We start from the raw sequence: 57,671 nt of genomic DNA, 5'->3' as shown, positions 1-57,671 counted from the left end.
TCGACCTCCCAGATGGCGGCGCGGCCCTCTTCGGCGGCGAGGCCGTTCTCGCCGAAGTTGCTGTTGGAGCCGACCGTGACGTAGAGCTTGCTGCCGTCGGCATTGGCGATCACGTTCTTGGTCCAGTGGTGGTTGATGCCGGCGGGCAACTGCGTCACCAGCGTGGGGTTGGCGCTGACGGAGGTCTGGCCTTCGGTGTAGGGCACCTTCACCAGCGCGTCGGCGTTGGCGATGAAGAGCTCGTTGCCCACCAGCACCATGCCGTACGGCGACATCAGGTTGGTCATGAAGACCTGCTTCACCTCGGCCACGCCGTCGCCGTCGGCGTCGCGCAGCAGGGTGATGCGGTTGGCGCTGGGCACGCCGGCACCGGCGCGGCCCATGACCTTGCCCATCACCCAGTTGCGGATCTTGGCGACGAGGCCGTCGCCGCCGTCAGTGGCGCCGCCGCCGGGCTTGGGCGGCTTGTTGCTCTCGGCCACCAGGATGTCGCCGTTGGGCAGGGTGTAGACCCAGCGCGGATGGTCGAGCCCGCGCGCCAGCGCCGTGACCTTCAGGCCCTCGGCCGGCGTCGGCATGGCGACGTCCGTCCAGCCGACCGCGGGGGCGACGTTCACCGTGGGAATCAGCGTCTTGTTCGGCTCGGCCAGCTGCGGGCGCGGCCCGACCGTGACTTCCGGCGGGAGCTTGGCGGATTCGCCGCAGCCGGCGAGGAACAGCGCGGCGCCCACGGCCAAGACTGCCACGGCGGGAGAGGCGGAAGAAAAGGGCGATGCGGTGCGGGTGGGTACTTGCTGCGGTGCCTTCATGCGTGTTCCTTGAGCGGCCGATGCCGCATGGCGGTCGGATCATCGCCGGCCGGCCGGCGCGGCCGGTGTCGGTCGTGGGCGCTTTATGGCGTGGGCGCACCTCATTGGCGCATCGCCGCTACCATCGCCGGATGACCGAAGACCTGTTCCGCGCCGACGCCTACCTGCGCACATGTGAAGCCCGCATCCTGCGCCTGGAAGACACCGGCATCGTGCTGGACCGCACCGTGTTCTATCCGCTGGGCGGCGGCCAGGCCGGCGACACCGGCGTGCTGGTGCTGGCAGACGGGCATGAACTGGCCATTGCGGACACCCGCAAGGCGAAGAACGAAGAAGGCCAGCCGACGAACGAATTCATCCATGTGCCGGCCGAGGGCCAGGCCGGCCTGCTGGCCGCGCTGAAGCCCGGCGACGCCGTCACCGCCCGGCTCGACTGGGAGCGCCGCCACCGGCTGATGCGCTTCCACACCGCTTCCCACCTGATGTGCCACCTCGTGCCGGTGCCGGTGAACGGCTGCTCCATCACGCCCGAGTACGCGCGCATCGACTTCCACATGACCGACCCGCTCGACAAGGAAGCGCTGACCGCCGGCCTCGCCAGGCTGGTCGAGGCGGCCCACCCGCTGACCGTGGGCGCCATCACCGACGAGGAGCTCGACGCCAACCCGGCGCTGGTCAAGAGCATGAGCGTGCAGCCGCCGCGCGGCACGGGCACGGTGCGCACCATCCGCATCGGCGGCGGCAACGAGGGCGCCGACCAGATCGACTTCCAGCCCTGCGGCGGCACGCATGTTGCAAACACCGCGGAGATCGGCGCCGTGATCGTCACCAAGATAGAGAAGAAGAGCGCCAACACCCGCCGGGTGGTGCTGGGCTGGGCGCCTTCGGCGGCAGCGGCCGCCTGAACCGCCCGGAACTTCACCCCCGCAGATCGCTCCGACCCTCGGCATGATTTTTTCGCGCATCCATTTCGCTACGCTTCTGATAGCAGCCGCCGCAGCCAGCATGCCGGCCGCGGCGCAGCTGGCTTCCAAGCCGGGCGCGGTGGTGACAACCCCGCACGTGCGGGCCGAACTGATTGCCCATGCCCCCGACGGCGTGGCGCCCGGCAGCCCGGTGTGGGTGGGGCTGCAGATCACGCACCAGCCCGAGTGGCACACCTACTGGAAGAACGCCGGCGATTCGGGCCTGCCCACCGAAATGACGTGGACGCTGCCGGCCGGCGTGTCGACCGGCGAGATCGCGTGGCCGGTGCCCGAGAAGATCCCGGTCGGCAACCTCGCCAACTACGGCTACGAAAACACCGTGCTGCTGCCGGTGCCGCTGGAGGTGTCCACGCTCTACAAGCCGCCGATGGCGCTGGGCGGCAGCACGCCGGCCATGGACATCCAGCTCAAGGCTTCGTGGCTGGTCTGCCGCAAGGAGTGCATTCCGGAGGAAGGCACGTTCTCGCTGTCCCTGCCGCTGCAGGGCTCGACCGCGCTGCACAAGGCCGAGTTCGACACCGCGCAGGCCGCGCTGCCGCAGCCGCTGGCCCAGGCCGGCGCCGTGGAAATCGACGGCCACAACCTGAAGGTGCGCCTCGACGGACTGCCCGCCGCCGCGCAGGGCAAGACGCTGGGCTTCTTCCCCGAGACACCTGAAGTGATCCGCACCGCGGCCGTCTCCGGCAAGGACTGGACCCAGTCCTGGCAAGGCGGCACATGGACCGCGACCATTCCGCTGGCCGACCAGCGCAGCGCCAGCCCCACGGTGATGCCGGTGGTGGTGGCGCTGGCCGAGGCCGACCGGCAGGCCGGCCAGCCCGTCGCATGGCGCGCCGAGGCGCCGGTCAGCGGCAACTGGCCCGCCGCCACGGCACCGCGCGCCGAGGTGTCGCCGGCGCTGCAGGCCGCGCTGGCCGCCAACGCAGCCAACGCAACCAATGCGGCCAGGCCCGCCGAAGCGCCCGCCCCTTCTTCCACCACCTTCATGGCCGCCCTGCTGGGCGCCCTGCTCGGCGGCCTGCTGCTCAACCTGATGCCCTGCGTGTTCCCGATCCTCGCGATCAAGGTGCTGGGCTTCGCGCGGCAGGCCGGCAACGACAGCGCGCACCGCCGGGCCGGGCTGGCTTACACGGGCGGCGTGATGCTGTCTTTCCTTGCGCTGGGCGGCGCGATGCTGGCGCTGCGCGCTGCCGGCGCCGGGCTGGGCTGGGGCTTCCAGCTGCAATCGCCGGGCGTGGTGGCGGCGCTGGCCGCGCTGTTCACGCTGATCGGCCTGAACCTGGCGGGCGTTTTCGAGTTCGGCCGCGCCGCGCCGTCGTCCATCTGCAGCGCCCAGGCCAAGCATCCGCTGGCCAACGACTTCCTCTCCGGCGTGCTCGCCGTGGTGATCGCCTCGCCGTGCACCGCGCCCTTCATGGGCGCATCGCTGGGCTTCGCGATCGGCCTGCCGGCCGCCCAGGCGCTGCTGCTGTTCGCGGCGCTGGGCTTCGGGCTGGCGCTGCCTTATCTGGCCGCCAGCTTCGTTCCCGCCGTGGCGCGCCTGCTGCCCAAGCCGGGGCCATGGATGCACACGCTGCGCCGCCTGCTCGCGTTTCCCATGTTCGCCACCGTGGCGTGGCTGGTCTGGGTGCTGGGCCAGCAAAGCGGCATCGACGGCGCCGGCACGCTGCTGGCGCTGCTGGTGTGCATGGCCGCCATCGTCTGGGCATTCACGCTGCGGGGCCGCACGCGGATCGTGATCTCGGCCGTCATGATCGCCTTCACCGCGGTGCTGACCGCCGCCATCGGCCGCAATGTGTTGCAAGTCGTTGAGCCCGCCCGGCTGGCCGCGGCGGACGGCACCGGCCAGCCGCAACGCTGGCAGCCGTGGTCGGCCGAGCGCGTGGCCGAGCTGTCGGGCGCGGGCCGGCCGGTGTTCATCGACTTCACCGCCGCCTGGTGCGTGACCTGCCAGTACAACAAGAAGAGCACCCTGGCCGACGCCCAGGTGCTGGCCGACTTCGACGCCAAGAAGGTCGCCATGCTGCGCGCCGACTGGACCCGGCGCGACCCCGCCATCACGGCGGCGCTCACCGCGCTCGGCCGCAGCGGCGTGCCGGTGTACGTGCTGCAGGCGCCGGGCAAGCCCCCGGTCGTGCTGACCGAGATCCTGGGCAAGGACGAAGTGCGCGCCGCCATTGCCGCGCTTTGACCACCGGCATGACATGGGTTGTCACATCCACTTGAAGAAACCGTTCTAAGCTGCAGTTGTTGTTTGGAATTTTGTTTTGGAGTTCAAGCTGGCCATGTCTCTTTCGCCAACCACAGACTCGCGTTCCCTTCGTGCCGCGCGCCACGCCCGCGCCGCCCTGAGCCGGGCATCCCGCCGCGCGGTCGTCGCCGCGGCCGTGGCGCTGGGCGCCACCTTCCTCATGGGTTCCAATGCCGTCGCCGCCCCCGCCGTGGGCCAGCAGGCGCCCGATTTCGTTGCCGTCGACACCACCGGCGCCAAGCACAAGCTGTCCGACTTCGCGGGCAAGTTCGTCGTGCTCGAGTGGACCAACCCCGGCTGTCCCTTCGTGCGCAAGCACTACGGCAGCGGCAACATGCCCGCCACGCAGAAGGCCGCGACCGACAAGGGGGTGGTCTGGCTCGCCATCAATTCCACCGAGCGCGCCGCCAGCGACTACCTGAAGCCCGATGCGCTGGACGCATGGATGAAGTCGCAGAAGGCCGCGCCCACCGCCGTGCTGATGGACGAAGACGGCCTCATCGGCCAGGTCTACGGCGCGCGCACCACGCCGCACATCTTCATCATCGACCCCAAGGGCACGCTGGTGTATGCGGGCGGCATCGACAGCATCGCCTCGGCCCGGCCCGACGACATCAAGACCGCGACCAACTACGTGAACCAGGCGCTCGGCGAGGCCTTCGGCGGCAAGCCCATATCGGCGGCCAGCACGCGGCCCTACGGCTGTTCGATCAAGTACAAGACCTGATGACGAGCGAAGTCGGGGGAACGGCCGGCTACGGCGCCAATGCCGCGGTGCTGGCCCAGCAGTATGAAAGCCTGCGCTTCGAAGACGTGCACCGAGAGGTGCTGCACCTGTTTCCCCGCGCGCCGGGCCGGGTGCTCGACATTGGCGCCGGTTCCGGGCGCGACGCCGCCGCGCTCGCCGCGCTGGGGCACCGGGTGGTGGCGGTCGAGCCCACGCCCGAACTGCGCGCCGAGGGCATGCGCCGCCACGCCGCGCTGCCCATCGAGTGGATCGACGATCACCTGCCCGGCCTGCAACGCACGCGGACGCTGGGCGTGCGCCACGACCTGATCCTGCTGACCGCCGTGTGGATGCACCTGGACGCCCCCGAACGCGCCACGGCCATGGAAGCCCTGGCAGCGCTGGTGGCCGAAGGCGGCCAGGTCGCGATGTCGCTGCGCCACGGCCCCGTGCCCGAAGGCCGGCGGATGTTCGACGTCTCCCCCCGGGAAACCGCCGAACTCGCGGGCCGGCACGGACTGCGGCAGCGCTTCCTGGGCGAGCGCGAGGACATGCTCGGCCGCGCGGACGTGCGCTGGAGTTTCCTGGTCCTCCAGCGCCCCGCGTGACAGCTACCTGACCCGCGCAGTCAGGCAGCGGTCGGGAAGCCCGGCCTACCCTCGGCAGATACACATGCCACAGGGGACAACGAGATGAATCCCGCGCCTTCCACCGCGCAAAAGGGCACTGCCGCCGCGCACGCTTCGCCCGCAAGCTCCTCCAAATTCGCCACCGTACTGCGCGTGACCGGCGGCAATTTCATGGAGATGTTCGACTTCTTCCTGTTCGGCTTCTACGCCACGCAGATATCGAAGGCGTTCTTCCCGGCCGGCAACGAGTTCGCTTCGCTGATGCTGACCTTCATGACCTTCGGCGCCGGCTTCCTGATGCGGCCCCTGGGCGCGATCTTCCTGGGCGCGTACGTCGACCGCGTCGGCCGGCGCCAGGGCCTGATCGTCACGCTGGCGCTGATGGCGCTGGGCACGCTGCTGATCGCCTGCGTGCCTTCATACGCCACCATCGGCCTCGCGGCCCCGGTGCTGGTGCTGATCGGCCGGCTGCTGCAGGGCTTCTCGGCCGGCGTGGAGCTGGGCGGGGTGTCGGTGTACCTGTCGGAAATGGCCACGCCGGGCCACAAGGGCTTCTACGTGAGCTGGCAGTCGGCCAGCCAGCAGGTGGCCATCGTCGTCGCGGCAGCGCTCGGCTACTGGCTCAACGTGACCTTCACCTCGCAGGAAATCGGCGACTTCTACTGGCGCGTGCCCTTCTTCGTGGGCTGCCTGATCGTGCCGGTGCTGTTCATCATCCGCCGCTCGCTGCAGGAGACCGAGGAGTTCATGGCGCGCAAGCACCGCCCCGACGCGCGCGAGATCTTCCAGTCGATGCTTGCCAACTGGGGCTTGGTGCTCGCCGGGATGATGCTGGTGTCGATGACCACCGTGTCGTTCTACCTGATCACCGTCTACACGCCCACCTTCGGCAAGGCCGTGCTGCACCTGAGCACCACCGACGCGCTGATCGTCACGCTGTGCGTGGCCATCTCCAACTTCATCTGGCTGCCGATCATGGGCGCGCTGTCGGACCGCGTGGGCCGCAAGCCGCTGCTGATCCTGTTCACGGTGCTGACCATCCTCACGGCATACCCGTCGCTCAAGTGGCTGGTCGGCGAGCCGAGCTTCGCGCGCATGCTCGCCGTCGAACTGTGGCTGTCGTTCCTCTACGCCAGCTACAACGGCGCGATGGTGGTGGCACTGACCGAGGTGATGCCGGTGAACGTGCGCACGGCCGGCTTCTCGCTGGCGTACAGCCTGGCCACCGCGGTGTTCGGCGGCTTCACGCCGGCCATCGCCACCGGGCTCATCGAGATGACCGGCGACAAGGGCGCACCGGGCCTGTGGATGACGGCTGCCGCGGTGTGCGGCCTGATCGCGACGCTGGTGCTGTACCGCCGCAACCTGAACCCGGCGGACGCGCGGCGCGTGCCGGTGGTCTGAGCAGCACCGGGCCGGCCAGGGACGGGGTGCCCTGCGACAATGTCGCAATGCCCTTCGCCCCACTGCAAAACGACACTTTCCTGCGAGCCTGCTGGCGCCAGGCCACCGATCACACGCCCGTCTGGCTGATGCGCCAGGCCGGCCGCTACCTGCCGGAATACGTGGCCACCCGCGCAAAGGCGGGCAGCTTCATGGGACTGGCCACCAACACCGACTACGCCACCGAGGTCACGCTGCAGCCGCTGGCGCGCTATGAACTCGACGCGGCCATTCTTTTCTCCGACATCCTGACGGTGCCCGACGCCATGGGCCTGGGCCTCTCGTTCGAGGCCGGCGAAGGCCCGCGCTTCGCGCGCCCGGTGCGCGACGAAGCGGCGGTGGCCGCGCTCGAAGTGCCCGACATGGAGAAGCTGCGCTACGTGTTCGACGCCGTGGCCTCGATCCGCAAGGCCCTGAACGGCCGTGTGCCGCTGATCGGCTTCTCGGGCAGCCCGTGGACGCTGGCCTGCTACATGGTGGAAGGCGCGGGCTCCAGCGACTACCGCCTCGTGAAGAGCATGCTGTACGGCCGCCCCGACCTGATGCACCGCATCCTCGCGGTCAACGCCGATTCGGTGGCCGCCTACCTCAACGCCCAGATCGACGCCGGCGCGCAGGCCGTGATGGTGTTCGACAGCTGGGGCGGCGTGCTGGCCGACGGCGCGTTCCAGGAATTCAGCCTGGCCTACACCGCGCGCGTGCTGGCCGGCCTGAAGCGCAACGGCGCCGACGGACAGCCGGTGCCGCGCATCGTGTTCACCAAGGGCGGCGGGCTGTGGCTGGACGCCATGCGCGAGCTCGACTGCCAGGTGCTGGGCGTGGACTGGACCGTGAACCTGGCCTCGGCCCGCAAGCAGGTCGCCGAGGGCTCGGACGGCAAGGCCAAGGCGCTGCAGGGCAACATCGACCCGAACGTGCTGTTCGCGCCGCCCGCGCGAATCGAAGCCGAGGTGGCGAAGGTGCTGGACGCCTTCGGCAAGCCCCACACCGACCGCGGCACCCAGGGTCCGACGCACATCTTCAACCTGGGCCACGGCATCAGCCAGTTCACGCCGCCGGAACATGTGGCGGCGCTGGTGAAGGCAGTGCATGCCCACTCGCGCGCCATGCGCGGTTAACACGGCTGTCATCGAGCGGGAGCTTGCCGGTGCGGACGCCCGGCATCCGAAAAGTCGGTTCGCGGCCGTTTGTCAAGCGCAAAAACGGCATATGGGTCTGACTTATGCACAAAACCCGTGCTGCACTGCGCAAGATTGTCCGGGGGTGCACCTTGTTTGCTCCCAAAGCGATAGCGACGCTAAGTCATTGATTTATATAGGATTTGGTTTTTGCTTTTTTTCCGGGCAATCCAGCGAGAGCCTTGATTTTCAAGGCTCGCCGACGTAACGAGCCTGCTTGTCAACAAAGTTATCCACAGAAACTCTGGATGGCGCCCAAAGCCCAGAAGAATCAACGACTTAAGCGGATTTGCTCAAAGCCGCATTAACAAACCTTGCCAAGAAGGACCTCGAATCGCCACCGCCGCCCTCCCCCTCGACGGGACAAGCCAACCGACGAACGGTAGCCCGCCGGCCCTTCCATGGCGGCTCGACATCGCGGTGCAGACGCCCGCGCATGCCGCGCTGGGCGACCTGCTGAGCTACGCCGGCGCCGAGCCGATGCCGCCCGGCACGCTGGTGCGGGTGCCGCTGGGCAAGCGCGAAGTGCTGGGCGTGGTCTGGAACGAGCCGGTCTCGCTGGAAGGCGCCGAGCCCGACATGGCGCTGAAGCCCGTGGGCGCGGCGCTCGACGCGCTGGCGCCGCTGGGCGAGGCCTGGCGCGACCTCGTGGCCTTTGCAGCGCGCTACTACCAGCGCTCCATCGGCGAGATCGCGCTGGCCGCCCTGCCGCCGCAGCTGCGCGACCTGACGACGACGCAGCTGGCGCGCCGGCTCAAGCGCAAGACCACGGCCGGACCGGTGGCCGAGACGGCCGAATCGGCGAACCTGATCGCGCTGAGCGCCGAGCAGACCGCCGCGCTGGAGCGCATCGAGGCCGCCGGCGGCACCTTCCTGCTGGTCGGCAGCACCGGCAGCGGCAAGACCGAGGTCTACCTGCGCTGCGTGGCCGACCTGCTGGCGCGCGAGCCCGAAGCGCAGGCGCTGGTGATGGTGCCCGAGATCAACCTCACGCCGCAGCTCGAAGCCCGCTTCAAGGCCCGCTTCGGCGAAGAGGCGGTGGTGTCGCTGCACAGCGGCATGACCAACCCGCAGCGGCTGGCGAGCTGGCTGGCGGCGCACAGCGGCGCGGCGCGCATCGTGCTGGGCACGCGCATGGCGGTGTTCGCGTCGATTCCGGGGCTCAAGCTGATCGTGGTCGACGAGGAACACGACCCCAGCTACAAGCAGCAGGAAGGCGCGCGCTACTCGGCGCGCGACCTCGCGGTGTGGCGCGGCCAGCGCGAAGGCGCGAAGGTGATCCTGGGCTCTGCCACGCCATCCTTCGAGAGCTGGCACCAGAGCCGCCCCGCCGAGGGCGACGACCCGGGCGGGCGCTATGTGCGGCTGGCCATGCCCTCGCGCATCGGCGCCGGCGAGCTGCCCGCGGTGCGGCTGGTCGACATGAACCTGCAGCCGCCCAAGACGGTGATTTCGGGCGCGCTGCTCGATGCCATCGGCCAGCGCATCGCGCGCGGCGAGCAGAGCATGATCTTCCTGAACCGGCGCGGCTATGCGCCGGTGCTGGCCTGCGGCGACTGCGGCTGGAAGAGCGAATGCCCGCACTGCAGCGCCTACCGCGTGTTCCACAAGATCGACCGCACGCTGCGCTGCCACCACTGCGGCTTCACCGAACGCGTGCCGCGCGCCTGCCCGGCCTGCGGCAACCCCGACATCGCGCCCGTGGGCCGCGGCACCGAGCGGCTCGAGGAGCACCTGGCCGAGCTGTTCGCCGCCGTGAAGCGGCCCGACGGCGGTGCGGTGCGCATTGCGCGCATCGACGCCGACAGCACCAAGAAGCAGGGCGCGCTCGAATCGCAGCTGGCGGCGGTGCATTCGGGCGAGGTCGACGTGCTGGTCGGCACGCAGATGATCGCCAAGGGCCACGACTTCCGCCGCATCACGCTGGTGGCCGCGGTGAACCCCGACGGCGCGCTGTTCTCCAGCGACTTCCGCGCGCCCGAGCGGCTGTTCAACCTGCTGATGCAGTCGGCCGGCCGCGCGGGCCGCGACGCCGCCTACCTCGCCGCGCAGGGGGCGACGGCCGAGATGTGGATCCAGACGCACCATGCGCACCACCCGCTGTTCATGGCGCTGCGCAGGCACGACTACGCGGTGTTCGCCCAGCAGCAGCTCGACGAGCGCCGCGCCGCCGGCATGCCGCCGTTCGCGTTCCAGGCGCTGCTGCGGGCCGATGCACGCGAGCAGTCGGTGGCGCAGGCCTTCCTGAACATCGCCGCCGACCAAGCCGAGGCGCTGCCGGGCGCGGACCTGGTCACGCGCTATCCGGCGGTGCCGCTCACCATCCAGCGCGTGGCCAACGTGGAGCGCGCGCAGATGCTGATAGAGAGCCCTTCGCGCGCGGCGCTGCAGAAGCTGCTGGCGGCCTGGCAGCCGCTGCTGCACGAACTGCGCCGCACGCCGGAGGGAAAAGGCGTGATCCGCTGGCTGGTCGACGTGGATCCGCACAGCATCTGAGCGAGTTGTCCTGCAAGGCCTTCCGCCGCGCGCGCCCAAGGTGCCAGGCATGAACACCCATTCCGCCCACCGGATCATGAACATGACGAACACGGCCCGCCGCCTTCCGCTGCTGGCCATGCTGCTGGCGGCGGCACTGTCGCTGGCTCCCGCAATGGCACCCGCGCAGACGGCCGCGCCGGCCGGGGACGCGAGCGCATTGCGCGACAAGCTCCAGGCGCTGGCGCCGCAGCTGGCGCGCAACGCCTTCAAGCGTCCGCTGGCCATCGAATCGAACGAGGCCTCCGACCGGCTGAGCGGCGACATCTACGCGCTGGTGGACCATCCCTTCAACAGCGTGAACGGCGCGTTGCGCACGCCCGCCGCCTGGTGCCAGGTGCTGATGCTGCACCTGAACACCAAGAGCTGCGCCGTGAGAAACGGGGGCAGCCAGATCGAGCTGGCCGTCGGGCGCAAGTTCGACCAGCCGCTGTCGGACACCCAGAAGATCGCCTTCGACTACAGCCTGGCCAAGACCGACGCCGGCTACCTGAACGTGCGCCTGAGCGCGGCCGACGGCCCGCTTTCCACGCACGACTACAGCATCATGCTGGAGGCCGCGCCGGCCGACAACGGCAAGACCGCCATCCACCTGAGCTATGCCTATGCCTACGGCACCGCCGCGCGCTTCGCGATGAAGGGCTACCTGGCCACGCTGGGCAGCGACAAGGTGGGCTTCACGAAGCAGGGCCAGGGCGGCGCCTACATCGGCGGCGTGAGAGGAGTGGTGGAGCGCAACACCATGCGCTATTACCTGGCGATCGACAGCTACCTGGACGCCCCCGCGCCGGGCCAGCTCGACCAGCGCCTCGGTGCGTGGTTCGATGCGACCGAGCAGTACGCCCAGCAGTTGCACGAAATGGACCGCGACGACTACCTGGCAATGAAGCGCCGCGAGTTCGAACGCCTGCGCACGGCGTCCTGAAAAAACCAACAAACCGCGATTTTCAGTGGTAGCCCGTGGGCTCCTTGCCCATGTCGACGTAGCGCAGCTCGTCATGACGGCGCCGCGCGATGCTCACCGGCCAGGCAAACACCACCAGGCTCAGCGCGGCGAGCGCGATGGCGGTGGCCGTGCCGAACTTGCCGGCATGCCAGAACCAGCCCACGCTGGCGAGCCAGACGAACCACAACAGGATGCGAACCAGTATTGCCATAGCGCGCCCCATTCACATCTTTGACTTGCAACCACTGTAGCAGCGGTTCTGCAAACTCAAGCATTCAACTGAAGCAGTAGACGCCGCTATGCCTTACGGCCAACCCCTGGCTTACCCGCAAATTTGTGAAAAAAAGATTGACGGGAAGCCGTGCCGCTACTCAAGCTGTTACAGCGTAAACGCACGAACTCCGCGCGGAATACGCATTCAAATTTGCTCGCTCATTGCAAGGGGGTCGACGTGAAACCGCCATCTGTCTCTGGTTGGGTTTTGTCCCTGGCGTCCCTCGCCTGCGCCGTCGGCGCATCCACGGCATCCGCGGCCGAGCTGGAATTGCAGGGGAGCCGGCTGGTGGTGTCGGGCACGCTCGACGGCAGCGCGATCCAGGAATTCAACGAACGACTGGGCAGCGGCACGGTCCGCACGGTGGTCTTCGAAGACTCGTTCGGAGGCACCGCCGAGGCGGCCGGCGCCTTTGCCGACGCCATCCGCGCCAGCGGCGTGCAGACCGAGGTGCGGGGCCAGTGCATGGCCGCCTGCGCCTATGCCTTCCTGGCGGGCAAGACGCACCGCTTCGGCTACGGCCTGCAGGTCAACGGCATCATGCTGCCGGTGGCGGCGCGGCCTACGGCGGCAGAACTCGCGGTGCGCTGGCGCGGCGACGAAGCCCACAAGACACTGGCCGATTTCACACCCGCTCCCAATCCCGTCACGGCCGCCGTCGTGACCACGGCGGCGGCGACCACCGCCGAGGCACCGGCCGCGCCGGTGGAAGCCAGCGTACCGCCGCCCAGGGACAACTGGCAGCCCGAGCACGGCGTGCTATTCACGGCCAGCCCGTCGCTCTTCGGCCGCATCTACAACACCTACTACTGCGACGGCACGCAGGGCCGCGACTTCTCCAAATGCGAGCGCCTGCCCGATGCCGACCCGTACAAGCTCGGCGTGCTGACGCCCTAGCGCCCCGCCGGCTCAGTGGAGCAGGCCGACCGCCAGCGGAAAGCTGAAGAACGCCACCACCGTCGTCCACAGGATGATCCGGGCGATGCGGCCGTTGTCGGCGCCGAACCGCTCGGCCAGCATCGACACATTGCTGGCGCTCGGCAGTGACGCCACCAGCACCATCACCACCAGCGCGGCGGGCGCGAGCGGCAGCCCCAGCGCGATGGCGCCCAGGCCCAGCCCCCAGATCAGCAGCGGGTGCACCAGCAGCTTCACCGCCACCACGGGCAGCACGTCGCCCCACGGCGCTCTGGGCGCGGGCTGCACGCCGGTGCCCAGCGCCTCGGCCACCGCCGCGCTGGCGTCGTGCTCGCGCGCCAGCAGCGCCGAGCGGGCCAGCACCGCGCCGATGGTGAACAGCGCCACCGGCGACGCGGCATCGGCCAGCATGGCCACGGTGCGCTCCAGCGGCCCCGGCAGCTGCCAGCGCGCGGCCGACAGCAGCACGCCCAGCAGGATGGACCAGGGCATCGGGTTGACCAGGATGCCGCGCAGCGCCTTGCGCGCCGCCTGCGTGGCTCCGCCGCCTGCCGCGCCCGCCCCCACGCCGTCGAGCCGCGACAGCCCGATGCACAGCGACGAGGTGACGACCATGTCGAACGCGATCGCGATGATCATCGGCCCCGCAGCCTGCGCCCCGAGGATCGCCACCAGCAGCGGCACGCCCATGAAGCCGGTGTTCGGGAATGCCGCCACCAGCGCGCCGAACGCGGCGTCGTTCCAGCCGACACGGGCGTTGCGCGTGAACGCCACCACCCCCGCCACCACGGCCAGCGCCCCCAGGCCCCAGACCAGCGCCACGCTGCCGTCCAGCAATTGCCCGATGGGCGTGCCCGCGCCGAAGCGCAGCAGCATGCAGGGCAGCGCGAAATAGAGCACGAAGGCGTTCAGGCCGGGAATCGCGTCCAGCGGCAGGATGCGGGCGCGTGCGGCGCCGTAACCGGCGGCGATTAACGCGAAGAAAGGGAAAGTAACAAGAAATACAGGCAGCACATGCCGATTGTCGGGGGCACCGGCCTACAACCCCGGGAAAGGCCGTCCCCGTATCATTGCCCGCTTTGCGCATGCCCTTCCCCAGGGCGTTTTCCGGCTCTTTCTCTCCCCAATGTCTCACGGACTCAATCCCGCGCAACTCGAAGCGGTCAACTACATGTACGGTCCCTGCCTGGTGCTCGCCGGCGCGGGCTCGGGCAAGACGCGGGTGATCACTCACAAGATCGGACGCCTGATCCAGTCGGGGCTCGAGCCCCAGCGGATCGCGGCCATCACCTTCACCAACAAGGCCGCCGCGGAAATGCGCGAGCGCGCCAAGGACCTGATCGGCAAGGACGCGCGCAAGGTCGTGGTCTGCACCTTCCACGCACTGGGCGTGCGCATGATGCGCGAGGACGGCGCGGTGCTGGGCCTGAAGAAGGCCTTCAGCATCCTGGATTCCGACGACGTCACCAAGATCCTGAAGGACGCCGGCGGCACCACCGACATCGCCACCGCGCGCATCTGGCAGTGGACCATCAGCAAGTGGAAGAACATGGGCCTGAACGCCGCGCAGGCGGAGGCCGCCGCGGTGGACGACAACGAGCGCATCACCGCGCGCATCATGGCCCGCTACGAAGAGCGGCTGCAGGCCTACCAGAGCGTCGACTTCGACGACCTGATCGGCATGCCGCTGAAGCTGCTCTACGAATTCCCCGAAGTGCGCGCCAAGTGGCAGGCGGCGCTCGGCCACATCCTGGTGGACGAATACCAGGACACCAACGCCACCCAGTACGAAGTGCTCAAGGCCCTGGCCGGCGAGCGCGGCCACTTCACCGCGGTGGGCGACGACGACCAGTCGATCTACGGCTGGCGCGGCGCCACGCTGGACAACCTGCGCAAGCTGCCGGTCGACTACCCCACGCTCAAGGTCATCAAGCTGGAGCAGAACTACCGCTCCACCAGCGCCATCCTGCGCGCGGCCAACAACGTGATCGGCCCCAACCCCAAGCTGTTTCCCAAGACGCTGTTCTCCGAACTCGGCGAAGGCGAGCCGGTGCGCATCGTCGACGCCGACAGCGAGCAGCACGAGGCCGAGCGCGCCGTGGCGCGCATCGTCAGCCTGCGCGCGGGCGACGCCACCACGCAGGGCAAGCAGTACAAGGAGTACCGCGACTTCGCCATCCTGTACCGCGCCAACCACCAGGCGCGCGTGTTCGAGCAGGCGCTGCGCAAGGCGCAGATCCCGTACAAGGTGTCGGGCGGCCAGAGCTTCTTCGACCGCGCCGAGATCAAGGACCTGTGCGGCTGGTTCCGCCTGTGGGTCAACAACGACGACGACCCGGCGTTCCTGCGCGCCATCACCACGCCCAAGCGCGGCATCGGCCACACCACGCTCGCGAGCCTGGGTACCTTCGCCAGCCAGTACAAGCTGAGCCTGTTCGAGGCGCTGTTCAGCCCATCGCTGCCCAGCGTGATGCCCAAGCGCACGCTGGAAGGCATCCACGAGTTCGGCCGCTACATCAACGACCTGGAATACCGCGCGCGCCGCACCATGGGCGCGGAAGACTCGCGCACCTTCATGCTCGACTGGCTGAAGGAAATCGACTACGAGAAGCACCTCTACGACGGCGAGGACAGCGAGTCGGCCGCGGCCTCGCGCTGGACCAACGTGCTGGAGTTCGTCGACTGGATGTCGCAGCGCGCCGGCGGCACCATCGACGACACCTCGGGCGCCGACAACACCATCGAGACCGAACGCAAGAGCCTGCTCGAGGTGGCGCAGACCATCTCGCTGCTGTCCACCATCAGCGAGCGCCAGCAGGACCAGGACGTGGTCACGCTCTCGACGCTGCACGCCTCCAAGGGCCTCGAATGGCCGCATGTGATGCTGATCGGCGTGAGCGAGGGCCTCCTGCCCTTCAAGCTCGACGACGACAACGGCCGCCAGCAGAAGGTCAGCGAAGACACGCTGCAGAGGCTGCAGGAAGAGCGCCGCCTGATGTACGTGGGCATCACGCGCGCGCAGCGCAGCCTGGCGGTGAGCTGGACCAAGAAGCGCAAGCAGGGCCGCGAGATGGTGCCCTGCGTGCCCAGCCGCTTCATCGCCGAGATGGGCCTGGACAAGGCCACCACCCGGGAAGACCCGCGCGAGAAACTCAAGGCGCTGCGCGCCGAGTTCGCGCGCAAGGCACAGGACAGCGCGGCCAAGGCGGCCGCCGCCGCATCATCATGAAGACGACGAAACTCAAGACCGCGATGCCGGCCGCGCTGCTGGCCGGTGCCGTGCTCGCGCTGTCGGGCTGCGCCACCGGGCGCGGCAACCCCGACTGCCCCACCGACGCGCGCGACCTGCCGCTGCAGTCGCTCTACGGCCGCTGGGAAGCACGCTTCGACGGCCTGCCCGCGGCGGCCGTGGTGCAGCTGGGCAAGCACCCCGACTACGACGGCGTGCGCGGCACCATCACGCGCAACGGCGCCAGTCCCGGCAAGGCGCGCATCGCGCAGCTGGCCGGCGACGTGGACGACGAGGGCGCGCTTTCCATCGACGAGTCGCAGGACGGCCGCGCCATCAGCGGCGTCTGGTCCGGCAAGCTGCAGAAGGGCTCCTGCGGCCGCGAATTCAGAGGAACGTGGCGCGACGCCACGGATGAAAGCACCCACCCGTTCGTGCTCAGCAAGACCGCCGCCCCAGAGGAAAAAAAGCCATGACGACGAAACGACCCCACATCCGGCTGCGCGAGCTGGCCGCCCTGGCCGCCTGCCTGGGCGGCGCCGCCGGCGCGCAGGCGCAGGCCGTCGACAAGCCCGCGAGCCCGCTGGCCGATTCGCAGCTCACCTGGCAGCAGTGCGCCGCGCTCGGCGCCAACAACGAGGCGCGGCTGGCCTGCTTCGACCGCTGGGCGCAGCAGCAGACGCTGCCCTCGGTGTCGGTGCCCGTGGCGCCGCCGGTGCTCGCGAGCACGCAGCCGCCGGTGGACGGCACGATCCCGGCCACGCGCGTGGTCTCGGTCGCCACCACCGAAGGCTGCCGCGACCGCCAGTACTCGGCGCTGTCGCGCTTCTGGGAGCTGGAGAACGCCACCGACTGCGGCACCTTCGGCTTTCGCGGCTACCGGCCGCTCACCGTGTCGGTCTCGGCCGCCACCAACAAGCCGCAGACGCCCACCTCGCCGTCGCCCGACCACACCGGCCAGCCCGTCGCCTACCAGGCCAACGAGATGCGCATCGGCCTGTCGGTGCGCACCAAGCTCGCCCAGGGCCTGCTCACGCAGGGCGACCCGGTGAGGAAAGACTCGCTGTGGTTCGCCTACACGCAGCAGTCGACCTGGCAGCTGTTCAACGGCGCCATCTCGCGGCCGTTCCGCACCACCGACCACGAACCCGAGCTGATGTATGTCTACCCGACCGACTTCAAGCTGCCCGGCGGCTGGCGCTGGCGCTATTCGGGCCTGGGCATCGTGCACCAGTCGAACGGCCAGAGCCTGCCGCTGTCGCGCAGCTGGAACCGCGTCTACCTGATGGGCGGCGCCGAACTGGACGACCGCTTCACCATCACCGGCCGCATCTGGAAGCGCATTTCCGAGAGCGCCGCCAAGGACGACAACCCCGACATCGCCGACTACATCGGCCGTGCCGAAGTCACAGGCCGCTGGAACCTCGACCGCGACAACCAGCTGGCCGTGACCGTGCGCAACAACCTGCGCGACAGCGGCCGCGGCTCGATCCGCCTCGAGTGGCTCAAGGCCATCGGCGACCCGACCAAAAGCAACCTGCGCTTCCACACGCAGCTGTTCTCGGGCTACGGCGACACGCTGGTGGACTACAACCGCAAGCGCACGGTGCTCAGCATCGGCCTCAGCCTCGTGGATTTCTGACCTCTTTCTTACGCAGACAAAACCAATGAGCGCAGACCTCACCCCCGTCGACGACACGCAGCGCGAGATCATCGCGGCGCTGCATGTCGCGCCCGTCTTCGATGCCGCCCGCGAGCTGGAGCGCCGCGTCGACTTTCTCGCAAGCTACCTGAAGCAGACCGGCCTGAAGACGCTGGTGCTGGGCATCAGCGGCGGCGTCGATTCGCTGACCGCCGGCTGCCTGGCGCAGCGCGCGGTCGAGAAGCTGCGCGCCACCGGCCATGACGCCACCTTCATCGCCATGCGCCTGCCCTACGGCGTGCAGAAGGACGAAGCCGAGGCGCAGGCTTCGCTCGCCGTCATCAGGCCCGACCGCACCATCACCGTCGACATCCGCCCCGCGGCCGACGGCATGCTCGCCGCGCTGAAGGCCGGCGACCTGAGCTTCCGAGACGCGGCGCACGAAGACTTCGTGCTCGGCAACATCAAGGCGCGCGAGCGCATGGTGGCGCAGTTCGCGGTGGCCGGCGCGCACGACGGCATCGTCATCGGCACCGACCACGCGGCCGAGGCGCTGATGGGCTTCTTCACCAAGTTCGGCGACGGCGCGGCCGACATCACGCCGCTCACCGGCCTCAACAAGCGCCGCGTGCGCGCGGTGGCGCAGCTGCTGGGCGCGCCCGATTCGCTGGTCTACAAGGTGCCCACGGCCGACCTCGAGTCGCTGGTGCCGGGCAAGCCCGACGAAGACGCCTTCGGCGTGACCTACGAGCAGATCGACGATTTCCTCGAAGGCAAGCCGGTGTCGGCCGAGGCGCGCGCAATCATCCTGTCGACGCACCGCAAGAGCGCACACAAGCGCGCGCTGCCCGTCGAGCCCCCGGCACCGGCCGCGCTCGGCTGAAGCTGGCGGCCACTCTGTGGCCCGGCCGCTCCTGCCGGGGCCCGGAGGGGCGCGGTGTAGACTGCTAGGTTTTTCGATTTGACGGTAATGGTGCAAGCGTCACGGCGCACAGGTTTCACCGGTTCGCCGCTCGTGCGCTTGCTTTCCAGGCTGACCGACAGCGACGTCGGGCAACCCCGGCAGACGACCGCGGAGCGGCTGAGCCAGTGGTTCGGCTGGACCGACGACATCTCGCTGTCCGCGGCGTTGAACGCCGGCCCGGCGAGTTCTCTCTCCAGTGCAAAAAAAGCCTCCTCGAGCGCCGAGGAAGCCGAGTGCGCCCGCGTGCGCGCCGCGCTGACCAAGGCCATCGCCTCCGACGGCGCGGCCCCCGCGGACGCCACCGACTTCGCTCCGCTGCGCCAGCGCTACCTGGCCCGGCAACAGGCGATGGAAGCCGGCATCGGCCCGCTGCGCAGCCGCCTGCGGACCACGCTGGCGGGCCGTTCGCAGGCCATGGCCAAACTGGCGGCGGTCGACGTCGTGATGGAGCAGGTGCTGGCCGTGCAGGAACGCAGCCTGCTCTCGGGCGTGCCCGCGCTGCTGGAGAAGCGTTTCAGGCGCCTGCGGCAGGCGGCGCTGGAGGCCCAGGCCGAACAGGCCACCGAACCGGCAGCCGATCAGACAACGCCGGACCCGTCTGCCGGTGCCGCGTGGCAGGACGTGTTCCACAAAGACCTCCAGGACGTGCTGCTCGCCGAACTGGACTTTCGATTTCAACCGGTCGAAGGGCTGCTCGAAGCCCTTCGCATGAAGCAACCAGGCTGACATGACCAGATTTCTTCCTCACGCTGTGTTCGCAGCGGGCTTGGCCGTCGTGGGCTGGGTCGCCGTCGGCTACGTCGGCGCGAACCCGCTGGCGCTGGCCGTCACAGCGCTCGTCGCTGCGTTCTATCTGATGGGCGCGCTCGAACTGCGCCGTTTCCAGCAGGCCACCGACACCCTGTCGCGCGCCGTGGCCGAACTGTCCGAAGCGCCCGCCAGCCTCGGCGCCTGGCTCTCCCGCCTGCCCGCCTCGCTGCAGAACGCGGTGCGCCTGCGCATCGAGGGCGAGCGCGTCGGCCTGCCCGGCCCCGCCCTCACGCCCTACCTGGCCGGCTTCCTGGTGCTGCTGGGCATGCTCGGCACCTTCCTGGGCATGGTGGTCACGCTCAACGGCACCGGCCTTGCGCTCGACAGCGCGACCGACCTGCAGGCCGTGCGCTCGTCGCTCTCGGCACCGGTGAAGGGCCTGGGGCTGGCCTTCGGCACTTCGGTGGCGGGCGTGGCCGCCTCGGCGATGCTGGGCCTGATGTCGGCGCTGTGCCGGCGCGAGCGGCTGCAGGCCGGCCAACTGCTCGACAGCAAGATCGCGACCACGCTGCGCGTGTTCTCGCAGGTCCACCAGCGCGAGGAATCGTTCAAGCTGCTGCAGCAGCAGGCGCTGGCCATGCCCGAGCTGGTCGGCCAGCTGCAGGCCATGATGGCCGCGCTGGCGCAGCAGAGCCAGGCGCAGAACGACCGCCTCATCAGCAGCCAGGACAGCTTCCACGGCAAGGCCGAGGCGGTGTACGCCGGTCTTGCCACTTCCGTCGACCAGTCGCTGCGCCAGAGCCTGACCGAGAGCGCGCGCATCGCCGGCGCGGCGATCCAGCCGGTGGTCGAGGCCACCATGGCGGCCATCGCGCGCGAGACCGCCGCGCTGCACGGCACGCTCTCGCAGACCGTGCAGCAGCAGCTCGAAGGCTTGTCGAGCCGCTTCGCGGCCACCACGGCCGGCGTGGCCGACACCTGGCAAGCCGCGCTGGCCGAACACCGGCAGACGAGCGAAGCCCTCTCCGGCGAAGTGCGCGGCTCGCACGACCGCTTTGCCGAAACCTTCGCGCAGCGCTCGGCCGCGCTGGTCGACAACGTTGCCGCGCAGCTCGAACGCACCGTGGGCAGCGTCTCGCACACCTGGAGCGGCGCGCTCGCCGAGCACCAGCGCGTGAGCGAGAAGCTCTCGGCCGATTCGCAGCAGGCGCTGACCGCCGCCGCCGCCACCTTCGAACAGCACTCGGCCTCGCTGCTTCGCACCGTGGGCCAGGCGCATGCCGAACTGCAGACCGACATCGCGGCGCGCGACGAACAACGGCTGGCCGTGTGGACGCAATCGCTGGCGGCGATGGCGGCAGCCCTGAAGGAAGAATGGCAACAGGCCGGCACCCATGCGGCAGGCCGGCAGCAGCACCTGCTCGACACGATCTCGCAGGTGTCGTCGCGCGACGAACAGAAGCTCGCTGCGTGGACGCAGTCGCTGGCTGCGATGGCGGCGGCGCTCAGGGAAGAATGGCAGCAGGCCGGCGTGCATGCGACCGGCCAGCAGCAGCTGCTGCTCGATTCGATCGCGCAGATTTCGTCGCGCGACGAACAGCGCCTCTCTGCCTGGACCCAATCGCTCGCATCGATGGCCGCAGCGCTGAAGGAAGAATGGCAGCAGGCCGGCGCGCAGTCCGCGAGCCGGCAGCACGAGCTGCTCGAACAGGTGGCGCAGACCGCGCGCGAGATGTCGTCGCAGACCGACGCGCACGCCAAGGCCACCGTCGCCGAGATCGCCCAGCTGCTGCAAGCCGCCTCCGAGGCCCCGCGCGCGGCGGCCGAAGTGGTCGCCGAGCTGCGCCAGAAGCTGTCGGACAGCATGGCGCGCGACAACGCGATGCTGGAAGAACGCAGCCGCATCCTCGAGACGCTTTCCACGCTGCTCGACGCGGTCAACCATGCCTCCACCGAGCAGCGCGCGGCGGTCGACTCGCTGGTGGCCGCATCGGCCGAGGTGCTGGAGCGCGTGGGCGGCCGCTTCACCGAACAGGTCGAGGCCGAGACCGGCAAGATGACCGGCATTGCCGCGCAGATCACCGGCGGCGCGGCCGAGGTGGCGAGCATGGGCGAGGCCTTCGGCCTGGCGGTGCAGATGTTCAGCCAGTCGAACGACAAGATGGGCGCGCAGCTGCAGCGCATCGAGGCGGCGCTCGGCAAGTCGATCGCGCGCAGCGACGAACAGCTGGCCTACTACGTGGCGCAGGCGCGCGAGGTCATCGACCTGAGCATCATGTCGCAGAAGCAGATCGTCGAAGACCTGCAGCAGCTCGCCAGCCGGCAGGCCGCGGTGGGCAGCGAGGCGTGATGCGCGAGGACATCGACGAAAGCGGCCTGGAGCCGGGCGTGCCGGTGTGGGCCGTCTTCGGCGACCTGATGTCGGGGCTGCTCGGCGCGTTCGTGCTGATCCTGGTGTGCGCGCTGGGCATGCAGATGGAGCTTGCGTCCAAACTGGAAACCGAGGTGCAGCAGCGGCGCGCCGAGGCGCAGCGCCGCGAGCAGCTCGAACAGGCGCTGGCGGGCCCGCTCGCGGCCGGCCGCGTGACGCTGAACAACGGCCGCATCGGCATCAGCGGCAATGTGCTGTTCGCCTTCAATTCCGCCGACCTGCAGCCCGAGGGGCGGCAGTTGCTCAGGAGCCTGTCGGCGCCGCTGGCCGCCTACCTGGGCAGCCGCGACGAGATCCTGATGGTCAGCGGCTTCACCGACGACCGGCAGATGCGCGGCGACGCGCGACGCTTCGCGGACAACTGGGAGCTGTCGGCCCAGCGCGCGCTCACGGTGACGCGCGCGCTGATCGAGGAAGGCATGCCGTCGTCGTCGGTGTTCGCCGCGGCCTTCGGCTCCGAGCAGGCGGTGGCGTCGAATGCCGATGCCGAGGGACGCTCGAAGAACCGGCGCGTGGAGATGGCGCCGACGCCGCGGCCGTCTTCCGCCGGCACCGCCAACGCGAAGCGCCGTGAATAGCCAGGAGGAAGTCAGCGCCGGCAACGTGGCGGCGGTCCAGGCGTGTATTGCGCGCGGCGACCACCGCTTCGACCCGGTGCGCTTCCGCTTCATCGAGGCACTGGCCCGGCGCGCGGACACGCACGAGGGCGAGGCGCGCCGCCTGCTCGACGAGCGCGTGGCCACGCTGCTCGCTGCGTATGGCAAGGACATGGCGGCCGCCCGTGCGGCAGCCGCAGCGGACGGGCCGCAGGATGCACGGCAGCAGCCGCGCGAACGCAGCGCCCTCGCGGAACTGGTCGACCATGCCGCACAGAATTCGCCCCTCCCCGCCGGCATGCAGGCGGTGCCCGCCGACGCCGCGCCCGGCCAGTCGCCCGCGCTGGAACTGAAGACGCTGCGCTACTTCCGCAGCACCTGGTCGAAGCTCAGCGCCGACCTGCGGCTCACGCAGTCGCTGGCCAAGGTGCCGGAGAACGCGGGGCCGCTCAACTCGCACCACCTGGTGCACCGCGCGCTCACGCTGATGCGCGACCTGTCGCCGGAGTACCTGAACCACTTCATGTCGTACGTCGACACCTTGTCGTGGGTCGAGCAGGCGAACAGCGCCAGCGCCTCGGCCGCCGCGAGCACCACGCGCGCCGAGGCCGGCGGCAGGAAGACGGCGCGCGCCGGCAAGGCCGGCTGACGCGGCAGGTGCTTTCGCCGGCGATCTCGGGCACAGTGCCGACCGGGAGAAGGTGACCGGCGCGGCGGCAAGGTGCAAGATCGCGGGCCGGTGCATCGACGACACACGGGCAGAACCCACGCGAGGATCCATGAGACTAGACATGCGACAGACCTTCGACGCCATGCGCGCCGCCAGCCTGCGCGCCCAGACGCCGCCGTGGCCCGAACGCGCCGACCGCCTGCAGCGGCTGCGCGCGCTGGTCAAGGACAACCGCGAACAGATCGCCGCCGCCATCAGCGCCGACTTCCACCACCGTGCGTTTCAAGAGACCGAGCTGGCCGAGGTGTTCCCGTCGCTCGAGGGCATCGCGCACGCCCTGCGCCACGGCAGGCACTGGATGCGGGTGCGCCGCCGCTCGACCGGCCTGTGGTTCAAGCCCGCGTCGTCGAAGATCATGCCGCAGCCACTGGGCGTGGTCGGTATCGTGGTGCCGTGGAACTACCCGCTGTACCTGGCCGCGGGGCCGATGACGGCCGCGCTGGCGGCGGGCAACCGCGTGATGGTCAAGCAGTCGGAGTTCACGCCGCGCTTCGCCGAGCTGTTCGCGGCGCTGGTGGCCGAGGCCTTCGCGCCCGACGAGATCGCCGTGGTCAACGGCGACGCCGAGGCCGCGCGTGAGTTCTCGGCCCTGCCCTTCGACCACCTGCTCTTCACCGGTTCGACCGCCGTGGGCCACCACGTGATGCGCGCGGCCAGCGACAACCTCACGCCGGTGACGCTGGAGCTGGGCGGCAAGTCGCCGGCGATCATCGGGCCCGGGGCCGACTTCGACAAGGCGGTGGAACGCATCCTCGTGGGCAAGACGCTGAACGCGGGCCAGACCTGCATCGCGCCCGACTACGTGCTGGTGCCCGAGGGCCAGCAGCAGCGCTTTGCCGACAGCGCGCGGCGCGTGTTCGCGTCGATGTACCCGGACCTCGGCAACGGCAACACCGACTACACCAGCATCGTGAGCCCGCGCCACTTCGCGCGGCTGCAGGAGCTGGCGGCCACCGCCCAGCAGGAAGGCGCCGTTGCCGTGCCGCTGTGCGACACCGCGCCCGATGCCGCCACGCGCCGCTTTCCGCCGGTGCTGCTGACCGGCGTGAACGACGGCATGCGCGTGATGCGCGAAGAAATCTTCGGCCCGCTGCTGCCGGTGCTGCCCTACGCCGGCATCGACGAAGCCATCGCCTACGTCAACGCGCATCCGCGCCCGCTCGCGCTCTACCTGTTCGAGAAGAACGGCGCGACCATCGACCAGGTGATGCGCCAGACCGTGTCGGGCGGCGTGTCCATCAACGACACGCTGCTGCACATCGCGCAGGACGACCTGCCCTTCGGCGGCGTCGGCGCGAGCGGCATGGGCGCCTACCACGGGGAGTACGGCTTCGAGACCTTCTCCAAGCTGAAGCCGATCTTCCGGCAGTCGGCGTTCAACGGCGCGGGGCTGCTCAAGCCGCCCTATGGCAAGACCTTCGCGCGGATGATGAAGCTGTTGGTGCGCTGAACCGCCAGCGCCCGCCGGCCGTATGTGACGGCCATGTGTCGCAATATCGCGACAAAGTTCCATGCGTATTGCATACCAAAGGTAAAGTTCCGGCCCAAATGGTATTGCGAGTCATTACCATTCGCACAGTCGTGACGCAGGTTCCACCGTGGTGAGAACGAAGCGTGCAGCCAGCCAGGCGTTCGTCCGGGCAGCCAAGCAAGAGACACGGCCACAACAACACTCCCGGAGGAATATGACCTACGTCAAGAGCCGCAAGCATTCGCCTGCGCGTTACCTTTCTGGCCGCATGGCCACCACCGCCACACTGGTCGCCATCGGCTCGGTGTCCGCGCATGCCCAGGGCACGCTGAACGAAGTCCGCGTCGAAGCCTCGACCGACTACAAGGTCGAGAAATCGGCCTCGCCCAAGTTCACGGCGCCGCTGCTGGACACGCCCAAGTCGGTCACCGTCATCCCGCAGGAAGTGATCCGCCAGACCGGCGCGACCACGCTGGTCGACGCGCTGCGCACCACGCCCGGCATCACCTTCGGCGCCGGCGAAGGCGGCAACCCGGTGGGCGACCGCCCGTTCATCCGCGGCTTCGATGCGCAGAGCGACACCTACGTGGACGGCTTGCGCGACGGCGCGGCCCAGACGCGCGAAATCTTCAACGTGGAGTCGGTCGAGGTCGTGAAGGGCCCGAGTTCCGCGTTCGGCGGACGCGGCTCGGCCGGCGGCTCGGTGAACATCATCAGCAAGGCGCCGCAAGCCGAGAACTTCTTCAGCGGCACCATCGGCCTGGGCACCGATTCCTACCAGCGCGAAACGCTGGACATCAACCGCAAGATCTCCGACAGCGTCGCGGCCCGCCTGAACCTGATGAACTTCAAGTCGGACATCGCCGGGCGCGGTCCGGTCAACGTCAAGCGCTGGGGCGTGGCGCCGAGCGTGACCTTCGGCATGAACTCGCCGACGCAGGTCACGCTGAGCTACTACCACTACGAGACCAACGACCTGCCCGACTCGGGCATCCCCTTCAACAACCCGTTCACCTCGGGAGCCAACCTGAACCGCAACGGCGACGGCCAGCCCATCGCGGTGCCGCGCGGCACCTACTACGGCCTGGTGGGCCGCGACTACCAGCGCACCAAGGTCGACGCCGGCACCGTCGACGTGAAGCATGACTTCGGCGGCGGCCTGGTGCTGCGCAACGTCACGCGCTCGAGCACCTCGACCAACGACTACATCTGGTCCCAGCCCGACGACAGCCGCGGCAACTTCCTGGTCAACGGCAACGTCTGGCGCCGGCCCAACAACCGCGCGTCCGACTCCGAGTCGCTGGTCAACCAGACCAGCCTGACCGGCAAGTTCGAGACCGCCGGCATCAAGCACAGCTTCACCACCGGCATCGAACTGGGCAAGGAAGCCACCACCAAGGGCAACTACCTGTTCCTGCAGGACGCGAAGACCGGTTTCGAGACCTACCCGCGCACGGGCGTGAGCGGCCTGAACTGCGCCGTGGGCTCGGGCATCCGCAGCAACTTCAACTGCACCTCGGCGCTCAGCCCGACGCCGTACGACCCGTGGACCGGCGCCATCACCAGGTCGCCGGCGGTGACCGAAGTGAAGACCACCACCAGTTCGGTCTACGCCTTCGACACCATCGAGTTCAACCCGCAGTGGTCGCTGAACCTCGGCCTGCGCTGGGACGACTACAAGACGCGCGCGGTCACGCCGGCCTACATCGCGCCGATCGCGACCACGGCCTCCGTGCCCAGCAATGCCCTGAGCGGCTCGACCAGCGTGTCCGTGCCCGCCGGCCGCATGGTCCCGGGCATCGAGCTGGAGAACAAAGCCTCGTTCCTGAACTACCAGGTCGGCGCGGTCTACAAGCCGGCGCCCAACGGCAGCATCTACGTGTCCTACGGCACCTCGTCGACGCCGCCCGGCACCGACGGCGGCGACGGCGCCGACGGCATCAGCGCGGCCATCCGCAACCTGAAGCCGCAGGAAAGCCGCAGCCTCGAACTCGGCACCAAGTGGGAAGTGCTGGACCGCCGCCTGGTGCTGACCTCGGCGATCTTCCGCACCGACATGAAGAACGCCCGCGTGGTCGCGGCCGACGGCTCGACGCAGAACGTCGGCAAGAAGCGCGTGGAAGGCATCGAGTTCGGCGTGGCCGGCAGCATCACCCGCGACTGGCAGGTGTTCGGCGGCTACACGCACCTGAACGCCAAGCTCACGGACAACGGCTACACGCTGTCGGGGACGACGTACGTCGCATCGCCGTTCAACGGCAACATGTTCCCGAACACGCCGAAGGACAGCGCGACGCTGTGGACCACCTACACGGTGATGCCCGGCCTCACGATCGGCGGCGGCGCCACCTACGTGAGCAAGCAGTACGGCAACGTCAACAACACGAAGTGGATTCCTTCCTACGTGAAGTACGACGCGATGGTGAGCTACGTGGTCAACAAGAACCTCAGCCTGCAGCTGAACGTCCAGAACCTGACCAACAAGTACTACTTCGACAAGGCCTATGCGTCGCACTACGCGACCGTTGGCGCGGGCCGCTCGGCTTCGCTGACCGCATCGTTCTCGTTCTGATGCGGCACAGGGCGCCCGCGGGTGCCCGCCTGTTCCTCGTGCCGGTCCCGGCCGGAGCATTCATACTCGGCGGCAAACGCCGGCCATGGATGGCTCCGGCAACCGCACGATGGAACCCAACCTCCCCTTCCTGCAGATCAGGAACCTGCGCATGCGCGGCGCAGGCGCCATCGACCTGAGCGCCGCGCGCGGCGAGTGCATCTGCATCCTCGGCAAGTCGGGCTCCGGCAAGAGCGTTTTCCTGCGGCTGGTGGCCGACCTCGACCCCGGCGAAGGCACCGTCACCCTCGACGGCGTCGAACGCAAGACACTGAGCGGCCCCCAATGGCGCCGGCGCGTGGTCTACCAGGCTGCGGAGCCCGCATGGTGGGCGCCCACCGTGGCCGCGCATTTCCCCGACGACACCCATGCCCGGCTCGGCGGCTGGATGGAAGAGATCGGCCTTTCCCCCGGCCTGCTCGACACCGAGATCCCCCGCCTCTCGACCGGTGAGCGCCAGCGCCTGGCGCTGCTGCGCTCGCTCGCGCGCGAGCCCGCGGTGCTGCTGCTCGACGAGCCCACCGCGTCGCTGGACACCGAATCGACGCTGGTCGTCGAGGCACTGCTGGCCCGCCGGCTGGCGCAGGGCCTGACGATCCTGATGGTCACGCACTCGCGCGAGCAGGCCGCGCGCATCGGCCAGCGCCGCTTCGAGATGGCGGACGGCCAGTTGAGGCGCATGCCGTGAACGCCACCATCCACCTCGACGCCACCGACCTGATGCTGGCCACGCTGCTGGTGCTGCTGAACGCCGGCGCCTCGCTGGCGCTGCACCTGCGGCTGCACCGCCAGGTGCTGTGGGCGGCGGCGCGCATGGTGGTGCAGCTGCTGCTGGTGGGGCTGGTGCTGCGCTTCGTGTTCAGCGCGGCGTCGCCGGCGGTCACGCTCACCATCGTCGTGCTGATGATCCTGGCGGCCGCCCGCGAAGTGGCGGTGCGCCCGTCGCACCGGCTGGCGCGCGGCGGCAACTTCCGCATCGGCGCGGCGGCCGTGGGCATATCGAGCGTGGCCACCGTGGTGCTGGCGCTCATGACCGCGATCCGCCCGCAGCCCTGGTACGACCCGCGCTATGCGATACCGCTCATGGGCATCGTGCTGGGCAGCGTGCTCAATTCCGCGAGCCTGGGCCTGGACAGCTTCTTCGAGGGCGTGACCACCGGGCGCGCGCGCATCGAGGCGCAACTGGCGCTGGGCGCGACCATCCGCGAGGCGCTGTCGGAGCTCACGCGCTCGTCGATACGGCGCGGGATGATCCCGATCATCAACCAGATGTCGGCCGCCGGCGTCATCACCCTGCCCGGCATCATGACCGGCCAGCTGCTGGCCGGCATGGACCCGGTGGAAGCCGCCAAGTACCAGATCCTGCTGCTGTTCCTGCTGACCGGCGCGGGCGGCCTGGCGGCGGCGGGCTCGGTCTACATGGCGGCGCGCTCGATGACCGACGAGCGCCAGCGGCTGCGCTCCGACCGCCTGGGCTGAGGCCGGCTGCGACACTGCTTCCCCGTATTTCTTCCTGCTTCACTGGAGACAAGATGGCTATCGACACTTTGCACATCGGCGTGGTCGGCTGCTCGGCCGAAGGCGCGGCGCTGTGCTATCGCACGCTGTGCGTGGAAGGCGCGCGCTACCTCGGGCGGCCGCATGCGCACCCGGAGGTCTCGGTGCACACGCACTCGCTCGCCAGCTATGTCGACTGCCTCGACCGCGGCGACATCGACGGCGTGGCGCAACTGATGCTGTCCTCCGCGCGCAAGCTCGCGGCAGCCGGCGCCGACTTCCTGATCTGCCCCGACAACACGATCCACCAGGCGATGCACCGCGTGCTGCCGCAATCGCCGCTGCCCTGGCTGCACATCGCCGAAGTGGCGGCGGCGGAAGCCGCGTCGCGCGGCTTTCGCCGCGTGGGCGTGCTGGGCACGCGCTGGCTGGTCGACAGCGAGGTCTATCCGCAGGCGCTGGCGGACGCGGGCCTCGCCGCCGTGCGGCTCGATGCGGCGGAGCGCGCGGAAGTCGGCCGCATCATCATGGACGAGCTGGTGTGCGGCGTGTTCCGCCCCGAGTCGACGGCGGTGCTCCAGCAGATGATCGATGCGCTGAAGGCGCGCGGCTGCGATGCCGTCGCGCTCGGCTGCACCGAGCTGCCGCTGGTGCTGAACGACGGCAACTCCGCGCTGCCCACGCTCGACTCCACGCGCCTGCTCGCGCACGCGGCGCTGCGCCGCGCCACGGCGCGCTGAGGCCCCTCGGCCCCTGCCGCTCAGAACTTGCCGAGCACGTTCAGGAACCAGCCCTTGCTGCGGTAGCTCATGTCGGTGAGGTTGTCCGAGTAGTCGGTGAAGTTGTAGCCCACGCCCACCTTCAGGTTCTCGTTGACGTGGTAGTACGCCGCCGTGACCCAGCCGTTCTTGCGGTCCTGCAGTTCCCTGGCGCGCAGCGAGCGCCACTCGACCATCCAGTCCCAGTTGCGCACCAGCTTCCAGTCGACGCGCAGCACCGCGAGTTCGGCCGAGCTCTTGAACCACGGCGCCGAGCTGTCGCGGCTCGCGCGCAGGTCGCCGCGCCGCCAGGCGTACTTGCCGCCCAGCGTCCAGCGCTCGTTGAGGTCCCAGGTGGCATCGATGGCGAACACGTGGCTGCGCTGCTGGTAGTCGACGGCGGTGGTCGACACCGTGCCCAGGCTCGAATCGACGCCGCTCGACACCACCTGCCCCGGCGACGACAGGTCGTACAGGAAGGTGTACTTGAACAGCAGGTTCAGCCGGTCGTTGAACGCGGGGCGCAGCGCGTAGCCGAGCATGGCCTCCGTGTACTTGGCCGCGGCCAGCACGCCGGTGCTGCTGTCGCTGTCGGCCCAGTTGAACTTGCCGAGCCAGCGCGAGTCGTCGTCCACCTTCCAGGTGAATGAGTTCTTCAGCAGCCAGCTGGTGCGGGTCTCGGAGGTGGTGCGGTCCTTGCGGTACTCCAGGCCGCCGCTGTACTTCAGGCGCTCGCTCGAGTAGCCGGTGGTGAAGGCGACGGCCTCGCGCCGCGTGGCGCCCAGCGTCTCGGCGCCGACCCAGCCGTTCTCGAAGTTCACGCCGAAGGTCCAGCGCGTGTCGGGCGCGTACTGCACGCCGTAGGCATGCGTGAGGCCCGGCTGCGTGCCGGTGGCCTGGCGGTGCTCGGTGAACATCGTGAGGCCGTCGCCCACGCGCGAGCGCACGCCCGTCACCAGGGTGCCGCCGCGGCCGATGAGGTTCTCGTCGGTGCGGCCGGTGTCGGACACGTAGGTCATGTAGAGGTTGGAGCGGTCGTCGTACTGGTAGTCGACGCCGGCCTTGCCCGCGAAGCCGCCGTCGCCGGTGGAGAGCTCGCCGCGCAGCGCCAGCTTGTCATTGACGCGGTAGCGCCCGCCGAAGCCCAGGCGGTCGTTCTCCAGCCGCGTGCCGGTGCGCCGCAGCGTCTTCTGCGTGAAGCCGTAGGCGCTCCAGCGGTCGCTGCCGGTGTATTCGAGCTGCACGGCGGCATCGGCGCGCTCGCCGGACACCGCCTGCGTGGTCGGCAACGAAGGGCTGGTGATGAGCGCGTCGCCGGTCTTTTCGTCGTAGCGCAGGCCCAGGCCCAGCTTCCACTCGGGCGTGAGGGCCAGCGAATACTGCGCGTCGAACACGCTGCTGTTGTAGCCGTCGCGCTCGTCGCGGCGGTCGGCCTTCAGGCGCAGCCCGCCGTTCTCGGCCTTCTCGCCGAAGGGCACGGTGGCCTGCACGCCGAACTGGCGCGTGGCGTTGCTCGCGTACTGGCCGGGCGCGGAGAAGCCGGCGTCGCGCGACTGCGCATAGGCGCTCACGCGCCCGCCGCCGCGGATGTCGAAGTCGCCCAGGTCCGCCTGGCCTTCCAGGCGCCAGGCGCTGGCGCTGCCGGTGGGTCCGCTGCCCAGCGTGTTGCCGACCGCGCCGTTGCGCCCGGTGAAGCTGAAGCCGCCGTCCATCGAGTCGAGCTGGCCGGTGCCCGGGCCCTTGCTGCGCGCGAACTCGCCCTTGAAGTAGGTGTTCTCGGTCTTGCGCAGCGTGAGGTCGGCGCCGGCCAGGCGCTGGTCGCCGCCGATCTGGTCCTGGCGCGACGCGGTCACGCCCACGCCCACGTGGTCGTTGGCCCACCAGGAGACACGGCCGCCCACGGCGAGCGTGTCGAGCGAGGTGGTGAGCGGCGTGTATTCGTAGTCCACCACCAGGTAGGTCGGCATGCCGGTGAAGCCGCCGGCACGCACCAGCGAGCCGTCGTCGGACAGGCTGGGCAGCGGCGCCGACAGCAGCACGCGGCCCTGCAGGTAGTCGATCTCGTAGTCGGAGCTGGGCACGAGCTGCGTGCGCTTGAGCACGAAGCCGGAATCCCTGTCGCGGATTTCCAGCGTCACGCGCTCGGCGCCGCGCGTGATGTCCTGGTTGCGCAGGTAGTAGAGCGAGCCGCCGGTGCCGCGGAATTCCTCGCGCGCGGCCAGCGTGCCGGGCTCGGCCGCGAAGGTATCGATCTTCAGGCGCGCCTCGCCGAACGAGGTCGACTCCTCGCCCAGGTAGCGGCCATGGAAGCCGTAGAGGCCGCGGCTCACGCGGGTGAGTTCGGTGTCGCCGAAGTTGAGCTTGAAGTTGCCCCACATCGCCTGTGAGCGGCCATCGTCCACGCGCAGGTAGAAGCGGCCCTGCGTGGGCGCGTCCTGGATGGCGGTGGAGTCGTCGCCGAAGGTGGTCCACGAGTCCTCCGGGTCGAAGCGGCGGAACAGCGAGGTCGGGTCCTTGCGGTCGAGGTTGCGGAACAGTTCCTTGAGCGGGCGTTCCTCGGTGTCGACGCTGGCCGTCAGCGTCCAGCGGTCGTTGAGCTGGCCCTTGGCATAGCCGGCGATGCGGCCTTCGCTCCAGCCGCCGCCGCCGTAGCGGTTCTTGTCGTTGGTCATGATCGCGGCCGGGCCGCTCACGCTGTTGCTGCCCACCGTGAGGTCGGCCTGCCCGACGAAGAACCAGTCGCTCGCGGGCAGCTCGAAGTCGCGGCGGTAGGCGCGCGTGGCGCCCTGCGCGTCGGTGACCGCGATCTCGCCGGTCTGCACGCGGCGCGGCACCAGCTGCTGGAACACGAAGCGCCCGCTCTCGTCCACCGGCACCGCGAAGCCCAGCGCGCGCACCGTCTCGCCGGGGCGGATGGCCGCGCCGCTGGCGGTGACCGTGCCGGCGGCGAGCGGAATGTTGGCGATGGCGATGTTGTTCATGCCGTAGCCGCGCAGCAGCTCGCGCGCCGGGTCGGGCGGCGTGCCGGTCTCGGGCCTGTGGCGCTGGGCCAGCGTGAGCGAGAGATCGTCGGTCTCGTCGAAGCGGCCCTGGCGGTCGTACACGCGCACGCGGTAGTACAGCTTGCCGCTCGCCCCTTCGGCGACGCGGTTCAGCAAGCCCTCCGGCACCTGCCATTCGCCGCGCAACGCGGCGTCCAGCGGCACGGTCGCGACCAGGCGGCGCTGCATCGCCTCGTTGGCGGTGAACACGCGCAGCTCGGCCTTGCTGGTGAACAGCAGGTAGTTGCTGTAGCCGGCGAAGCGCACGGTGTCGCCGGCCACCACGGTGGTGGGCCAGGCGCTGGCGCTCAGGCGGCGCGGCTGGGAAAAGTTGTCGTACTGCAGGCGCAGCTGGTTGCGCTCGAGCTGCACGTCGACGCAGCGCTGGCGGTCGGCGCTGTTGGTGCCGTCGCCGGCCGCGGCCTTGCCGTCGGCCGTGAGCAGCTGGCCGTCCACGCTCAGGCGCAGCGGCGCGTCGTCGGTGCCGAAGGCGGTGAAGGTGCGGCACACCCCGGGGTCGGCCACTGTCGCTGTGGGAGCGACAGCGACGGGCGCGTCGCGCCAGTACACGCGCACTTCGACGCGGCGGTTGGCGGCCCAGTTGGCGGGGTCGGTGGCGGGCGTGGCCACGGGCGCGTCGGGTCCGCGGGAGAAAGCGGCCGCAGCGTCTTCGGGCAGGCCCAGGCGCTGCGTGAGGTAGCGCGCCACCTGCTGCGCGCGCGCCAGCCCCAGCGCATGGTTGTCGGCGAAGCGTTCGCGCGACTTCGCGCTCAGCGCCTGGGTGTCGGTGTGGCCGACGATCTCGAAGCGCAGGCCGTCGCGCCCTTTCACCTGCGCGGCGATGCGGTCGAGCTGCGCGCGGTCGGCCGGCGCGAGCCCGTCGGCGCCCGATCCGAAATGCGGCACTCCGGTGTCGCTGCGCTCGGCGCCCGGCACGGGCGGCGGCGTCGGGCCCGCGGCAGCTACCGGCGCGCTCGCGTCGCCCAGCACGAAGGTGGCCTTGGGCAGTTCGCGCTCGCTGCTGCGCGGCAGGTGGCGGGTGCCGTCGATGTCCACGGCGCGCGGGTCGGCCGCGGCCTGGTCGTGCATGCGGCCGCGCACGGCCGACTCCTGCGCGGCCGCGAGCCCCATGCCCATGCAGGCGGCAGTGACGGCGCCTGCGAGGGCGATGCGCTTGGGTAGCTTTCTTTTCATGTCGGCTCGCTGGCTCGGGTTCTGTGCGAAGGGGCGGTTCATGGCTTGCCGCCCTCCGGCGTGGCGGCGGGCACCAGTTCGACCTCGACGTCGAGGTTGAACAGCGGCGGCGCGTTGCCGTCGGCGCGGGCGCGCTGCTCGCCCAGCTGCTTCCAGCGCGCGAGCACCGCGGCCTTCACCGCGTCGGTGCGCTGGCGGCCGAGCGATGCGGGCTCGCCGGGCGCGGCGCGGTAGGCCAGCCGCAGCACCGATGTCTTCTCCGCCAGCACGCTCACCGTGCGGTCGAGCTCGGGCACGAAGCCGGCGCGCAGCGCGGCGCCGCCGTCCTCGAAGGCCGCGCCCTGCAGCGCGAGCCGCACCACGCGGTGCACGGTGGCGCCGAAGTTGATCTTCAGCACCTTGCCGCGCGTGGCGCGCTCGGCCGCCGGGTTCTCGCTGGTGGTGCGATAGCCCGAGGGCAGCGTGCGCTCGTCGAGCTTCAGCACCAGGTTGCTGCCGGTGCCTTCCTTCGGAATGGCGGCGCAGGCGATGTGGTAGCGGCCCTCGGCGTCGGTGGTCACCAGCACGCCGTTGACGGTGGCGATGCGCACGTTCGCGATGCCGGGCTCGCCGTCGTCCTGGTAGCCGTTGGCGTTTTTGTCGTCGTAGACCTTGCCGATCACGTCGGTGCAGTCGAACAGCGCGTCGGGCACCACGCGCACGGTGGCGGTGGCCAGGTTCGACAGCGTGCGGCCGCCCACGCCCTGCGTGGCGACGACCTGGTTGACGAACTCTCCCTCGCCCACGCCGACCCCCACGCCCGCGACCATCAGGTATTCCTTGGTCTCGTTGGGCGCGAAGTTCTGGCCGGGCACCACCAGCTGGCGGCCGTTGAGCTGCGGCACCACCGGCAGCGCCACGCCACCCGGCAGGCTGCGCACGGTGAGCGAGCCCGGCACGTAGCGGAAGCCCGGCGGCAGCGTGTCGACCACGGCCACGCCCGGCACGGGGTTGCCGCGCGTGTTGCGCGCCGTGATGCGGTACGGCAGCAGCTCGCCCTTCTTCACGGTGAGCTTCGAGGTGGTCTTGCGCAGCTCGATGAGCGTGGCGTCCGACGGGTCCAGCGGGATGTTGTTGGCCACCACGTGCTGGCCGCCGCCGCCCGGCATCTGGAACACCATGTAGTAGCCCGCGCCGGGCACCAGCGCCGCGCCCGGGCTCACCACGCAGGGGTTGGTCTGCGAGGGCGCCGGGCCGTTGGGCGGCGGCGAGCACGACTGCGTGCCCAGCGCGCCAGCGGCCGCCGGGTAGATCGACGACGGCAGGTAGTTGCCAGGCGGCGTCACCACCAGGCGGTACTCGCCGGCCGGTGCGCCCGGCAGCACGAAGAAGTCGTAGTAGCCCGACGGGCCGGTCGTGTAGCTGTCGCGGCCGTCGAACAGGTGCTGCGCCGGATCGAAGCCGGGCGGGCCCACCAGCCGCACCACGGCGCCGGGCACGGGCGTGCCGCTGACGCTGTCGTACACCACGCCGCCCGGGTCGTACGGCAAGTCCTGCTTCTGCACGTTGGCGCCGGGGTTCACGCGCACCTTGATGGTGAAGCGCGGATCGCTCGGCGAAGGCGTGGGGTACGGGCCGCCGGCGCCGTTCTGCGATGCGTCGGTCGGCCACACGCCGCCCACGTAGCGGCCGTCGGGCGAGCGGAAGCGCACGCGGTATTCGCCGGGCACGAGGTCGCCGAATCGGTAGCCGCCGTCGGCCGCGGTGGTCACGCTGTAGAGCACGGTGGCCGCGTTCTCGGCGCAGGCGTTGCCGCCGTCGGCGCAGCGCAGCAGCTCCACGGTCCAGCCTTCGCCGTTGCCCTCGCCCGAATCACGGCTGCGGTTGTGGTTCTGGTCGAACCACACGTTGCCGGTGAGCGAGGCGGGCTGGCTGCTGTGCTCGGTGAAGTCGTAGCCGGTGCCGCGCGCGTCGAGCCCCGTGATGTTCACGCGGATCTGGTTCGGGCCCTGCGCGGTGCCGCCCAGGGTGCCGGGCACGGCGATGCCGTCCTCGTAGCCGGCGGGCTGCGTCTCGGTGACGGTGTAGCCGCCGCTGCCGGGCAGCGGCAGGCCGGGCAGCTCGTAGCGGCCGTTGGCATCGGTGACGGCGGTGCGCGTCACCGGCTGGCCCGCCGCGTCGGTGCCGGTGAGCGTGATGGTCACGCCCGGGATCGGCAGGTCCTGCGGCTCGCGCGTGCCGTTGCGGTTGGCGTCGTTGTAGACGGTGCCCGCCAGCGATGCGCCGCGCTCGCCGAAGTTGTAGTTGTCGCCGTTGCCGCCGCGGTACGCGATGGCGCCGATGACGTCGTTGCCCAAAGTGCCGCTGGGCACGCCGTCGAGCGTGCCCACGGCGTCCAGGCCGTCGGCATAGGTCACGGGCTGCGTCTCGCGGATGGTGTAGCCCGCGGCGTCGGCCGGCAGCAGGCCGGTGAAGACGTAGCGGCCGGTGGCGTCTGTGACGACCGTGGCGTTCACCGCCAGGCCGCTGGCCGAGCGGCCGGTCAGCGTCAGCGTGACGCCGGCAATGCCGGGCTCGCCGGCCTGGCGCACGCCGTCGTTGTTGTTGTCGACGTACACCCAGCCCGCGATCTGGCCGCCGCGCTCGCCGAAGTTGTAGTCGATGCCCACGTCTTCCGACACCAGCGCGATGCCGCCGAAACGGTCGTTCACGTTGCCCGGGTTGGCCACGCCGCGCGCAGCGCCGTTCACGGTGCCGAGCGACTCGGGGCCATCGGCCACGCCGGCGGGCTGCGTCTCGTCGACCTGGTAGGTGCCGGGCACGAGCTTGTCGAACAGGTAGCCGCCGTCGGCGCCGGTCTGCACCGTGCGGTCCACGGCGTTGCCCAGGAAGTCGGTGCCGGTGACGCGCACCGTGGTGCCGGCGATGCCGGGCTCGCCGCTGTCGCGCACGCCGTTCGACGGCGCCACGTCGGCATACACGTAGCCGGCCAGGCTCGCGGGCTTCACGGCCGAGAAGTTGTTGCCGGCCGAGCCCGCGCCCACCGCGCCGAGCACGATGTTCTGGATCACGTTGGCGGTCGAGCCGTTGGGCCCGTTGCTCACGCCGCTGCCGCCGGTGGGCACGCTGCCCGCCGTGCTGCCCGCGCCGCTCACGTTGCCGGCGCGCGTGATGCCGGGCTCGTAGCCCTGCGGGCGCGTCTCGGTCACGGTGTAGCTGCCGGGCGCGAGGTTCGGGAAGCTGTAGTCGCCGCTGGCGTCGGTGGTGGTGGTGCGCGTGACGCTCTGGCCGTTGACGTCGGTGCCCGTGAGCGTGATGGTCACGCCCGCGATGCCCGGCTCGCCCGGCGCGTTCTGCGCGCCGTTGCCGTTGCGGTCGTAGTACACGCGGCCCGAGATGCCGCCCGGCAGCAGCTCGCCGAAGTAGTACTCGCCCTGCACCAGCGGCACGTTGGTGCCCGAGACGGTCACGCCGGTGATGGCGTTGCCGCCGGCCTGCGGCGTGCCGGGCAGTGCGTTGTTGTTGGCCTTGCCCGGCGCATAGTTGGCCGGCTGCGTCTCGGTGATGGTGTAGCCGCCGGCGCCCGAAGGCGGCACGTTGCGGAACTCGTAGCGGCCGTCCACACCGGTGGCCACCGCGACGATGTTCACCGGGTTGCCCGCGGCGTCGGTGCCCGTAAGACGCAGTTCCACGTTCGGGATGCCGGTGTCGCCTGCCTGCGGCACGCCGTCGTTGTTGGCATCGACGAACACGCGCACGCTGATGCGGCTGAGCAGTTCGCCGAAGTCGTAGCCGGTGGCGTTGACGTTGGAGCGCAAGGCGATGGCGCTCACCACGTCGTTGCCCAGCGTGCCGCCGGCCGTGCCGGCCGCGTCGCTGCCGTCGGCGAAGCCCGCGGGCTGGGTTTCGGTCAGCGTGTAGTTGCCGGGCGTGAGATTGGCGAAGGCGTAGTTGCCGGTGCCGGTGGCCGTGGTGGTGGTCTTCGACACCGCATTGCCGAACATGTCGGTGCCGGTGAGCGTGACGGTCACGCCTGCGATGCCAGGGTCGCCCGCGCTCGCGGCGTTGCTATAGTCGGCGTCCTGGTAGACGCGGCCGGCCAGGCTGGACGCACGCACTTCGCCGAAGTTGTTGGCCGACGAGGTGCCGCCCGTGCCGAGCACGATGTTGTCGATGCGGTTGGCGTTGGAGCCGTTCGGGCCGCTGGTGACGCCCGCGCCGCCGGTGGGCACGCTGCCTTGCGCGCTGCCCGCGCCGGTGACGCTCCCCGCGCGGGTGATGCCCGGCAGGTACGCGGCGGGCTGGTCCTCGACCACGTTGTAGGTGCCGGCGGGCACGGTGAAGCCCCAGTTGCCGTTGCCGTCCGTGGTGGTGGTGAGCAAAACGGCATTGCCCAGGTAGTCGGTGCCAGTCAGGCGCATGGTGACGCCGGCGATGCCGGACTCGTCGGCATCGACCTGGCCGTTGCCGTTCAGGTCTTCATACACGCGGCCGGACAGCGCGCTGTTCTGCACCGTGACCCGGCCTTCGTTGAAGTTGTTGCCGGCGTTGGGGTCGGCGCCGCCGTTGGTGTCGCCCGAGCCGGTGGTGACGATGTGCGCGCGGTTGACGATGTCCGTGCCGTTGGCCGGCGGATTGCCGCTGGCGAAGCGCACCGGAATGCGCACGGTGGCGGTGCCGTTCGCGGGCATCGACGTGATCGCGCAAGTCACCGCCGTGCCGCCGGAGGCGCCGGTGCAGGTGGGCGCCGCGGGCGTGAAGCTGCCGCCGGTCACGGTGAACACGGGCGTGCCGTCCAGCACCAGGGCCGCGGGCAGCGTGTCGGTGAAGCTGGTGGTCTCGGCGCTGTCGGGGCCGTTGTTGCGCAGCTGCACGAACCAGTCGAAGGGCTGGCCCGACGACGCGGTAGTCAGCGGCGTGCTGGTGCCCTTGACCACGGCCGCCTTCGAGACCACCTGCACGTCGGCCTTGAAGCGGAAGGTGGTGTTCTCGGCCACCGTGTTGTTGCCCTGCACCGCGTCGTAGACGTTGCGCGCGGCGTCGAAGAAATCGACCTTGGCGTTGTTCTGAAAAGTACCGCGCGACACGCCGCGCAGCACCACGCGGAACTGCAGCGAATTGATGTCGCCGGTGGCGGTGGCGCCGGCGCCGCCGAGCGTCGGAATGGTGAACACCACCTGTCCGCCGGCCGAGCCGATGGCCGCGCCGCCGGCCAGCGCGAAGCTGGTGCCTGCCGGCGCATCCGCCGGGATGCTCACCGACACCAGCGTGGGCGCTGCCTCGCCGTTGGGGCCGGGCAGCGGCAGCAGGTCGATCATGCGCACGTCTTCCGCGGTCGACGCGCTGTTGTTCGACACCGTGATGGTGTAGCCCACGTCGTCGCCCACGTTCACGGGATCGACGTCGTCGCGCTTGGTGACCACCAGGTCGTACACCGGCGCGGTGATCGTGGCCGGCACCGACGCGTCGTTGTTGGCCGTGCTGAGCTCCGGCGTTGCCGTGGAGATGTGCACGTTGTTGGTCACCGTGGTGCCGTTGAGCACGTACAGCGGACGCACGCGCACCGTGACGGTCTGCTGCACGTTGCGGTCGAGCGAGGTCCAGGCGCACTCGAGCTGGTTGTTGGTGGTGCCGGTGCCGGTGGGTTGCGTGGTGCTGGGCTTGGTGGTGCAGCTGCCGCCGCCCGAGGCGTCGGCCGAGATGAACATCAGCCCGGCCGGCAGCGTGTCGACCACGTGCACGTCGTAGGCGCGGCTGAGGCTGCCCTGCGCCAGGCTCTGGTTGCGGGCCGTGAGCGTGTAGGTGAGCAACTGGCCGACCGGCACCGAGCCGGGGCTGGCCGACTTGGTGACCGTCACGTCGCTGCGCGCGGTCAGGTAGGCGGTGGTGCTGCCGTCGTTGTTGGCCAGGTTGGGGTCGGCCGGCGTGGCCGCCACGGCGCGCGCCGTGTTGTTGATCTGGAAGCCGTGGTCGGTGGCCGATGCGCCGTTACCGTAGTGCCGGGCGACGACCTGGATGACCGGGCACAGCGGCAAGGCGCTGGCGGGGTCGGTGCTGGCGCGGCAGACCGGCAGGGTCGACAGCGTGCAACCGGAGAGCGAGGCGTTGCCGAAGCCGCCGCCGTTGGCCGGCAGCGCGCAGGTACCGCTGAAGGTGCCGGCGTTGGCCGTCTGCGAGACGCTGCCGGCGCCGATCACCTGCGCGAAGGTGTCGGTGACGACCACGCTCTGCGCCTCGGAGGGGCCGTCGTTCACCACCTCGATCTGCCACGTGACGTCCTGGCCCGCGATCTGGCGGTTGCCGGCGCTGTCGCCGATGCCCACCACGCGCTTGAGCACCCGCACGTCGGCGGCGGTGGCGTTGTCGTTCACGCCGGTGCCCAGGCTCGTGCAGTCGTTGCCGGTGTTGGCGTCGGGGTCGGCGCCGAGCGTGGGCGCGGCGGCGGGCAGCGCCACGTTCACGCACATGGTGTTGACGACCTGGCCGCCAGCCGGCGGCAGCGCCGGGATGGTGGCGTTCACGATGATGTAGCCGCCGTTGCGCGCGCTGCTGCCGTTCGACTGGTCCACGCCGATGTCGGCCGTGAGCGTGCGGGTGCAGGTCACCGTCGCGGGGCCGGGCACGGGCACGGCGGGCGTGGGCACGACGGTGGCGCCGCCCTTGGTCACCGTGCAGGTGTAGCCGTCGCGCTGCGTGACGCTGTTGATCTGCACGCCGGCAGGCACGTCGTCCACCAGCTGGATGGTGCTTCCCGCCAGCAGGCGCGTGCCGCCCAGGTTGGTGCTGCCGACCTGGTAGTCGAAGGCCTGGCCCAGCGGCACGTTGTTCTGCGGCCAGCTGCGGCGCTTGTCGGCGCGGAAGTCGGCGGAAGAAGGCGCCACGTCGACCGGCACGCTGCCGGTGGCCGAACTGACGATGGGGCCCGTCGCGTTCACCGTGGCTTCGTTGACGACGCCGGTGCCGGCAGTCATGGCGATGACCGGCACCAGGATGTCGCCGAGCGCCACGCTGGCGCCGTTGTTGCCGCCGATGTTGCTGCGCGTGCAGCTCACCGTCTGGCCGCTGACGGAGCAGCTCCAGCCGGCGGGCGGGTTGATCGGCGTCTGGATCGCGAAGTTGGCGGGAATGGTGTCGGTCAGCGTCACGCCGGTGGGCGGGCTGCCGCTGAAGCTGGGGCTCAGCTTGAAGTTGAAGCGCTGGCCGACCAGCACCTGGCCGCCGTCATGGCTCTTGGCGAGCGCCAGCACGTAGCCCGCGGTCACGGTGGTATTGGCCGTGGCGCTGTTGTTGGTGGAAACGCCGTCGCCCACGGAGCCCGCCGGCGCCACGGCCGGCTGGTGCGTGATGGTGGAGCCCGCGCCCGCGGTGACCACGCCGTTGATGCTGAAGGTGCGCGTGTTGCTGCCAGCCGTTGCCGGCGTGGCCGGCACGTTGCAGGTCAGCTGGCTCCCGCTGACCGAGCAGCCGGACGGCAGGTTGGTGTTGGAGACCGTCAGGCCCGTGGGAATGGGATAGGTCAGCGTCGAGCCGGTGCTGGTGTCCGGGCCGTTGTTGGTGACCGTGAAGACGATCGGCACCGTCGAGCCGCTCGGCGCGGTGACGGGCGCACTGATGGCCACGGCCACGTCGGCGCCCTGGTTGACGGTGATGGCCTTGGTCTCGCTGGCGCCGCCGCCGCTGGGCGTGGCGGTCACGGTCAGCGTGCCCTGCGTCTGCGTGCGCAGCAGCACCTTGAAATCGAGCCGCTCGTTGGCCGCGAGCGTGATGCCCGAGCAGGTCAGCGTGCCCTGTCCGGCCGAACCCACGGCCACATCGGCAGTGCAGGTGCCGGAAGGGACCGCGGAGGTGCCCATGTAGATGGCGTTGGCGGGAATCGTGTAGGTGAACGAGGCGCCCGGCGCGCCGATCGGCAGGCTGTCGGAGTCGGCGACGGTGACCGTGCTGGTGACCGTGCCGCCGGCGGGAAGAATGTCGGGGTCGTGGACCAGGCTCGATATCTGCGGCACCGCGTGCGCGCCCGCGGCGAGCAGCAGCCCCGCCAGCGGTACGGCAAGCCTGGCCAGCGTGCGCCGCCAGCGCCCCGAAGGCGCCTGCGCGCAGGTGGAGAACAGGTCGCGTCGCACCGACGCGACCGGCAGATTCGATGGGGTGCTGGACATCCCGTCCCTCGTGATGGCTCTGATGGACCGGGCACCGACCATTTACAGGTGCGCCGCTCGATGCGGCGAGGTGCTCCGGAAAGTGCGGGAGTCTCGAAGCGGAGAGCGGGAGCCGCTTTTGGGATTCAGGACAAAAGGTTTGTTTTGGATGACATTTGTTTACGAATGCAACGTAACGTGAACTTAGTCACATGGCATTTCAGGCCCGCTCCCATACGCTCGGTGGCATGTCCTACTGGTCGACCACACCCCCCCGGCGCGCGCACATCCTTGTCATCGACGACAACATCGAGGAGCTGCAGTTGCTGCTGGGCGCGCTGCGCGGCGCGGGCCACCGGATCAGCCTTGCGTTCGATGCGCTGCAGGGCTACCGCCGCGTCACCGCGCTGCAGCCCGACCTCGTGCTGCTGGACGTGCGCATGGGCACGACCGACGGCTTCACGACCTGCAGGCTGCTGAAGGCCGACAGCGCGACCGCGCACATTCCGGTGATCTTCCTGACCTCGTCGAGCGCCGTGGACGAGCGGATCGCGGGCCTGCGCGAAGGCGCGGTCGACTACATCCTCAAGCCCTTCGAACCCTCCGAAGTGCTGGCGCGCGTGGCGGTGCACCTGGCGCTGGCCAGCAGCAGCAGCCATGCGCAGGCCTGCATGGCGCAGGCCGAGAGCGTGCTGGAGAACGCGCGCTCGGACAACGCCGACCGCGTGATCGCGCAGGCGGCCGAACGGCTGGTGCTGTCCAACCTTGCGAGCGTGCCCGCGTTGCCCGAGCTTGCCGCGCGCGTGGGCACGCACGAGAAGCGGCTGACGCGCGCGTTCCGCGAGCAGACCGGACGCACCGTGTACGAGTACGTGCGCGAGATGCGGCTGGCCGAAGCACAACGCCTGCTGGCGGCCTCCGCGCTCAACATGGAAGAAGTGGCGCATGCGGTGGGCTTCTCCGGCGCGGCCAATTTCTCGACCGCGTTCCGCGAGCGCTTCGGGCTCACGCCCTCGTCCTATCGCAACGCACGAGCGGCTCGGCCCATGCCGACGCCGACACGGGCGCCGGCGCCGTCGGCCTGAGGCGGCGGCGGTGGCGATCCGCGGCATCACCGCCGCCTTGCTGCTGTGCGCGGCTTCCTGGCTCGCGGGCCCGGTGCACGCGGCCACGCTGCGGATCGTCGATGCAGCCGCGCTGCCGCTCGTGCTCGACGAAAAAGTCGAGCTGCTCGAAGACCCCGGCGGAATGCTCTCGCGCGAAGACGCGGACGCCTCGACCCGCTTCCAGCCCGGCACGCATGCGCAGATGCGACAGGGCTTCAGGAACTCGGCCTTCTGGCTGCGCCTGGGAGTGGTGAACGACACCGGCACGGTGCAGCCGCTGCGCCTGGTGCTGAACGCCACCTGGCTGCAGCACGTCGACTTTCACGTGCAGCGCGGCAACGGCACCGCGGCCGCAGGAGCTGCGTGGGTGCACGAGCGAGCCGGGGTGTCGGTGCCGCTGCACGGCGAACGGGACCGCGTGCCCAAGCTGTCGCTCGACCTGCAACCCGGCGAGCAGGCGCGCCTGCTGGTGCGCGTGCAAAGCCACAGCAACCTCAAGTTCGCCCCCCAGCTCTACACGGCCGACGGCTGGCGTGACGCCGAGAGCAGCCATGCGCTGCTCGACGGCCTGCTGATCGGCGGACTGCTGGTGCTCGCCGTGTATTCGCTCACGCTGTGGCTCATCTCGCGCAACCCGCTGATGGCCTCGCAGAGCCTGGGCTTCACGCTGGTGGCGCTGTACGAGGCCACCTATCGCGGCCATGCACGGCTCGCGCTGTGGCCCGACAGCATCGACTGGAGCTACCGCGCGGCCGGCGTGATAGCCGGCTGCAGCGTGCTGAGCCTGCTGCTGTACCTGCATGTTCTTTCACACCGCGGGCCGGTGCGCCCGCCGGGGCTGCCAGTCATCGCGGTGCTGGCCGCGAGCCAGGTCGTCGCGGTGCTCGGCACGCTGCTGGGGCCGTACGCGCCCTTCGCGCGCCTCGGCAACCTGACCGTGCTGCTGCTGGTGATCGCACTCACCGCGAGCAGCTTCGTCTACATGCGGCGTGCCGGCCCGGGCGGCAAGCTGGCGTTCCCGGTGATGACCATCATCATGATCGGCGTGTGCCTGCGCCTGACCGAGCTTTCGCTGCCCACGCACATGCTGCCCGGCTTCGACGCCTATGCACTGGGCTTCCCCGGCATGCTGGTGGGCCTGGTCGCACTGTCGTCGTGGACGCACCATCTGTCGCGCCAGCGGCAATCCGCGCAGCGCACGCTGGTGCTCTGGCAGGCGGAAGAACAGCAACGCCTGCGCGACGAGGTGGCGCTCAAGACCCACGCGCTGAACGCCGCGCTCGAGCAGGCCGAGCACCAGGCTCGCGAACAGACGCGGCTCATGGCCTACGTGAGCCATGACCTGCGCGCCCCACTCGCGACCATCATCGGCCACGTGCGGCGGCTGCGCGAAGAAATGCCGCAGCCGCCGCAGCGGCTGCAAGCCATCGAACGCAGCGCGACCTACCAGCTCTCGCTCATCGACGACCTGCTCGACTATGCGAAGGGCGAGCTGCTGCCGTTTTCCTTCGAGCTGCGGCCGGTGCGCCTGCAGGCGCTGATCGACGACATCGCCCAGTACGCCGACACGCTCGCACAGCGGCGCAACAACGCATTCGAACTCGAGGTGCAAGGCGCGCTGCCGCATACGGTGCTGATCGACAGCAAGCGCTTTCACCAGCTGCTGCTCAACCTGCTGTCGAACGCCGCGAAGTTCACGCAAGGCGGCAAGATCGGCCTGCGCGTGCGGGCGCGGCCGCGCGCCGACTCCTGGCGGCTGCAGTTCGAGGTGTGGGACAGCGGCAGCGGCATCGACCTGAACGAGCAGGCGCACATCCGCCAGGCCTTTGCGCAGGGCGCGCCCAGCGCGAGCGGCAACGGGCTGGGGCTGGTCATCGCGCGGCGCATCGTGCAGCACATGGGCGGGCGCCTGCTGCTCATGAGCCATCCGAACCTGGGCACGCGCGTGCGCTTCTCGGTGATCCTGAAGGATGCGCCGGATGAGCCGCGTTCGGTCGCCACCCAGGCACCTCCGCAGCAGCCTCAGTCGTCGCGCCTGCGGCTGCGCCGTCCGCCGACGCCCGTGCCGACCGTCGCGCCGTTGCCCGCCGCGGTACGCGCCGAACTCGAGGCGTTCGCGCGCGACGGCCGCTGGACCGACCTGCACGAATGGGCCGACCGGCTGGCGGCGGCCGATTCAGGCCACGAAGCGCTGGTCGATGCGGTGCGGCAGGCGCTCGACCGGCTGGACTTCGAGCACATCCGCCTGCTGGCGCGCGCGACACCCAAGCTGTGAGTGCCCTCGGCGCGGGCTTTGCACGCGGCGAGGCCTCTGTTTAGCATGCAAGGACCTCATTTTCAGGAGCCTTCATGCACGACATCGCCGCTCTCCAGAAGCTGCTGGACACGCTGTTCCCCGGCCTCATGGGCGTGCGCCTCACGGCGCTCGAACCCGACCGCGTGGTCGCGCAGATGGAAGTGCGGCCCGACCTGTGCACGGCCGGCGGCATCCTGCACGGCGGCGCCTACATGGCCTTCGCCGACACTCTGGGCGCCGTCGGCACCATCGTCAACCTGGCGGAAGGCAAGCGCACGACCACGACCGATTCGAGCACCAAGTTCATCGCCGGCGCGCGGGTGGGCAGCATCGTCACCGGCACCAGCGTCGCGCTGCACCGTGGACGCACGACCATGGTCTGGCAGACCACCGTCACCAATGCGCAAGGCAAGCTGTGCGCCGTCGTCACGCAGACGCAGCTGGTGCTTGAAGGGGCGGGGTGACGTCCTCTGGGGTTTCTTCGGCCGAATGGCTCGAGGCGTAGCGCTCGAGGAACAGGTAGAGCGCCAGGCCACCGGCCAGCGGCAGCAGATAGTAGAGCGCGCGGTAGGCCAGCACCGCGCCCATCAGCACGCCCTGCTTCACGCTGCCCGAGAGCAGCGCCAGGTACACCGCCTCCAGCACGCCGAGTCCGGCGGGAATAGGCGTCAGCACCCCGACGATGGACGCGGCGAGCAGCACGCCCAGCGTGGTCGCATAGGGCACCTTCTGTCCCAGCAGCAAATACATGGCGGCGCCCATCAACGCCCAGTTGGTGGTCGACAACGCAAGCTGCACCACCGCCAGGCGCGCGGCCGGCAACTGCAGGCGACGGCCCCTGAAGCGCCATTCCCGCCCGCGCGCCAATGCGCAGGCCGCGACATACGCCAATGCCAGCAGGATCATCACCACGCCGAGCAGGCGCAGCGCGCCCGCCCCGATATGCGCCTGGCTGGGCGGCACGATGGCCCCCGCCGCGAACAGGCCACCCGCCAGCAGGCCGTAGCCCAGCCAGTTGGTCGCGAGACTCAGGCCGACGATCTGCGCCACCGTGGCATCGTCGAGACCGGCACGCGCATAGAGCCGCGCGCGCATCGCAATGCCGCCGACCAGCGAGCCGAGGTTGAGGTTGAACGCGTAGCTCGTCACGGCGATCGCCCATGTGCGCCAGTACGGCAGGCGATGCCGCAGATGGCGCTTGCCGATCAGGTCGAAGCATCCGTAGAGCGCATGGCTCGCCGTGGCGAGACCGAGCACCGCGAGCAACAGCCAAGGCGAGTAGCGCTGGAGTGCCTGCCACGCGCCGGCCCAGTCGATCTTGTGCGCGTGCGAAAGGAGCAGGCCCAGCACGGCGATGCCGAACAGCGGCAAGGCCCAACGCCTGCAGCGTTGCCAGATCGTGCTGCCTGCGGCGTGCGCAGGGACATCGGCGATGGCGGCCGAGTGGGTGTTCATGGCGACGGCGGCCCGGCGGCTCAGGGCTTGGCGGGCTTGTCGCTTTTCTCGGGCGTCTTGTGCTCGGCGAGTCCCTTGTCGTGGAGCTTGCTGTTGCGCACGTCCTTCATCATGCGTTCGCCTTCGGCGTCACGGCCGTCAGTGGGAACGGACTCTTCTTGCGTGACTTCGGGCTCTTCCTGGTGCGGCGAGCCTTTGCGGATCTGGGACATGGACATCTCCTCGGTGATGACAGAGTTTGTCGAAGGCCGCGATGCCCAGAGCGCCGTCCATCGGCGATGGCGGATGCAGGACATTTGCCATTCCGGCGCCGCGCACAGCCTGTTTTTGAAGGGGGAAATGTGAAGGCGGAAATTGAAAAAGCCCTTGATCCAGTAAAGGAGCAAGGGCTTTGAATTGGTGGCCTGGGGCGGAATCGAAAAATCGTCCGCACCCCGTGTCAACACTCACTCTCGCCAATTTGCCCTTCTTGCCTGGTACACCTTTGGGTACACCAAACTGGTCAACGGAAACGGGTCGGTTTTCGGCTACGAACCAACGACACTCGACCTCCGCGTCGGCATTATCCCACTTGCGTCGAGTTGCTCCGCGAGCATCCGTCTTGGGCCGCAGGCCTGAACAGCACGGCGACCGAATCTGGCTACGGTCCACTGATGAGTCAAGCGCGGCCCCCTCAAGCTGCCGATCAGCGCCCGGAGCACACCGGGTCTGGTCGGTGGTTCGGCCAACGAGGCTCCTCGTTGCAAATGAAGTGTGCGGAGTAGGTGGACATGCTTCGCCACTATCGCGCGCGTCGCGCTACAGGAAGCCCATCTCTTGTCACACGCTCCTCGACGAGTCTCTTGCGTGTTGAAGACCGGTCACATCGCGCTACGTCATGTGCCCCAAACAAAAGCCTCCGAGACTCAGGCCAGTGCAGGCTCACCCGAAGCCTGCTGCACCGGGATGTGCGCACGCTCTTCCTTGATGCGATTTGCGCTGTCCACGAACACCAGCTTCGGCAGGTGCCCCGCCACGCGCTCCTCCGGCACCAAGCCAAAAGCGGCAATGATGAGCAGGTCCCCCACGGAGGCCCGGCGTGCAGCAGAGCCATTGACCGAAATGATGCCGCTGCCGCGCTCACCACGAATGGCATAGGTCACGAAGCGCTCGCCGTTGTTGATATTCCAGATATGCACCTGCTCGTTCTCGGCGAGATTCGCAGACTCAAGCAAGTCCTCGTCGATGGCACAGGACCCTTCGTAGTGCAGTTCGCAATCGGTGACGGTGGCGCGATGGATCTTGGATTTGAGCAATGTTCGGAACATGATCGGGGAAACTTCCTTGAAGATTTCTGAGTCCATTGCCGGCCAGGCTGATAGCGTGCTTCGCCACGCGCGGGCAGGCGGGCCGAGTGTAGGCAGGCTTCCGATTCGGGGCAATCGCAGATTGCGCATCGCACGTGGGCACAATTGAAGAACAACAATTCAGGCGCCTACATGCAAAGCACCGACGCAGAAAAATCGTCTGTAGTTCTTTCGACTGATTTTGCGATCAAGCAGGCCCAACGCTCCGATTGGGAAACGCTTCGCCGCCTCATTCCCTATCTGTGGCAATACAAGTGGCGCGTGCTCACTGCGCTCGCCTTCATGATTGCAGCCAAGGTGGCGAATGTCGGCGTGCCGGTGCTGCTCAAGGTCCTGATCGATGCCGTCACGCCCAAGCCCGACGTCAAGCAGGTCCTGTTGGTTGTCCCGATCGCCCTGCTGTTGGCGTACGGAATGCTTCGCCTTTCGGCGACGCTTTTCGCCGAGCTGCGTGAGTTGGTGTTTGCCAAGGCTGCGGAGGGAACGGCCCGCAGGATCTCTCTTGAGGTGTTCAATCACCTGCACTCGCTGAGCTTGCGCTTTCACCTGGACCGCCAGACCGGCGGCATGACGCGCGACATCGATCGTGGCACGCGCAGCGTGCAGGCCCTGATATCGATGACGCTCTACAACATCGTGCCCACATTCGTCGAACTGGCGCTGGTACTGTCCATCCTGGGCGTGAAATTCGGCTTGTTCTTCATCTGGATCACGCTGGGCGCACTGGCGCTGTACATCTGCTTCACCGTCGCTGTCACCGAGTGGCGCACCAAGTTCCGCAGAACCATGAACGAGTTCGCCTCGGTTGCGCAGACCCGCGCAATCGATTCGCTGCTGAACTACGAGACCGTCAAGTACTTCAACAACGAGGACTTCGAGGCCGGCCGCTACGACGCCAGCCTTGACCGCTACCGCAAGGCGGCCGTCAAGAGCCAGCGCACGCTGAGCATGCTCACCATCGGACAGCAGGTGCTGGTGACCGGGAGCCTTGTGCTCATGCTTTGGCACACGACCTCGGGCGTTGTCGAAGGCCGCATGACGCTGGGCGACCTGGTGATGGTCAACGCCTTCATGATTCAGCTCTACATTCCGCTGAACTTCCTTGGCGTGATCTACCGGGAGATGAAGCAAAGCTTCACCGACGTGGACAAGATGTTCATCCTGATGGATGAGAAACGCGAAGTACGTGACGCGCCTGGCGCCCAGGCACTCGCAGCCTCGGATTCCGCCGTGCACTTCGAGGACGTGAGCTTTGCCTACGAGCCCGCCCGGCCGATCCTCAAGCACGTGAGCTTCGAGATCCCGGCCGGCAAGACGGTGGCGGTGGTCGGGCCCTCGGGCTCGGGCAAGTCGACGCTGGCGCGGCTGCTGTACCGCTTCTACGACGTGCAGCAGGGGCGCATCACCATCGGCGGGGAAGACATCCGCGAAGTGACGCAGTCCAGCGTGCGCCGCGCCATCGGCATCGTGCCGCAGGACACGGTGCTCTTCAACGACACGGTCGAATACAACATCGCCTACGGCCGCCCGGGCGCGAGCCGCGAAGAAGTGGAAGCCGCCGCACGCGCCGCGCGCATCCACGACTTCATCGTGGCCACGCCCAAGGGCTATGACACCACCGTGGGCGAGCGCGGCCTCAAGCTCTCCGGCGGCGAGAAGCAGCGCGTGGCCATTGCGCGCACGCTGTTGAAGAACCCGCCGATCGTGATCTTCGACGAGGCCACCTCGGCACTCGACTCGGCCAACGAGCGCGCCATCCAGTCGGAACTGAAGAGCGCCGCGCAGGACAAGACCACGCTGGTCATCGCGCACCGCCTGTCGACGGTGGTCGACGCGCACGAGATCCTGGTGCTTGAAAGCGGCGTGATTGTCGAGCGCGGCACGCATGCCGAACTGCTCGCGAAGCAGGGCCGCTACGCCCAAATGTGGAATCTGCAGAAGATCGAAGGGTACGAGCAAACAATAAGTGCGCCTTCCTCTCCTCCCTCTGCAGAGTCAAGTCACGCACAAGACTGTCATTGAATCCTTACCTACCTGGAATCGCACACCCATGGACCTGACAAAGTTGTTCTCGCTCAAGGGCCGCACGGCGCTCATCACGGGAGGATCGCGCGGCATCGGCCGGATCATCGCGCAGGCCTATCTGATACAGGGCGCCAGGGTCTACATTTCGGCGCGCGGTGCCGAAGACTGCGACCGCACTGCGGCGGAGCTTTCGGAGTATGGAGAGGTTTTCTCATTGCCCGCCGATGTCTCCACGCTGGACGGCGCGCGAGAACTCTCGAATGCCTACGCGAAACGCGAAGACGCACTGGACATCCTTGTCAACAATGCGGGAACGGCCTGGGGGGCGCCCTTTGACGAGTTTCCCGAGTCAGGATGGGACAAGGTGGTGGACTTGAACCTCAAGACACCCTTCTTTCTGACCCAGTGCCTGGCGCCCTTGCTGCGCAAGACTGCGACGCAGGACCTGCCGAAAGTGATCAACATTGCTTCGGTTGATGGCATCTCGGTGGGGCCCCGGGAGACCTATTCGTATGCAGCCAGCAAGGCGGGGTTGATTCAGTTGACGCGATTGATGGCGCTGAGGCTCGCGCCCGAACGCATTGTCGTGAGCGCCATCGCCCCTGGTGCATTCGCCACCGACCTCAACAAGAGCGCGCGAGACCATGGCGACGACGTCGCGGCCTACATTCCCCTGGGTCGCATTGGCACACCCGAAGACATCGCAGGTGCCGCTGTGTACCTCGCGTCGCGCGCTGGCGACTATGTCGTCGGCTCGACATTGATTGTCGACGGCGGAGCCACGCACGCGAGGTGAGCCATCGGACCGATCCGCTTTCTTTGGAGCGACTCGAAGCGCAGATTTCAGGCTGTAGCCGCATGACTGTCGGTTGCTGAGACGACTCCGGACACCGGACGCGCTGACTGACTTGCAACGACGCGCCCACCCGTTTCCATCGTTTCAGCGAGGCGCAGGTCCGTGACTTCTTGCTTCGGATGAATGCGTCGAGCAGAAAGCAGTCGCACCGGTGGCCGTTGGCGCAGCGTGACTCCCGCCATGCCGCAGCAAGGCCGCGGCCGTTCAGCGCACGAAAGAGATCGCCAAAAGATCACCGGTTGGCGCGTCCCCGGATCTGGTCCGGCATCGCCAACCCGCGAATGCGCGCGACACCAGCACTCAGCAAGTCCACATACGCCACGCACTAACGGTTGTCGAGCCAGCGCGTCCGACCAGCACCGGTTCTGCGCAAGCGGCGCCACACAAAGAGTCCATGTAATGAATTTGACCAACAACAAATTCAATTAAGCGCCCACGTCCGGCCCCAACTTCGCAATCCAGCTTGAAAAAACGTCGAAGTAATTTTAATTTATTATTTTCCAGTAACTAATCCTTTTTACTCCCAATTGAGATTGGAAGTTCGCTTTTCGAAATAAGAGAAACGTACACATTGCATCTCCATTCGCATTGTGCTGGAATGTCACATCTAATTGCAGTTACCCCAATTTCCTCCCAGATTTGGTGGCAGGGCACTGGAATCTGGCAGTCGTTTTTCTTGAAAAGACCCCCATGACCAATCCTTTCGATAACAGTGACGCTTCATTTGTGGTTCTGACCAACGACGAAAACCAGCATTCCATCTGGCCCGAATTCATCGAGATCCCTAAGGGTTGGAAAAAGGTTCACGGTCCTTCCGCCAAGAGTGACTGCCTGGAGTTTGTCGAGAAAAACTGGACCGACATGCGTCCTCGAAGCCAGGCCCAGGCGATGGACACCCAGGGATAGGCAGCCGCGGCGCTGCCCCCCCGTTCTTTCCCACAAAAGCTGCGCGGCTCTCCGTCCGGCGCGCCCGTGGTGCGCAGCCGGCCCGGATCGTTTGGCTTTCCCTAAACGTAAGTCAACAGGACCCGATATGGTGTCGACATCTGCAGATGGCTGGCCTCTGTCTTTCGCGCAGCTCGGACTCTGGTTTGAGCGACAGTTCTATCCAAGCCACCCCTCTCACAATGTCGGCGAATACATCGAGATCGCCGGTGCGCTGAATACGGAATTGTTCCTGCAGTGCCTGCGTACGGTCGCCAAGGAGGCCCAGGCGCTAGGCACCACGTTCATCGAGACCGACACGGCGCCGCGCCAGGTCCTCGGCGGAAAGCTCAGCGAGCAATGCGTCAGCTTCGTCGATTTGAGCGGCGACGCGGATCCCCATCGTTCGATGCTCGATGTGATCGGCCGGAGGATGGAGAACTCGCTCTCGCCAACCGATCCCGAGCTCTTTGCCTTCTGCCTGTTCAAGCTTTCAACAGACCGGTTCGCCTGGCACCACCTCTACCACCACATCGTCATCGACGGCTTTGGCTACTCGCTGATCGCGCGCCGCGTCGGCGAGCTCTACACGGCTGCGATCGAAGCGCGCACCGCGCCGCGCGCATGGTTCGAGCCGCTGGGCCAGCTCCTGGACATCGAGCAAACCTACCTGTCCTCGGATGCGTTCAAGTCGGATCGCGATTTCTGGCATGGCTATCTCGAGAAACTCCCTGCACCGACCCGCTTCGGAGAAGGCACGCGCAGCTTCTCGCGCCTGCCGATCCGAAGCAGCCGCCGGATGGAAAAACCGGCGCTCGAGGGCATCGCGGAGCTGGCGCGCGCGTCCGAGACCTCCCTGGCGCGCACTTTGATCGCGGCCGTGGCCGCCTACCTGTTTCGCACCACGGGTGTCCGGGAACTGTCGATCGGCCTGCCGGTGTCGGGGCGGTCCGCCGAGACACGGGCGATCCCGTGCATGATGTCGAACACCCTGCCGATGCATCTGTCGATTGCGCCGGAAATGACGATGCGGGACATCGTCGGGATCGTCGACCGGGAAATCCGCACGGTGCTTGCGCATCAGCGCTATCCGGCATCGCGCCTGTACCTGGATGCCAAGCGGATCAGGGGCTATGGCAGCGACTTCGGGCCCGTGATCAATGTGATGCCGTTCAAGGAAGGCATCTCCTTCGGCGGCCTGCCATCCAAGTCATTCAACACCTCCGCCCGCACGGCGGCCGACATCTCGTTTTCGTTCTTCATTGGCGAAGACAGCAGCGCCGACGTCTACTGCACGGCGAACGCGTCCGCCTACTCGCTGGCGGACGTGCAAGCGCACCAGGAACGGCTGCTGCGCTTCATCGATTCAAGCCTGGCCCAGCCGGCGATCCCCGTCGCGGCGCTGGACATACTGAGCACCGAGGAACGCCAGCGCGTCCTGACGGACTGGAACGGCGCAGCCCTCGGCTCATTTCCCGACACACTGGCGGACCTGTTCGAGCGACAGGTCACGGCAACCCCGCGCGCGCGCGCCATCTCGTTCGAAGCAATCAACCTCTCGTACCAGGAACTGAATCAGCAGGCGAACCGGCTTGCCCACTACCTGAGTTCCCGAGGCATCGGCCCGGACAGCATCGTCGCGCTCGCGCTGCCGCGCTCGACCGAACTGGTGGTCAGCCTCCTGGCCGTCCTGAAGGCAGGTGCGGCGTACCTCGCGCTCGACCTCGACTATCCCGTGGATCGCCTGCGGTTCATGCTCGAGGACGCACGGCCCCGGTGCGTCATCTCGAAGTCCGACGTTACCCATCTCCTCACGGACATGGAAACGCTCGGCGTGCGCCTGGACGACGCATCGCTCTGCGCCGAACTCTCGGCCTTGCCGGCAACGGACCTGACCCACGCGCAGCGCACGCGCGCGCCCAGCCCGCTCGACCTTGCGTACGTGCTGTACACCTCGGGCTCCACGGGACGCCCCAAAGGCGTGGCGGGAACCGCAAGGACACTGCTCAACAGGCTGCGCTGGGACGTGCAACAGGCCGACGAAGCGACGGTGTACGCCCAGAGGACGACCCACAACTTCATCGACTTCGTCTGGGAAGTGCTGATGCCGCTCATCGGCGGCCAGCGCCTGGTGATCGTGCCACCGCAACTCAGCAAGGACGTCGACGGATTGATCGATCTGCTGGCCGCCGAGAAGGTGACCCGGATCGTCCTGGTCCCGTCGCTGCTCGAAGCACTGCTCGAGGACGAGTTCAGGGTCGGCGCGCGGCTGCCGCACCTGCGGTACTGGTCCTGCGGCGGAGAAGCGTTGACGCCAGCGCTGGCCGAGCGTTTCAGAAAGGTGCTGCCGCAGGCCCTGCTGGTCAACCTGTACGGCACTTCCGAATTCTGGGACGCGGCCGGTTGGGTTAATCAAAGCTTCGAGGGCCATGGCCAGCCCAGCGTGCCGATCGGCACACCCTTGCCGGGCGTGCAGGTCTATGTGCTGGACGCCCTGCTTCAACCGGTCCCGCCGGGCGCGGTCGGCGAACTGTTCGTCGCGGGCGCCGGGCTGGCGCGAGGCTACCTCGGTCGCCCCGCATTGACCGCCGAACGCTTCGTGGCGAATCCCTTCGGGGCGCCCGGCGAGCGGATGTACCGCACGGGCGACCTGGCACGCTGGAGTGAAGGGGGCGTGCTCGGCTATCTGGGCCGGGTCGACCACCAAATCAAACTGCGGGGTTTCCGGGTCGAGCCCGGCGAGGTCGAGGCGCAGTTGATCAAGCACCCGCTGATCAAGCAGGCCGCAGTGGTGGCGCGGGAAGACTCGACGGCCGGCAAGCGGCTTGTCGCCTATCTCGTCGCAGACGAGGCGGCGTTGCCCCAGCGCTCGCGCTCCCCGGGGTTCGGCCTCTTCTACTTCGCCGATGCGAATCAGGGCCAGGAGGGTGAACAGCTCTACCGGCTGTATGTGGAGGGCGCGAAGTTCGCGGATCGCAACGGCTTCACTGCCATCTGGACACCCGAGCGGCACTTCACCAAGGTGGCGGCCGCGTTTCCCAATCCGTCCGTGCTGAGTTCGGCTCTGGCCATGGTCACGCAGAACGTGCAATTGCGTGCGGGCAGCGTCGTGCTGCCGCTGCACCATCCGTTGCGGGTTGCCGAGGAGTGGTCGGTGGTCGATCATCTCTCCGGCGGGCGCGTCGGCGTCGCGTTCGCCTCTGGGTGGGTGCCCGAGGACTTCGTACTGGCGCCGGACCATTTCGCCGACCGGTACCAGGTGATGCTCGACGGGGTCGCGCAAGTGCGCGAGCTCTGGCGCGGCGGCACGATGGCCGCACGCAACGGTGCGGGCCACACATCCCAGGTCCGCCTGCAACCGAAGCCCCTCCAGCCGGAGCTGCCGGTGTGGATCACCGCCACCCGAAGCCCCGCCACCTTCGAGGCGGCCGGTCGGATCGGCGCGAACGTGCTGACGGCGCTGCTGAGCCTCACCATCCCGGAGCTGACCGAGAACATCCGGATCTACCGGGACGCGCTGCGCGCCAGCGGGCACGACCCGGACGCGCACAAGGTCACGCTGATGCTGCACACCTTCGTCGGCCCTGACGACGAGACGGCACGACAGGCGGCCTATGAGCCAATGGTCCAGTATTTCCGGGCGCATACGGAGCTGCGCAAGAGTGTGTTCAAGGACCTCGAGGGGAACATTCCGAACCAGGCTGTGGGCGAAGTCGAGGCGGAACAACTCATCGCGCTTGCGGTGCGCCGCTACTTCGGTACCTCCTCGCTCATCGGCGGCCCCGAAAGCTGCCTGGCGCTGGTGCGCAAGCTGGAGAAGATCGGCGTCGACGAGTTCGCGTGCCTGATCGACTTCGGCGTGCCCACGGACGAGGTGCTCGAGAACCTGGCACACCTGGCCACGGTAATGAAGCGCTCGCGCCTGGGCTCGCCGCCCGAGGCGGCACAGATGCCCACCGAGCTGGCCGCCACGCTGCCCGACCACATGGTGCCCGCGCACTACGTCTGGCTGGACGCGCTGCCTCTCACGCCCAACGGCAAGCTGGATCGCAAGGCCTTGCCGGCGCCCCATTTCGCAGCGAAGGAGGTCCGCGCGCCAGGTACACCGCAGGAAGAAACGTTGGCCAGGCTCTTCGCGGAGATCCTGGGCCTGCCGCAAGTGGGCATCGACGACAGCTTCTTCGACCTGGGCGGCCACTCGCTGCTGGCGACACGGCTGATCAACCGCATCCGTACAGCCATGGGTGTCGAGATCGGCATTCATACGCTGTTTGAAGCCTCGAGCGTGGCGCAGTTGGCTGGCAAGCTGGCCGCCGCGCCCAAGGCTCGCACGGCGTTGCGGCCGATCCGGCCGAGCAGCCAGTTGCCGCGACCTACGGTCCAGTACGACAACAGCCTCTGACGCACGAACAGATCGCGTGCTGACGGGTTGCAACGGTTTTGCGCATCACCACGGCGCGCGAAGCGCACGCCCGAGCCCGATCCGTTCGCTGCCGTCCATGCCGATCGTCCGTCTGTTGAAACCCATTACCTAGTTCGGAACCTTCCATGATTCCCCTGTCTTTTGCGCAACGGCGGCTGTGGTTCCTCTACCAGATGGACGGGCCCACGCCCACCTACAACGTGCCGACGGTCGTGCGGCTCGAAGGGCAGATGAACGACGCGGCGCTGGAGATGGCGCTGGCCGATGTGGTGGCGCGCCACGAGAGCCTGCGCACCATCTTCTCGGACTCGGCGCAAGCGCCGGAACAGATCATTCTTGCACCCGAGGCCGCGCGTCCCGTCCTGCGGGTGGAGGCGACCAGCGAGGCCACGCTGGCCCAGCAGATCACCGAGGCCTCCGCCTACGGATTCGAGCTGGACCGTGAAATCCCGTTTCGCGCCTGGCTCTATCACCTGGACGAGGGACAACACGCCCTCCTGCTGCTGTGCCACCACATCGCCTGTGACGGCTGGTCATGGGCGCCGTTGGCGCGCGACCTGTCCACCGCCTATGCCGCGCGCTGCCAGGACAAGCCGCCGGCATGGGAGCCTCTGCCAGTGCAGTACGCCGACTACACGGTCTGGCAGTACGAGTTGCTGGGCAGCGAAACCGATCCCGACAGCATCATCGCGACACAGCTGCGCTACTGGGAGCACACGCTCGCCGGCCTGCCCGAACAGCTGGAGCTGCCCACCGACAGGCCGCGGCCGGCGATTTCGAGCTACCAAGGCCAGCACGTCCCGATCCGGCTTGATGCCGAGCTGCACCGGGGACTGCTGGCTCTGGCGCGCGAAGGGCAGGCCAGCCTGTTCATGGTGCTGCAGGCCGCCCTGGCCACGCTGTTTACCCGCATGGGCGCGGGCACCGACATCGCCCTGGGCAGCCCGATCGCCGGGCGCACCGACGAGGCCCTGGACGATCTCGTGGGCTTCTTCGTCAACACGCTCGTGCTGCGCACCGACACCTCGGGCAACCCCAGCTTCCGCGAGCTGCTCGCGCGCGTGCGCAACACCGACCTGGCCGCCTATGCGCACCAGGACCTGCCTTTCGGGCGCCTGGTAGAGGCACTCAATCCCACGCGTTCGATGGCGCGCCATCCGCTGTTCCAGGTGGCCCTGGTGCTGCAGAACAACGCCCGCGCCAGCTTCGAACTGCCGGGGCTCACGGCGACGAGCTCGCAGTCGATGGAGTCGATCGCCGCCACCTTCGATCTTTCGGTCGAATTGCGGGAGCAACGAGGCAAGGATGGTGCGCCACAAGGCATGACCGGGCGCCTCGGGTTCGCCACCGACCTGTTCGAGCTGGCCACCGTGGAGCAGCTCGTGGTGCGCCTGCAGCGCGTGCTGCAGGCCGTGGTCTCCGACCCCGCACAGCCCATCGGCGCCATCGAGATCCTCACGCCCGAGGAGCGCCAGCAGATCCTCGTGGGCTGGAACGACACCGCCCACCCCGT

General features: G+C 68.8%; 39 protein-coding genes (1 of these 39 running past the window's edge). 31 read left to right on the top strand and 8 right to left on the bottom strand.

What is annotated here, in order from left to right; genetic code table 11:
- On the bottom strand, positions 1-809 hold the 5' portion of the coding sequence (locus QRN67_RS21340; RefSeq protein WP_285413460.1) for a PQQ-dependent sugar dehydrogenase. 580 nt of this gene lie to the left of the window's left edge; only the first 809 of its 1,389 coding nucleotides appear in the window; the start codon lies at positions 807-809; its stop codon lies beyond the left edge, outside the window.
- A gap of 131 nt (positions 810-940) precedes the next feature.
- On the opposite strand from QRN67_RS21340, the gene QRN67_RS21335 reads away from it, so the two are divergent.
- The 8 genes from QRN67_RS21335 to QRN67_RS21300 all read left to right on the top strand — a co-directional run bounded on the left by QRN67_RS21335 (position 941) and on the right by QRN67_RS21300 (position 11,483).
- Positions 941-1,714: an alanyl-tRNA editing protein gene (locus QRN67_RS21335; RefSeq protein WP_285413458.1), complete on the top strand. Its 774-nt coding sequence runs from the start codon at positions 941-943 to the stop codon at positions 1,712-1,714.
- Between the two features lie 43 nt (positions 1,715-1,757).
- Positions 1,758-3,986, top strand: a complete 2,229-nt coding sequence (locus tag QRN67_RS21330; RefSeq protein ID WP_285413456.1) for a protein-disulfide reductase DsbD family protein — start codon at positions 1,758-1,760, stop codon at positions 3,984-3,986.
- 94 nt (positions 3,987-4,080) lie between these two features.
- Positions 4,081-4,773: a thioredoxin family protein gene (locus tag QRN67_RS21325; RefSeq protein WP_285413455.1), complete on the top strand. Its 693-nt coding sequence runs from the start codon at positions 4,081-4,083 to the stop codon at positions 4,771-4,773.
- The gene (locus tag QRN67_RS21320) at positions 4,773-5,381 is read left to right on the top strand and encodes a class I SAM-dependent methyltransferase (protein WP_285413453.1); all 609 of its coding nucleotides are present in this window, start codon (positions 4,773-4,775) and stop codon (positions 5,379-5,381) included. The genes QRN67_RS21325 and QRN67_RS21320 overlap by 1 nt, the downstream gene beginning before the upstream one ends.
- Positions 5,382-5,465: 84 nt before the next feature.
- Positions 5,466-6,806: an MFS transporter gene (locus QRN67_RS21315; protein WP_081268305.1), complete on the top strand. Its 1,341-nt coding sequence runs from the start codon at positions 5,466-5,468 to the stop codon at positions 6,804-6,806.
- Positions 6,807-6,853: 47 nt separating this feature from the next.
- Positions 6,854-7,963, top strand: a complete 1,110-nt coding sequence (hemE, locus tag QRN67_RS21310; RefSeq protein WP_285413452.1) for a uroporphyrinogen decarboxylase — start codon at positions 6,854-6,856, stop codon at positions 7,961-7,963.
- A gap of 474 nt (positions 7,964-8,437) precedes the next feature.
- The gene (locus QRN67_RS21305; protein ID WP_503010939.1) at positions 8,438-10,519 is read left to right on the top strand and encodes a primosomal protein N'; all 2,082 of its coding nucleotides are present in this window, start codon (positions 8,438-8,440) and stop codon (positions 10,517-10,519) included.
- Positions 10,520-10,568: 49 nt separating this feature from the next.
- Positions 10,569-11,483 (top strand): hypothetical protein, encoded by a 915-nt coding sequence (locus tag QRN67_RS21300; RefSeq protein ID WP_285413450.1) that lies wholly within the window; start codon positions 10,569-10,571, stop codon positions 11,481-11,483.
- Between the two features lie 22 nt (positions 11,484-11,505).
- Here the strand turns inward: QRN67_RS21300 and QRN67_RS21295 are convergent, their stop codons facing one another.
- Positions 11,506-11,715, bottom strand: a complete 210-nt coding sequence (locus tag QRN67_RS21295; RefSeq protein WP_081268301.1) for a hypothetical protein — start codon at positions 11,713-11,715, stop codon at positions 11,506-11,508.
- A gap of 270 nt (positions 11,716-11,985) precedes the next feature.
- On the opposite strand from QRN67_RS21295, the gene QRN67_RS21290 reads away from it, so the two are divergent.
- Complete coding sequence (locus QRN67_RS21290; protein WP_285413448.1) at positions 11,986-12,675, top strand: hypothetical protein; 690 nt, start codon at positions 11,986-11,988, stop codon at positions 12,673-12,675.
- A gap of 12 nt (positions 12,676-12,687) precedes the next feature.
- On the opposite strand, the gene QRN67_RS21285 is transcribed toward QRN67_RS21290, so the two are convergent.
- Positions 12,688-13,710, bottom strand: a complete 1,023-nt coding sequence (locus tag QRN67_RS21285) for an AEC family transporter (RefSeq protein WP_081268300.1) — start codon at positions 13,708-13,710, stop codon at positions 12,688-12,690.
- Between the two features lie 112 nt (positions 13,711-13,822).
- Between QRN67_RS21285 and QRN67_RS21280 the strand changes: the two genes are divergently transcribed.
- The 13 genes from QRN67_RS21280 (at position 13,823) to QRN67_RS21220 (ending at position 29,357) form a co-directional block, all read left to right on the top strand.
- Positions 13,823-15,925, top strand: a complete 2,103-nt coding sequence (locus QRN67_RS21280) for an ATP-dependent helicase (protein WP_081268299.1) — start codon at positions 13,823-13,825, stop codon at positions 15,923-15,925.
- Positions 15,922-16,401 carry a hypothetical protein gene (locus tag QRN67_RS21275; protein WP_081268298.1) on the top strand — a complete coding sequence of 160 codons (480 nt, stop codon included), beginning with the start codon at positions 15,922-15,924 and terminating at the stop codon, positions 16,399-16,401. The genes QRN67_RS21280 and QRN67_RS21275 overlap by 4 nt, the downstream gene beginning before the upstream one ends.
- Positions 16,398-17,567, top strand: coding sequence for a phospholipase A (locus QRN67_RS21270; RefSeq protein WP_285413447.1), 1,170 nt, complete (start codon positions 16,398-16,400; stop codon positions 17,565-17,567). Before QRN67_RS21275 ends, QRN67_RS21270 begins: the two co-directional genes overlap by 4 nt.
- 25 nt (positions 17,568-17,592) lie before the next feature.
- Positions 17,593-18,450 carry an NAD(+) synthase gene (gene nadE / locus QRN67_RS21265; protein ID WP_081268296.1) on the top strand — a complete coding sequence of 286 codons (858 nt, stop codon included), beginning with the start codon at positions 17,593-17,595 and terminating at the stop codon, positions 18,448-18,450.
- An 87-nt stretch (positions 18,451-18,537) separates the two neighbouring features.
- Positions 18,538-19,257: a DUF3348 domain-containing protein gene (locus tag QRN67_RS21260; RefSeq protein ID WP_285413446.1), complete on the top strand. Its 720-nt coding sequence runs from the start codon at positions 18,538-18,540 to the stop codon at positions 19,255-19,257.
- A gap of 1 nt (position 19,258) precedes the next feature.
- A complete protein-coding gene (locus QRN67_RS21255) occupies positions 19,259-21,631 on the top strand; it encodes a DUF802 domain-containing protein (protein WP_285413445.1) in 2,373 nt (790 codons plus the stop codon).
- Positions 21,631-22,290 carry an OmpA family protein gene (locus QRN67_RS21250; RefSeq protein WP_285413443.1) on the top strand — a complete coding sequence of 220 codons (660 nt, stop codon included), beginning with the start codon at positions 21,631-21,633 and terminating at the stop codon, positions 22,288-22,290. The genes QRN67_RS21255 and QRN67_RS21250 overlap by 1 nt, the downstream gene beginning before the upstream one ends.
- A complete protein-coding gene (locus QRN67_RS21245) occupies positions 22,283-22,957 on the top strand; it encodes a DUF2894 domain-containing protein (protein ID WP_285413442.1) in 675 nt (224 codons plus the stop codon). The genes QRN67_RS21250 and QRN67_RS21245 overlap by 8 nt, the downstream gene beginning before the upstream one ends.
- A 142-nt stretch (positions 22,958-23,099) precedes the next feature.
- Positions 23,100-24,488, top strand: coding sequence for a coniferyl aldehyde dehydrogenase (locus QRN67_RS21240; RefSeq protein ID WP_503010937.1), 1,389 nt, complete (start codon positions 23,100-23,102; stop codon positions 24,486-24,488).
- A 289-nt stretch (positions 24,489-24,777) separates the two neighbouring features.
- Complete coding sequence (locus QRN67_RS21235; RefSeq protein WP_285413440.1) at positions 24,778-27,081, top strand: TonB-dependent receptor; 2,304 nt, start codon at positions 24,778-24,780, stop codon at positions 27,079-27,081.
- 109 nt (positions 27,082-27,190) lie between these two features.
- Positions 27,191-27,808, top strand: a complete 618-nt coding sequence (locus QRN67_RS21230; protein WP_285413439.1) for an ABC transporter ATP-binding protein — start codon at positions 27,191-27,193, stop codon at positions 27,806-27,808.
- Positions 27,809-27,840: 32 nt separating this feature from the next.
- The gene (locus tag QRN67_RS21225; protein WP_493200273.1) at positions 27,841-28,599 is read left to right on the top strand and encodes an ABC transporter permease; all 759 of its coding nucleotides are present in this window, start codon (positions 27,841-27,843) and stop codon (positions 28,597-28,599) included.
- 53 nt (positions 28,600-28,652) lie between these two features.
- The gene (locus tag QRN67_RS21220) at positions 28,653-29,357 is read left to right on the top strand and encodes an aspartate/glutamate racemase family protein (protein ID WP_285413437.1); all 705 of its coding nucleotides are present in this window, start codon (positions 28,653-28,655) and stop codon (positions 29,355-29,357) included.
- A gap of 20 nt (positions 29,358-29,377) precedes the next feature.
- On the opposite strand, the gene QRN67_RS21215 is transcribed toward QRN67_RS21220, so the two are convergent.
- Together QRN67_RS21215 and QRN67_RS21210 are read right to left on the bottom strand one after the other, a co-directional pair.
- Positions 29,378-33,610, bottom strand: a complete 4,233-nt coding sequence (locus tag QRN67_RS21215; RefSeq protein WP_285413436.1) for an OmpA family protein — start codon at positions 33,608-33,610, stop codon at positions 29,378-29,380.
- A gap of 38 nt (positions 33,611-33,648) precedes the next feature.
- The gene (locus tag QRN67_RS21210; RefSeq protein WP_285413435.1) at positions 33,649-41,748 is read right to left on the bottom strand and encodes an SdrD B-like domain-containing protein; all 8,100 of its coding nucleotides are present in this window, start codon (positions 41,746-41,748) and stop codon (positions 33,649-33,651) included.
- Between the two features lie 227 nt (positions 41,749-41,975).
- Between QRN67_RS21210 and QRN67_RS21205 the strand changes: the two genes are divergently transcribed.
- The 3 genes from QRN67_RS21205 to QRN67_RS21195 all read left to right on the top strand — a co-directional run bounded on the left by QRN67_RS21205 (position 41,976) and on the right by QRN67_RS21195 (position 45,593).
- Entirely contained in the window at positions 41,976-42,812 is an 837-nt protein-coding gene (locus QRN67_RS21205; RefSeq protein WP_106935867.1) for a response regulator transcription factor, read from the top strand.
- 10 nt (positions 42,813-42,822) lie between these two features.
- Positions 42,823-45,108: a sensor histidine kinase gene (locus QRN67_RS21200; RefSeq protein WP_285413434.1), complete on the top strand. Its 2,286-nt coding sequence runs from the start codon at positions 42,823-42,825 to the stop codon at positions 45,106-45,108.
- A 74-nt stretch (positions 45,109-45,182) separates the two neighbouring features.
- Positions 45,183-45,593, top strand: coding sequence for a PaaI family thioesterase (locus tag QRN67_RS21195; RefSeq protein ID WP_081269567.1), 411 nt, complete (start codon positions 45,183-45,185; stop codon positions 45,591-45,593).
- Here the strand turns inward: QRN67_RS21195 and QRN67_RS21190 are convergent.
- Both QRN67_RS21190 and QRN67_RS21185 read right to left on the bottom strand, forming a co-directional pair.
- Complete coding sequence (locus tag QRN67_RS21190) at positions 45,556-46,584, bottom strand: lysylphosphatidylglycerol synthase domain-containing protein (RefSeq protein WP_285413432.1); 1,029 nt, start codon at positions 46,582-46,584, stop codon at positions 45,556-45,558. The two genes, QRN67_RS21195 and QRN67_RS21190, sit on opposite strands and share 38 nt — an antisense overlap.
- A gap of 20 nt (positions 46,585-46,604) precedes the next feature.
- Positions 46,605-46,796 (bottom strand): hypothetical protein, encoded by a 192-nt coding sequence (locus QRN67_RS21185; RefSeq protein ID WP_285413430.1) that lies wholly within the window; start codon positions 46,794-46,796, stop codon positions 46,605-46,607.
- On the opposite strand from QRN67_RS21185, the gene QRN67_RS21180 reads away from it, so the two are divergent.
- Complete coding sequence (locus QRN67_RS21180) at positions 46,795-46,929, top strand: hypothetical protein (protein WP_285413429.1); 135 nt, start codon at positions 46,795-46,797, stop codon at positions 46,927-46,929. The two genes, QRN67_RS21185 and QRN67_RS21180, sit on opposite strands and share 2 nt — an antisense overlap.
- Before the next feature lie 560 nt (positions 46,930-47,489).
- Here the strand turns inward: QRN67_RS21180 and panD are convergent.
- The gene (panD, locus tag QRN67_RS21175) at positions 47,490-47,891 is read right to left on the bottom strand and encodes an aspartate 1-decarboxylase (RefSeq protein ID WP_285413614.1); all 402 of its coding nucleotides are present in this window, start codon (positions 47,889-47,891) and stop codon (positions 47,490-47,492) included.
- Between the two features lie 171 nt (positions 47,892-48,062).
- Here panD and QRN67_RS21170 point away from each other — a divergent pair, with 171 nt between their 5' ends.
- From QRN67_RS21170 to QRN67_RS21150, 5 genes are all read left to right on the top strand, one after another.
- A complete protein-coding gene (locus QRN67_RS21170; protein ID WP_285413428.1) occupies positions 48,063-49,952 on the top strand; it encodes an ABCB family ABC transporter ATP-binding protein/permease in 1,890 nt (629 codons plus the stop codon).
- 28 nt (positions 49,953-49,980) lie between these two features.
- Positions 49,981-50,751 carry an SDR family oxidoreductase gene (locus QRN67_RS21165; protein WP_285413427.1) on the top strand — a complete coding sequence of 257 codons (771 nt, stop codon included), beginning with the start codon at positions 49,981-49,983 and terminating at the stop codon, positions 50,749-50,751.
- A 750-nt stretch (positions 50,752-51,501) separates the two neighbouring features.
- Complete coding sequence (locus QRN67_RS21160; protein ID WP_285413426.1) at positions 51,502-51,717, top strand: MbtH family protein; 216 nt, start codon at positions 51,502-51,504, stop codon at positions 51,715-51,717.
- A gap of 127 nt (positions 51,718-51,844) precedes the next feature.
- Positions 51,845-56,137, top strand: coding sequence for a non-ribosomal peptide synthetase (locus QRN67_RS21155; protein ID WP_285413425.1), 4,293 nt, complete (start codon positions 51,845-51,847; stop codon positions 56,135-56,137).
- 146 nt (positions 56,138-56,283) lie between these two features.
- Positions 56,284-57,671 (top strand): condensation domain-containing protein (locus QRN67_RS21150; protein WP_285413424.1); only part of this gene is annotated, 1,388 nt, incomplete at its 3' end.

Origin of the sequence: Variovorax sp. efr-133-TYG-130, from assembly GCF_030208835.1 — a bacterium.
Classification (GTDB): Bacteria; Pseudomonadota; Gammaproteobacteria; order Burkholderiales; family Burkholderiaceae_C; genus Variovorax.
Note: the sequence above shows the minus strand (reverse complement) of the source record. Positions and strands in the feature narration are given on the sequence as shown.

Excerpts from the sequence above, each read along its gene's own strand:
- QRN67_RS21335 (WP_285413458.1), top strand. The coding sequence starts at position 941 with ATGACCGAAGACCTGTTCCGCGCCGACGCCTACCTGCGCACATGTGAA.
- QRN67_RS21330 (WP_285413456.1), top strand. The coding sequence starts at position 1,758 with ATGATTTTTTCGCGCATCCATTTCGCTACGCTTCTGATAGCAGCCGCC.
- QRN67_RS21325 (WP_285413455.1), top strand. The coding sequence starts at position 4,081 with ATGTCTCTTTCGCCAACCACAGACTCGCGTTCCCTTCGTGCCGCGCGC.
- QRN67_RS21320 (WP_285413453.1), top strand. The coding sequence starts at position 4,773 with ATGACGAGCGAAGTCGGGGGAACGGCCGGCTACGGCGCCAATGCCGCG.
- QRN67_RS21315 (WP_081268305.1), top strand. The coding sequence starts at position 5,466 with ATGAATCCCGCGCCTTCCACCGCGCAAAAGGGCACTGCCGCCGCGCAC.
- hemE (WP_285413452.1), top strand. The coding sequence starts at position 6,854 with ATGCCCTTCGCCCCACTGCAAAACGACACTTTCCTGCGAGCCTGCTGG.
- QRN67_RS21300 (WP_285413450.1), top strand. The coding sequence starts at position 10,569 with ATGAACACCCATTCCGCCCACCGGATCATGAACATGACGAACACGGCC.
- QRN67_RS21295 (WP_081268301.1), bottom strand. The coding sequence starts at position 11,715 with ATGGCAATACTGGTTCGCATCCTGTTGTGGTTCGTCTGGCTCGCCAGC.
- QRN67_RS21280 (WP_081268299.1), top strand. The coding sequence starts at position 13,823 with ATGTCTCACGGACTCAATCCCGCGCAACTCGAAGCGGTCAACTACATG.
- QRN67_RS21275 (WP_081268298.1), top strand. The coding sequence starts at position 15,922 with ATGAAGACGACGAAACTCAAGACCGCGATGCCGGCCGCGCTGCTGGCC.
- QRN67_RS21270 (WP_285413447.1), top strand. The coding sequence starts at position 16,398 with ATGACGACGAAACGACCCCACATCCGGCTGCGCGAGCTGGCCGCCCTG.
- nadE (WP_081268296.1), top strand. The coding sequence starts at position 17,593 with ATGAGCGCAGACCTCACCCCCGTCGACGACACGCAGCGCGAGATCATC.
- QRN67_RS21260 (WP_285413446.1), top strand. The coding sequence starts at position 18,538 with ATGGTGCAAGCGTCACGGCGCACAGGTTTCACCGGTTCGCCGCTCGTG.
- QRN67_RS21255 (WP_285413445.1), top strand. The coding sequence starts at position 19,259 with ATGACCAGATTTCTTCCTCACGCTGTGTTCGCAGCGGGCTTGGCCGTC.
- QRN67_RS21250 (WP_285413443.1), top strand. The coding sequence starts at position 21,631 with ATGCGCGAGGACATCGACGAAAGCGGCCTGGAGCCGGGCGTGCCGGTG.
- QRN67_RS21240 (WP_503010937.1), top strand. The coding sequence starts at position 23,100 with ATGCGACAGACCTTCGACGCCATGCGCGCCGCCAGCCTGCGCGCCCAG.
- QRN67_RS21235 (WP_285413440.1), top strand. The coding sequence starts at position 24,778 with ATGGCCACCACCGCCACACTGGTCGCCATCGGCTCGGTGTCCGCGCAT.
- QRN67_RS21230 (WP_285413439.1), top strand. The coding sequence starts at position 27,191 with ATGGAACCCAACCTCCCCTTCCTGCAGATCAGGAACCTGCGCATGCGC.
- QRN67_RS21225 (WP_493200273.1), top strand. The coding sequence starts at position 27,841 with ATGCTGGCCACGCTGCTGGTGCTGCTGAACGCCGGCGCCTCGCTGGCG.
- QRN67_RS21220 (WP_285413437.1), top strand. The coding sequence starts at position 28,653 with ATGGCTATCGACACTTTGCACATCGGCGTGGTCGGCTGCTCGGCCGAA.
- QRN67_RS21215 (WP_285413436.1), bottom strand. The coding sequence starts at position 33,610 with ATGAAAAGAAAGCTACCCAAGCGCATCGCCCTCGCAGGCGCCGTCACT.
- QRN67_RS21210 (WP_285413435.1), bottom strand. The coding sequence starts at position 41,748 with ATGTCCAGCACCCCATCGAATCTGCCGGTCGCGTCGGTGCGACGCGAC.
- QRN67_RS21205 (WP_106935867.1), top strand. The coding sequence starts at position 41,976 with ATGTCCTACTGGTCGACCACACCCCCCCGGCGCGCGCACATCCTTGTC.
- QRN67_RS21195 (WP_081269567.1), top strand. The coding sequence starts at position 45,183 with ATGCACGACATCGCCGCTCTCCAGAAGCTGCTGGACACGCTGTTCCCC.
- QRN67_RS21190 (WP_285413432.1), bottom strand. The coding sequence starts at position 46,584 with ATGAACACCCACTCGGCCGCCATCGCCGATGTCCCTGCGCACGCCGCA.
- QRN67_RS21180 (WP_285413429.1), top strand. The coding sequence starts at position 46,795 with ATGGACATCTCCTCGGTGATGACAGAGTTTGTCGAAGGCCGCGATGCC.
- QRN67_RS21185 (WP_285413430.1), bottom strand. The coding sequence starts at position 46,796 with ATGTCCCAGATCCGCAAAGGCTCGCCGCACCAGGAAGAGCCCGAAGTC.
- panD (WP_285413614.1), bottom strand. The coding sequence starts at position 47,891 with ATGTTCCGAACATTGCTCAAATCCAAGATCCATCGCGCCACCGTCACC.
- QRN67_RS21170 (WP_285413428.1), top strand. The coding sequence starts at position 48,063 with ATGCAAAGCACCGACGCAGAAAAATCGTCTGTAGTTCTTTCGACTGAT.
- QRN67_RS21165 (WP_285413427.1), top strand. The coding sequence starts at position 49,981 with ATGGACCTGACAAAGTTGTTCTCGCTCAAGGGCCGCACGGCGCTCATC.
- QRN67_RS21160 (WP_285413426.1), top strand. The coding sequence starts at position 51,502 with ATGACCAATCCTTTCGATAACAGTGACGCTTCATTTGTGGTTCTGACC.
- QRN67_RS21155 (WP_285413425.1), top strand. The coding sequence starts at position 51,845 with ATGGTGTCGACATCTGCAGATGGCTGGCCTCTGTCTTTCGCGCAGCTC.